Origin of the sequence: Campylobacter concisus, assembly GCF_003048615.2 — a bacterium.
Classification (GTDB): Bacteria; Campylobacterota; Campylobacteria; order Campylobacterales; family Campylobacteraceae; genus Campylobacter_A; species Campylobacter_A concisus_C.
The window spans coordinates 920,059-976,080 of sequence record NZ_CP049263.1; the positions used below are offsets into that span (position 1 = coordinate 920,059).

A 56,022-nucleotide genomic window follows, 5' to 3' on the forward strand; every position below is an offset into this window, starting at 1 on the left:
TCTTGAAATGGGCATGGATCTGCGCTTTGAAAAGGGCGAGGGACCAGTTTTTACAAAGCCTTTGCGTGATGAGGCCGCACTTGATGCGCTTAGTATCGAAAGATCGGCTAAAAGCTTAGCATACGTCTATGATACGATCAAGCTTACAAGAGAAAATTTGGCTAAAGATAAGGCGCTAATTGGCTTTTGTGGCGCGCCATGGACGATAGCTACATATATGATAGAGGGTGGTGGCAGCAAAAACTATGCGATCTGCAAAAAAATGCTCTATCAAAATCCAGAATTTTTACATCAAATTTTAGAAAAAGTGACGCAAGCGCTCATCCTTTACGTCAAAGAGCAAATAAAAGCAGGCGTAAATGCGGTGCAAATTTTTGATAGCTGGGCGGCTGCACTTGAAGAGCAGGCTTATTTTGAGTTTGGGTTTAGCTATATAAATAAGATAGTTGATAGCGTCAAGGCTGAGTTTCCAGAGATCCCGATCATCGTTTTCCCAAAAGGTATAAGCGGCTATCTGGATAAAATTTCAGGTAAATTTGACGTTTTTGGCGTTGATTGGAGCACACCGATCGAGCTAGCAAAAGAAAAACTTAGCCCAAGATACGTCCTTCAAGGCAACATGGAGCCAACAAGGCTATATAGCAAGAAGGCGATCGATGAGGGCGTAGATAAAATTTTAAGCACGATGAAAGGCGCGCCACATATTTTTAACCTTGGCCATGGGATCTTGCCTGATGTGCCAGTTGAAAACGCAAAATATTTTATAAAAGAGGTTCAAAGAAAAAGTGCAAGATAGCACTATCATCTTTGGACCGATAAATTCTCGCCGTTTTGGCATGAGCCTTGGTATCGATCTAAGCCCAAAGCAAAAATCATGCAATTTTGACTGCGTTTATTGCGAGCTAAAGGGCGCAAAGCCGGTTGAAGAGATAGAAAATCCACCAAGTGTTAATGAAATCATAGGCGCTTTAAAAGAAGCTTTAAAAGCTCATCAAAACATCGATGTCATCACGCTTACAGCAAATGGTGAGCCAACTCTTTATCCGCACTTAAAAGAGCTGGTGGCAAAAGTAAATGAGATAAAAGACAAGGCAAAAACTCTCATCCTAAGCAACGGCTCATGCGCGAGAGATCAAAAAATTTGTGAAGCCTTGCAAGGGCTTGATATAGTGAAATTTAGCCTTGATAGCGCAGTGCAAAGCACATTTAAAAAGATAGACCGCAACAAAAGTGGCATAGAAGTAAATGAACTTATAAAAGCAATGGCTAAATTTCGCAAGGAATTTAAGGGTGATCTTGTGCTTGAAATTTTGGTCGTGGCTGGATTTAACGACAAAGAAGAGGAATTTATAGCACTTAATGAGGCTATAAATGAGATAGCCCCACACCGAGTGGATGTGGGCACGATAGATCGCCCGCCAGCTTACAACGTAAAAGGCGTTGATGCTAGTAGGCTTGAAGAGCTAGCAAGCAAGATAAATGGCGTACCAGTCACCATAGCTAGGGCTCACAAGATAGAGCAAAAGTATGAATTTAGCAAGAGTGAAATTTTAGCCATGCTAGAGCGCCGTCCGCAAACTACGGCAAATGTCGAAGAAAATTTCTCAGAGCACTCAAAGCAAATTTTAAGCAGCCTTTTGCAAGACGGCGTGGTTTTTCAAACTAACGTTGCTGGCGTTAAATTTTATAAATTAAGATGATAGATGAAGCGAATTTTAACTATACAAGACATCTCGTGCGTGGGCAAATGCTCGCTCACAGTCGCACTTCCCATAATCAGCGCCCAAGGCATCGAGGCGTGCATCTTGCCAACGGCACTGCTCTCAACTCACACTGGCTTTAAAAATTTCACTTTTCGTGATCTAACTGATGAATTTGACGCTATAACGCAGGTTTGGCACAAAGAGGGCATCAGCTTTGATGGAATTTACACTGGATTTTTAGGTAGTTTTAGGCAGCTTGAGCTTATAGGGAAGGTCTTTGCTGAGTTTGATAGTGGCTCTTTGCTAAGGCTTGTGGATCCTTGTATGGGCGATAATGGCAAGCTCTATCACGGCTTTGATGAGAAATTTGTTGCAAAGATGAGAGAGCTTTGCACAAAGGCACATGTCATCACGCCAAACATAACTGAGGCAAGTTTTATGTGTGAAAAGTCATTTTTAAGCGAGGGATATGGCGAAGATTACATTTTAGAGCTACTTGAGGGCTTGGCTAGTTTTGGCGTGCAAAAGATCGTTTTAAAGGGCATTAGATACAAGCAAAATGAGTGTGGTATCATAGCTTATGATACAAAGACGAAAGAAAAAGTGGAGTATTTTCACGAGTATTTGCCTTTTCATGCAAGCGGCACTGGAGATATCTTCGCTTCAGTGCTTTTTGGCTCGCTTATAAATGGCGAAAGCATGCAAAATGCTATCAAAAAGGCAGCAAATTTTGTGTTTGAGAGCATCAAGATCACGCTAAAAGATAATAACCGCACAAGCTATGGTGTGCAGTTTGAAAAATTGCTTGGTATGCTAACAATTAAGTAGCGTATCTACTTGTTTAGAACTTTTAACAAAACAGGTATATGGCAAAGATCTATATCTTTGCTTGCTGTTAAAAGTGCTATATCTCCATACTCTTTTTCTAATTTTTTTAGCATTTTAAAACATGATTTTGCTTTTTCATTGTCAAGCTCATGCTCAAATTTATCACAAAACTCATCAAATCTGCCCTCTCTATCTTCATGAAACCACTCTCTTAAAGCAGGACTAGGAGTAATGTCCTTTAGCCAAAGAAAATTTGAGAATATTTCTTTTCTTATACCTCTTGGATATAACCTATCAACAAAGGCCGCCTTCATATCTAAACTGTCATCTTTGATAAAATCATAAATTCTATAAGCTTTAAACATGTTTTAGATTTTAGTACTGTGAAGTTTAGAAAGTAAAAATTTTATAAAATTAATTATTATTTTTTATTTTTATCTAAAAACACTGGCTCTTTGGCAGTCTTCGTTTTATTTTTGTTAAGTTTTGTTCATTGCTGTAAAGAATAACCATTTAAATAAGATTACAAAATTTATTTTTGGATTTTATTGTAATTTTGTAATCTCACAAAGATTTAAAAGAAAGGTTAGATAGTGGTCTGATTTTAAAATAAAAATCAAATAGTTTTTTGCCTTATAATTTGTGTTGATATTTTAGTAAAAACACTTGTAGTAAGAAGCAAATAAATTTAAATTTAAAGCTCATTTCGATAAAATCCCAACATAAAGATCACTAAAAAAGGTTACTATTATGAGAGGCTATAAAATTTTCTCAGGCACCGCAAACATCGAGCTTTCTAAGAAAATTTCGCAATATTTGTCGCTTCCACTCAGCGAAGCTAGCATTAAAAGATTTAGCGATGGTGAGATCAGCGTGCAAATCGGCGAAAGCGTGCGTGGGAAAGATGTTTTTGTCATCCAGCCAACATGTGCCCCAGCAAATATAAATTTAATGGAGCTTCTTATCTTAACTGACGCTTTAAAACGCAGCAGCGCAAGCTCTATAACAGCGATCGTGCCGTATTTTGGCTACGCTAGACAAGACAGAAAAGCAGCCCCTAGAGTGCCGATCACTGCAAAACTAGTGGCAAATATGATGCAAACAGCAGGCATCGACAGGGTCGTTACGATGGACCTTCACGCAGGACAAATTCAAGGATTTTTCGATATCCCAGTGGATAACCTTTATGGAAGCATCATCTTTAACGACTACGTAAAAGCTAAAAATTTACCAAATCCAGTCGTCGCAAGCCCAGATGTAGGCGGCGTGGCTCGTGCTAGAGCCTTGGCAAAAAATCTAAATTTATTAGATATGGTCATCGTTGATAAGCGCCGCGAGAAAGCAAACGAGAGCGAAGTGATGAACGTTATCGGCGATGTTAAAGGCAAAGATGTGATCTTGGTCGATGATATGATCGACACCGCTGGCACCATCGTAAAAGCAGCTGAGATTTTCAAAGAGCGTGGCGCAACTAGCGTAATGGCGTTTTGCACGCATCCAGTGCTTAGCGGACCAGCCTATGATAGGCTAAAACTTGGCTTTTTAGACGAGCTAGTGGTGACTGATACGATCCCATTAAAAGAAGAACTCCCTTGTATAAAAGTGCTAAGCACAGCTTCACTCTTTGGTGAAGTGATACGCCGTGTTTATCACAACGAAAGCGTAAATAGCTTGTTTTAACTAAAAAATTTTGGCTTTAGCTTTACAGTAAAAGGCTTAAGCCAAAATCTCCTTTTTGTAATTGCTTGACCCAAAATTTAACCTTAATAGATCAAAATTTATAGTAAATAAATAGCCTCTATTTATCGCTGGGAGCTTTAAAATTCTAGCTTTTTCTTTAAATATTTTTGGCATTACGGCTTTACAAAATGGCGTTACTAAGATAAATGCACCAGCGTAGCCAACGGCGATTTTGCCACTTAGTACCACGCTTGTTTGCTTTGCTAAATTTGCGCTTAGTTCATCTTTTTGAGCCTTACTTAAAAGCACATTTAGCTCTTTTGCCGCCATATCGACGCCCCTAACGACGTTACTATCATTTTTTATAATGAAAATTTCATCATCCATTTTTGTGATATTTGGCAGCAAAATTTGCCTATCAGCCTCCAAAAACTCAAAGCTTCTTTTCACACCGCTAAAGTACTCGTCCAAAAACGGCTCGCTAAAATTTAGTCTTACAAAGCTTCTTTTAAGCTTGCCCTCTAAGTTTGTCTCATCGACGAAGTAGCGCAAACCTCGCTCGTCAAGGTAGTTTTGAAGCTCTTTTTTGCGTAAATTTAAAAGCGGTCTAACCAGCCAAAAGTGCTCTCTCCTCTCAAGCTCGCTCATACCAAAGAGCTCTTTTAGCCCAGCGCCCTTGCCAAGCTGCATCAAAAACCACTCAAATTTATCGTCAAATTGATGCGCTAGGATCAAATTTTTATAGCCATATTTTTGGCAAATTTCACCAAAAAACTCATACCTCGCCTCACGCGCGTTTTTTTCAAAATTTGACCTACCTAATTTTACGCTTTTTATGTAGATTTTTTTGCCAAATTTGCTAGCAAGATCTTTGGCGCTTTCAACTTCAAATTTACTCTGCTCTCTGGCGTTGTGATCGACTATGGCTAGATCAAATTTGACCCCAGCCTCGTGTAGAATGTAAAAAAGTGCGGTGCTATCGATGCCGTGCGAGAAGGCAAGCAGGTTTGCGCCCAAGCTTAGCCTATCAAGCACATTTTGGCTTATCATTTTGCTTTTTTAATGATGGTGGCGACTAGTTTTTGATCAACCACGTCGCTGACCTCACAAAGGTAGAGCGAGCCGATCTCAAGCTCCTTTACGTCGCTTTCATTTATTAAAATTTCGCCGTCTATATCTTTGTCCCAAATATCTTTTTTGGCTGCGTAAAACATCTCGCCCTCGCTACTAATGCCCTCAAGCGATGCGTAAATTTGCTTGCCAAGCTCTTTTTGAAGGCTCTCATTTATCGCTTTTTTGGTGATCTTTTCTATCTTGCTTAGCCTTTTTGAGATGATCTTAGCTGGGATTTGCTCCATTTCAAAAGAGGCTGTGTCTTCTTCTTTTGAGTAGGCAAAGGCGGAAATTCTATCAAATTTAAACTCTTCTAAAAACTCGCAAAGCTCCTCAAAATCCTCCTCGCTCTCGCCTGGGTGTCCCACGATGACGCCAGTTCGTAAGAATGAATTTTTGGCATTTCTCATCAAATTTAAAAGCTCTTTTATCTTTTTAGCACCACTTCCACGCTTCATTATCTTTAGCATATTTTCGCTGATGTGCTGGATGGGCATGTCAAAGTAGTTGTGAAAGATAGGTGAAGCGATGATGCGCGAAATGAGCTCCCTACTGGTCGTGCTTGGGTAGAGGTAAAGTATCCTAGCACTCCTTACGCCTTCTATCTTTTCTATCTCATCTATTAAATTTATTAGCCCGTCGCTAACGCCATGATCGCGCATGTATGAGCTTGAGTCTTGGGATAAAAAGCTAAAGTCGTAGTAGTCTTTTTTAACCAAATTTTTGACCTCATTTACGATGTTTTCAAGCGAGCGTGATTTTAGTTTGCCCTTAAATGTCGGTATCGCGCAAAAGCTACATTTTTGGTTACAGCCCTCTGAAATTTTGATGTAGGCGTGGTAGTTTGAGCCAGTTATCACACGCTCTTCGTTTGCTTGCAAGTAGGTTTCTGGGCTAAATAAATTTTGCTTTTTCAAGATGATCTCGTCGATCTTGTCATAATCAGCCACGCCGGTAAAGAGATCGACCTCTGGCAGTTCTTTCATAAGCTCATCTTTGTAGCGCTGCATAAGACAGCCAGTCACTACCAGCAAAGAGCCATTTTTGCGAGCTTCGTGCATCTCAAGTATGGTTTGGATGCTCTCTTCTTTGGCGGATTTGATAAAGCCGCAGGTATTTACGATGATGACGTCTGCGTCGCTGATATCGTCTGTGATATCGTAGTTTTGCAAGCGTCCTAGCATGATCTCTGAATCAACTAAATTTTTATTACAACCAAGCGAGATTAGATGAAGTTTTGGCATTTTTATATCCAGATGTTGTCTATTAGTCTAGTTTTGCCAACAAAGGCGGCTACTAAGATTATTGTATTGCCTTTTTCTACCTTTGAAATTTCATTTAAATTTCTATCCGTAACCGCCACGTAATCAACTTTTAAAGGCTCTAGCACCTCAAGCATATTTGCCTTGATCTCGCTTGCCTCTTCTTCGCCGTTTTGGATCAAATTTAGCGCTTTATTTAGCGATCTTGAAAGCCTTAGCGCGTTGCACTTATCTTCGTCGCAGATATAGATGTTTCTGCTTGAAAGCGCAAGTCCGTCCGGCTCTCTAACGATATCGCAAGCCACTAGCTCGATGTTTAAGAAAAATGTCTTTATCATATTTTGCACGATGATGAGCTGCTGGGTGTCTTTTTTGCCCATATAGACGCTATTTGCACGAGTTAGGCGAAATAACTTATTTAGCACTCTTAAGACGCCATCAAAGTGACCAGGCCTAGTTTTGCCCTCTAAGATGGTCGAAAGCTTCTTTGGAGCGGCGATGAGCGGCTCATCTTCAAAGTAAAGCTCTTTTTCGTCTGGTATAAAGATAGCACTAACGCCGTTTTGCTCGCAAATTTGGATGTCGCTTTGCTCTTTTCTTGGGTATTTGTCTAGATCTTCACCTGGTAAAAATTGAGTTGGATTTACAAAAGTTGAGACGATGCTTACCTCATTTTCGCTCACACATTTTTTAATGAGACTAACGTGTCCGTTGTGAAGTGCGCCCATTGTCGGCACAAAACCGATCTTGCCACTTGCATTTTGGACAAAATTTTCAAGCTCGTTTATAGTTCTTATGATCTGCATATTTGACTCTTTTTATCTAAATTTTAACTTGGTATTGTAACAAAAAAGGATTAAAAGGGCGTAAATTTAAAAATGTAAGCAACTTTTGGCTAAAATCGGCAAAAATTTATGGAGAAAAACTTGGATAGTTACGAATACAACGAGCTTTTAAAGAAGCTACAAACAAAAGTTGAAAACATAGGCTCTATCGTAAAGCCTGACGAGATAAAGGCTAGGCTAAAAGAGATCGAAGCGACCGAACAAGACCCTAGTTTTTGGCAAGATATCGCTAAAGCTGGAGCGCTAAATAAAGAAAAGACAAAAATTTCAAACATGCTTGCTAAATTTAGCGACGCTCATCAAGCAGTTAGCGACGCAAAGGAGCTTTTTGAGCTAGCAAATTCTGAAAATGACGAGGAGACTATAAATTCTTTATTTGAAGATGCTAAAAATTTAGATGAAAAGATAGTAAATTTAGAAATTTCTATGCTTTTAAGCGGCGAGGATGACGGCAAAAACGCGATCGTATCGATACACCCTGGAGCTGGCGGCACTGAGAGTAATGACTGGGCGAGCATGCTTTATAGGATGTATCTTAGATTTTGCGAGCGTGAGGGATTTAAGGTTGAGACTTTAGACTTTCAAGAGGGCGAAGAGGCGGGGCTAAAGGATGTGAGCTTTATCGTAAAAGGCGAAAACGCTTATGGTTACTTCAAGGCAGAAAATGGCATCCACAGGCTCGTTCGCACAAGCCCATTTGATAGCGCAGGACGCCGTCACACAAGCTTTTCTAGCGTCATGGTAAGCCCTGAAGTAGATGATGATATCGAGATCGAGATCGAAGAGAAAGATCTAAAGATAGACACTTATAGAGCCAGTGGCGCAGGCGGTCAGCACGTAAATAAAACTGAATCAGCCATCCGCATCACGCACGTGCCAACTGGCATCGTCGTGCAGTGCCAAAATGACCGCAGTCAGCATAAAAACAGAGCCACAGCGATGAAAATGCTAAAGTCGCGCCTTTACGAGCTTGAGCTGATGAAACAGCAAGAGGCGAGTAATAGCGTCGAAAAGAGCGAGATCGGCTGGGGGCATCAGATAAGATCATATGTGCTTTTCCCATATCAGCAGGTAAAGGACAACCGCAGTGGCGAGGCATTTTCGCAAACTGATGCGATACTTGATGGTGATATCAAAAAAATGATAGAGGGCGTTTTGATCGCTCAAAAGGCTGAGGGGTAGTAAATTTTAAAGAGATGAGAGCTAAAATTTCATCTCTTTTAGCTTCGTGCAGGCTTCTTCTTTGCCATGGTAGCAAGCCTCATCAAGATAAATTCTAGCTTTTTTATAGTCGTTTTTACCTAGGTAGATAAGTCCTAGATCGTAGCTGGCCTCGCCTGAGCCAAGACTTGTGGCTTTTTCGTAAAAATATATCGCTTTTTCTAAATTTTTATTGACCCCAAGGCCGTATTCGTAGATATATCCAGCGCTTCTAAGACCATCTATGTTGCCGTATCTGCCAGCTGTCTCAAACCAAAAAAGTGCCCTTAAGATATCTTTACTAAAGCCTTTGCCGTCACGAAAACAAACGCCAGTTTGCTGCATGGCTAGGACATTGCCATCTTTTGCGTAGTCGTAAAATCTCTTACAAGCCTTTGGGTAGTTGCCCTCGTTATATAGATAGATGGCGTCTGCTATCTGCTCGACTTCAGGATCAAGTGGTGGCTCGCTAAGACCTAAATTTTGCGAAATTTGCTCTGCTGAACAGCCCCAAAATAGCAAAATGCTAAATAGAAAAATGATAAATTTTTTCATATTTGTCCTTGAAAATTTAGGCGATTTTATCGAATTTTATCTTATAATGATCGCAAATTTAAGCAAAAAGGAACGATATGGATCATAACGCACTTTTGACACAGCTTGGCTACAACATAGATGAAACGACCACTGAGCATATGCGTAGAATTTTAAATAACACTGACGGCCTTTTGCCAAAGAGTGTGATCGAGCTAAACGATCATCTAAAGCCACACCTTTGCTTTGTAGCGATGAGCGGGAGTGAGGATAGGCTAAAGATAAAAAACGTTGCAACCGTCAAAGAGATAAAAGAGCGTGTTGATGAGATCATCAAAAGCTGGGCAAATAAATACAAAATGGATATCAAAAAGATAAACGAAACTACATACTACATAATGGGAAAAATTAAATGAAATATGACATTGTTATTATTGGATTTGGTAAGGCTGGCAAGACGCTAGCTGTAAAGGCTGCTGCGCTTGGCAAAAAGGTCGCGCTAATCGAGAGATCGCCGAAGATGTATGGAGGCACTTGCATAAACGTGGGTTGCATACCGACAAAACGTCTAATCACAGCTGCAAAAGAGGCAATATATGCAGATAATAGCGTTGAAAACGAGTATTACACGCTTAGCATCGAAAACAAAAATAAGCTAATCTCAGCTTTAAATTCTAAAAACTATGCGATGCTAAATGATAAAGAAAATATCGACGTGATCGATGGCGTTGGCTCGTTTAAAGATAAAAATAGCGTCCTAGTTACAACCTCAAACGGCGAGCAAAAAGTCGTTGAAGGCGAGTTTATCATAATAAACACTGGCTCAAAAGAGGCGTATGCGCCATTTGAGATAACAAACTCAAACGTCTTTTCAAGCAAAACCTTGCTCGATCTAAAAACTATGCCAAAGCATCTTGTCATCGTTGGCAGCGGATTTATCGGTATCGAGTTTGCATCGATGTTTGCAAATTTTGGCTCAAAAGTGACCATCGTTGGACGCTCACCACTTCTAAAAAACGAAGATGAAGACATAGCTAAAAGCGTAAAAGATGCGCTAAACGTGCAAGGCATCGAAATTTTAGAGGGCTGCGAGATAGAGAGCCTAAAAGATAATGCGCTAAATTTCAAACAAGATAATGAAGATAGGCTCATCAAGGCAGATGCGTTCTTAGTAGCGCTTGGCAGAGTAGCAAATTTAGATGACCTAAATTTAAAAGCAGCTGGTGTTGAGCTAAATGAAAAAGGCTTTATAAAGACAAATGAGCGCCTTCAAACAAATGTGCCAAACATCTACGCAGTGGGCGACGTGCGCGGCGGAGAGCTTTTTACCTACACTAGTTTGGATGATTTTAGGATAGTTTTCTCGCAAATTTTTGGCGACAAAAAACGCACCACACAAAACAGAAGTATCCATGCAAACGTGCTATTTACCGACACTCCGCTAGCAAGAGTTGGCGTAAATGCAAAAGAAGCTAGCAAGCTTGGGCTAAATTTCAAGGAGCTAAAACTTAGCATGGCAGCAGTGCCAGGAGCGAAGGTGCTAAACCACGATGTGGGCATGCTAAAAGCGATCGTTGAAGCTAGTAGTGGCGAAATTTTGGGGGCAAGCTTTCACTGCATCTACGCAAATGAGATCATAAATGAGATCGCGATCGCGATGAATTTAAAAGCAGATGCAAATTTCTTTAAAAACCAAATTTTCACTCATCCAAGCATCAGCGAAGCCCTAAATGACTTGTTTGGACAATACTAAAAGGATAAAAATGAAAAAATATCTACTACTTTTAACTGCTCTATTTTTTGCAGGTTGCTTAAACGTCATCGGCATCGGAGAGACGCCAAAGCAAGATGACTCATGGCAGCAGCCAAAGGACGAAAAGGTGGTGCAAAACAAAGAGCAAATTTCAAAAAATGCGATCGATCTTTTAACACCAAAGTGCGAGAGCGGCGATGCTGAAGCTTGCAACGATTTGGGTGTAAATTTTGAGCTTATGAAAGAGTATGACAATGCCTACGCAAACTACAAAAAAGCTTGCGATGCGAAGGTGCAGCTTGCTTGCTCAAACCTTGGCACGCTCTATGAAAACGGTCTTGGCGTAAAAAAAGATCCAAAAAAAGCGGTCGAAATTTACAAAGATAGCTGCAATAGTGGCGGTGTGCAAGCTTGCTATCATCTAGGCAACGCCTACCGCAAGGGTGAGATCGTAAAACAAGACTACTATCTAGCGATGGAAGCCTACACAAACGCTTGCAACGCTGGAGATCTCCCAAGCTGCGCAAATATCGGCGCGATGTATGAGCTAGGTCTTGGCATGAACAAGGACGAAAAGAGAGCTTATGGGATTTACAAAGTCGCTTGCTTTCGTGGCCTAAACAAGGCGTGCCCACAGATGAAAAGGCTTGGCGCAAAGCTTGGCATGTAAGTAGGAAAATAAGTGAAAAAAGTTTTAAATTTTGGACTTATCGTAGCTGCTAGCTTTATGTTAAGTGGCTGTTGGTCGTGGCAAAAGATGGTTAGCTTTGGCTTTTGGCAAAGTGATGAGGAGGCTAGGGCGGAGCGTCTTGAGCTCGAAAAAGAGAAGATGGTACAAAACTGCGAGAGCGGAAATAGCGTCGACTGCAACAACCTAGCTGTAAATTTTAGCAATGAAAAGGACTTTGTAAAGGCAAAAGGCTACTACGAAAAGGCTTGCAATGCTGGGCTTGCAACTGCTTGCTCAAATTTGGGTCAAATTTATGAGCAAGGGCTAGTTGATGAGCAAAAAGACATAGAAAAGGCTCTAAAGCTTTATAAACTAGCTTGCGATAGTGGCGATGGCGTTGGCTGCTACAACGAGGCAATGGGACTAAAATCTTACATCGAAAGCGAAAATTTAAAAACTCATAAGATAGATAGAACCAAGGCTGAGGCTAGAGTTTTAAAGCTTTTGGCAAAGAGCTGCGAGCTTGAGTATGCGCAGTCGTGCTTCTTGCTTGCAAAGCTAAGCGGCGATGAAACAAAGGCAGATGCACTTTACAAAAGAGCCTGCCAATTTGGCAAATGCGTGGATAAAAGATAATGCTAGTCGAAAAGTTGCTCTAAAAATTTGCGATAAATCAACAAAGGCTCTTTTTTTGAGCCTTTAAAAAATTGATCTTTTAATCGAGAAATTCTAAAAAGGCCTCTAAACGTGTACGAATCTGACCAACATCTTGTTTGGAGTAGTCAGTCTCAAGGCTCATATAGCTTGCGCCAGCTTCTTTGCTGGCTTCTTTTATCTTGTTTGTTTCTATTGCATAAGTGTGACAGCCGCTTAGAACGATGTCTATTACGCCATCTGCTTTATATTCTGTAATAAAATTTTTAATAACATCAGATCTCGCGTCGTTTTTGTACATCACAGAACAGGGTATCTTTAAGTAGCGTTTGGCGATATTTTCTATAAGATCACCTTGTGTGCTTATATTATTTTTAAGATTTTTAGTTCCTGTGCAGTTTTCAAAGGCTACAACATCTGCACCAAGTTCCTCTATTTGTTTTATTACCTTTTCATATACTCCACCACTTGGACATCCGGTAATGATAATGCGCTTTTTATGCTTTGCCTTAGACATATCTTTTTGTTTTAAAGCTTCTATGTATGAACAAAGCATTTTTATCTTTTCTTTTTTGTCATATATAAAATCACTTGCAAATAGCACTTGGTGCATCTCGCTACCACTAATAGGACTCGGATCGAGTTTGGCTAGATCCATAAGTTTATTTAGCACATCTCTTTCTTCATTAAAAATTTCTATTGTCTCTTTTAGCTTTTCGTCTGTTATTTTTGCATCAAGATGTTTTTCAAGATAATCTTTAAAATCCCTCATCTCATCTATCCAAAGCTCTAAACTACGTTTATTTGTCATGTTCGGAAGTTCTAAGACATGCACTTCTTTATGCTTTGCAAGAAGCTCATACATCTTCTTTTTGCCATCACAAGTAGTCTCTCCTATGATAATATCGCTAGCATTCATATATGGACATTTTTTGGTCACGGCATATCCGTAGCTTGCTTTTATAAGTGGACAAAGATTTCGTGGAAGTTCGGCGTGAGCAGCATTTATAGGACTTTCATCGTAGGCACAAAGACTGATTGGTACGGCACCAGCAGCATAAATCAGCTCTTTTGGAGAGTATGTACAAAATGTGCCAACTATGCTTTTGCCTTTAGCTTTTAAGTCTAGTAGTGCTAGAGAATTTCTCTTTTTTAGTTCAATGAAATCATATTTCATATTTTTTCCTTTTTGCTATTATTGCAGCACCAATAGCACCACAATATATAGCATTTTTATCAGTGTAAATTTCTGAGTATAGATGCGAGGATAGAAGTTCTTTAAAAAGAGAAACATTGCTAAGGCCACCACTTAGGAAGTAGAATTTATTTTCTAGTCTTTTTATAAGCGAAGCCACCTTGTGTGCCGATGACTCTACTATTGCATATGCTATTTCGCCTTGTTTAGCACCATTTGCGCTAAGCGATACTATCTCGCTTTCCGCAAATACCGTACAAGTTGAACTAATTTTTATATTTGGGTTTTTGCATGCTATTTTGTAAATTTCATTTAGGTCAAGTCCAAGTCTATTTGCACTAATCTCTAAAAATTTTCCTGTGCCAGCCGAGCATTTGTCGTTCATTATAAAATCAGTTGGTTTTCCATTTTCTATTTTAATGGCTTTTGTATCTTGTCCGCCGACATCTATAACTGTGCAGTCTGGTTTAAATAAATAATGAGCTCCAAGTCCGTGGCAAAGTATCTCGCTTGCACTAACATTTGCGTATTTTACACTTACCCTTCCATATCCAGTAGCAGCGATTAAGGCATCTTGATAGCCTTTTTGTTCTAAAATTTCTTTTATATCGCGTGCAATTTTTATGGCACTAAAACCACTTGGCAATAAAAATAGATCACAAAAAATATCTTGATTATCTAGTATTGCTACTTTTGTAGATGTTGAACCTATATCGATGCCGATAAAATACATAAATTTATGTCCATAAAAATGTGATTTCTGTAACTCAGAACTTGGGAGAAATATTATCCATTTGTAGCTTTTTATTAAATAAAATTTGAAGCTTCTTACTTCAATCCAAAAACTTTTATGTTAAAGGTTGTGTGGATCTTGTCGTTTTCGCCTTTCATGACGATAGGAAATTCGGCTTTTATGATGTTATCATAGCTGCTAAGCGCATCTAAAAAGTCATAAAATTTTTGTGGGGTTTTTAGTGAGCTAGTGACGTTTAGACGGTATCTAAAGAACTTCTCAGTTGCGTTATTCTCGCCTTCTTCTATCTTGCTAAGGCTCACTTCGCTAAAAAATTGTGATGCAAAATTTATAAATTTATCTTTATCAAAAGCTGTATCATAAGCCAAGATGATAGCGCCGTCCTTTTGTCTTGTCGCCTCAAGTGCTTTAAATTTAGCTTCAAATTCATTTTTTACCTTCGTGTATGATGAGGTTTGCGAGTAGTTTTGTCTTGAGAGGCTTTTAAATTCTTTTATATTTGGCACGATAAAGCCAAATATCATAATGAAGCAAACTATGATAAAAGCAAATATAAAAAGTAAAAGCTTTACTGGGTCGATTTTTTCTAAGCTCGTATCTTTTTTACTCATTATATCCCTCAGAATTATCAATCTTATTTGTGCTTATAAAGCCGTACCAGCCGTTTTTGCTCTGATAAAAGCTAGTGTTTGACGTGGTGAAAATCGACCTTAGCGGCGAGGCCAAGAGCTGGTTAAAGACATCCTTTGTTGGCGTTATACCGCGGATGATGAGCGAGTTTTTGTCCATAAAGACCTCTTCAAGCGTGATGCTATCAGGCACAAGGTCAAAGAGATTGTGCAAGCTTTGCTTTAGGATAGAATTTGACGTAAAGATGTCGTTTGCAGAGTCTATCTGCACGGCAAGTTTGGCTGAAATTTCATCCGTAGCGACTATCTTTTGGCTAAGCTCTTTTTGCTCGTTTGCTAGAAATTCTATATTTTTTTTAGTTGAGTAGTTTTTATAAACGATAAAGAAATTTGCCACCAAAAGCACCACAAAAACAAAGCCAATGAGGCTTAGCCAGAGCTTACTAAAGATAGATAGAAGCGGTCTTGGTTCTGGAGTGATGAAGCTAAATTTCATAGTGTTATCTCTTCTTGCATGATCTCATTCATGATGTGATTTGTGTTGATCGGATAGCTTGATGTCTCCACAAATAGCTCAGACTGCAGGTATTGTAAAAATGTCGCACTCGTCTTTGTGTTTTCAAAAACGATGATCTGCTCGATAAAATCGCCGCCGTAGATTGGATTTTCATAAAATTCTTTCATGGCCTTTGCAATGTAGTCAAACATCTTCATATCGCGCCCAAAGATCGCTACTGACTTCTCGACATTGGTCGAAGCTGGCATGTTTAGCTCGTAGTTTAGATCTTCAAATTCTTTTGGTTTATCATCGCTTAAAAAATCATCCAAACTCTTAAAATCATCAAGCACAGTTGCGCCATCTTCTTCTTTGACGATGAGGTTGTCGATATCTGTTATATCCTCTTCTTTTAGGCTTTCGATCTCTTCGTTGCCCTCTTCAGCGTCACTCATATTTAAAAACGTCGAGAGCTTCATCTGCTTATCTTTAAATATCGCAAGCGCAAAAGAGTGCGAGTGGATGTAGAGATATAGCGTGGTTTTTGGCGAAATTCCACGCTTTAAAAGCTCGTGAAAGAGCAGGGCAATAGGCGAGTAGATAAGATCGACGCTACCTTGTCCAAAGAGGTTTTTATATCTTCTTATAGCATTTAAATTTGCATATATGCTCCAGCTATCTTGCATCACAAGGCTGGTTAAATTTTGCGTGTTGATGTTAAATTTATTGTACTCGTCAAAGTTAGCAGTAGGCAGCGCACCTTGCGAGTCGTCGTTAAAAAAGAGCGAAACATAGACGCCAAAATAGGCCTTTTCTTGCTCTTCTATATATTTTAAAACTTTTTCATCGACATTTTCGATGCTTATGTCTGTAAATTTAGCATTTATGGTTTTTATAAGCTTGCCATTTCTAAAGACCTGACCGTAAAAAACGCACTCATTGTCCTCGATCACGGCGCTTAAAAAAAGGTTTGAAAAAAGCTTTTTGATGCTAAAAGACATAACTCTCCTAAATTTAGTGCATTATTTTTGATATGTTAGCTAAAAAGGGATTAAATAAGTTTAAAACAGCTCGTTTTTTAGTTTTGCAAACGCCTCTTTTATCTTCAGAGCTTCGCTTTTTAGCTCCTCATCAAGCAGTGCAGAATTTCTTAGGCTTTCAAAATCCTCTATCATCACATCACACATCATTTTGATGCGCTCATTATCAGCCTTACTGACACCATTTTGGCTCATTTTTTTGATGCGTTCAAGATACTCTTTGCCGTTTTTTATGTATGAGCTAAATTTTATAGCTGCCTTGCTTTGATTAAGCGTGGTGGTGGCCATTTTGTTGTAGGCATCAAGATCAAGAGCTTTTTGGCTTAAATTTATAGCCTTTTCATACTCTTTGCTCTCGTAGTAAAATTTCGCTTCAAGAGCGAGCTTATAGGAGTTGTCGCTGTAAAAAAAGAGCCCAAACAAAGCTACTATAAAAATGGCTATAAAGATAGAAATTTTATTTTTCATAAATTTCGTCCAAAATTTCTCTTATCTCATCGCTTATTTGCGGATTTTTGTGCGCATATTTTTTCCACCAAATTTTTAAATTTGACCTAAAGTCCTGTTTGTTTTGTAGCACGCTCTTGCCACCGTCGTTTTGCGAGGCTTGCCAAAGCTCGTTTTGTATCTTTTCTTTTGCCTCTTTTTGCTCTAAATTTGCCACGCTAAAAGGAGCTGAGAGACTAAAATTTATAGTTGAAAATGGCTTTGGAAGTATCATCTTGTCCCAGCTTTTAAACTCCCAAAACGAGTTTGCTTCGAAATTTAGAGCATAAATTTCGCAAGACGACTTTTGCGCGATCACCGCAGCTCCGTCTGCGACGCTGTGTCTTGGACCGCGTGGGCCATCTGGTGTGATGATGACGTCGTGGCCTTGCTTTATCTCTCTTAGGGCTTCTATGAGCGCCCTTGCGCCGCCTTTTGAGCTACTGCCTCTAATGGTGCCGATGCCAAAAAATTTGATTATTCTGGTGATTAGCTCGCCATCTTTGTGGTCGCTTATTATCACCTTGCCTTGTTTTCTGTTTTGACTGCTCCACCAGCGTCTGTAAGCAAAGCTCATAAAGCTAAGTCTGCCGTGCCAAAAGACGACAACGCAGCCATTTTGTGGCAAGAAATTTGGAGTGTAGCTCTTTTTGCAGGTTAGAAAAATGAGCCACATCAAAATGTAGATGAAAAAGACGCCAGCATTTAGGGCGACCTTTTCAAGGGTGTTTTTAAATTTGCAGCTCGCCATACAAAACCATTCGTTTTGGATTTGTGATCTTTACTTTTTGCGTAGTGCCAAGAAGCTCTTCGCTGCCATCAACTTGAACTAAAAAGTTGTTAAAACTTCGCCCAGCAACGCCGCCATTTGCCCTTAGCTCTTCAAAATATACATCAAAAATTTTATCTTTTTGCGCCGCCACGATCTCGTCTAAAATTTCGCTGTGGCGATTTTGCAGACGCGTGAGCCTTTCTGAGGCGGTTTTATCATCTATTTGATTTGTAAAAGTAGCTGCTTTTGTGAGCGGACGAGGCGAATACTTAAAGCTAAAAATTTGCTCAAACCTAACTTGCTCAAGCACGTCCATCGTATCTTCAAATTCATTGTCGCTCTCGCCTGGAAATGCGACGATGATATCAGTTGAGATGCTCACATCTGGGCACATTTTTCTAAGTCTTAGCGCGCGGTCTAAAAACCACTCTTTTGTGTATCCGCGCTTCATCTCACGCAAAACTTTGGTGTTTCCGCTTTGAAGTGGCATGTGCATAGATTTGCAAATTTTTGGGTTATTTGTGAAAATTTCAAGAAATTTATCATCCATGTGAAGCGGGTGCGGGCTTGTAAATCTTATCCTCTCAACGCCATCTATCTCGCTTATCTTTACTAGCAGGTCGCTAAAATCGATATTTTCTTGCACACCTGAAAATCTTTTGCCGTAGTTATTGACATTTTGCCCTAGTAAAAATATCTCTTTTGCACCGCTTTTTGCGGCCTTTTCTACCTCTTTTAGGATGAGGCTTGAGGGGATGGAGATTTCATCGCCTCTGGTGTGCGGGACGATGCAGTAGGTGCATTTTTTATCGCAGCCGATTGAGATGTTGATGTGGCTTTTGTATGGCGAGCCTCTAAATTCGCCAAATGCATATTCGCTCTCGTCGTGATTGATGTCGGTTGAAATAAATTTAGGCGTATTTACAGCCTTTGTGATCTTGCTAACATTTCTTGCGCCAAGGACAAAATCAACATAAGGTGCGCGCTTGAAAATTTCACTACCCAAATGGCTTGCAGTGCAGCCGCAAACGCCTATTTTAGCGCCTCTTTTTTTGGCTTTTTCAAAGGCTCCAACCTCGCTAAAGAGCTTATGAACTGGCTTTTCACGAACTGAGCAGGTATTTATAAGGATTAAATCAGCTTCTTCGATGTTTTGTGTTAAGGAGTAGTCTTCTTTTTGTGAGAGCTCGGCTATGATATGCTCGCTGTCACGAACATTCATAGCACAACCTAGAGTTTGGATGAAGAGTTTTTTACTCATTAAAGTATATGCACTTCATACATATAATCGCTATCATCAAGGCCGTATTTAACGGTTCTGTGATAAACGCTTAGCCCTTTTTCTTCAAAGTGCTCGACTAAGGCGATTAGTTGTTTGTGCGTGTTTTCTTTATCAAAATAGAAAATTTTCTGACCCTCTTTTTCGACAGCTGCCTCTATCTTTTCTAGTGAAATCGTTTTTGGTTTTGCGTCTAATTCGGCTCTTGCAAGTTTTAGCTCCATTTTTAATCCTTTCAAAATCTTAAATTTTAATCGGTCAATATACCCAAATCATCATAAAAAAAGGATTAAATAAAAGTTAATAACAAGCTTAATGTTATTAAAAGTATGGCTTATGTATAATTTCAAAACTTCACGAAAAATCCCCGAAATTTATCGTCACAATGGAGAAAAAATGGAAAGAATTTCAGATATCATCGAGTCAATTGCAAATGAGAAAAATTTAGAGATAGAAGATGTAAAAGAGCGCGTCATAAGAGCCTTGATAAACACTGCAAAAAGAGTTTATGGCGAAAATTATGAGTATGACGTGAGCATCGATGCTAATAAAAATTTAAAGCTTTATCAAAAAATTTCAATCGTAGCAAACGACGATGAGAGGCTTGCTGAAGACAATGAGCACTTTTTAAGCTTAAAAGAGGCTAAAAAGATAGATAGTGGCGTAGAGATCGGCGATGAGCTAACTTACGAACTAAGCCTTGATAACCTTGGCAGAACCGCAGCTCAAACGCTTCACAAAGAGCTTGAGTATCACATCCAGCGCCTAGTCGAAGAGAAAATTTTACAAAAATATAATGAGATGAGCGGTCACATGGTCTTTGGTCCAGTTGTCAGGGTCGATAACGATGAAAACACATTTATCGAGATAGACGAGCTTCGTGCCATCTTGCCACGTAAAAACCGCATAAAAGGCGAGAAATTTAAAGTTGGCGAAGTGGTAAAAGCGGTCATTAGAAAAGTTTTTACAGATAAAAATTTAGGCATAAAGGTTGAGCTTTCAAGGACTTCGCCTAAATTTCTTGAAGCACTGCTGACTTCAGAAGTACCAGAGATAAAAGATGGTGGCATCATCATCCAAGGAAGTGCAAGGATCCCTGGCGAAAGGGCTAAAGTAGCGCTCATCTCGACCACTCCAAACATCGATCCAGTCGGCGCAACTGTCGGCACAAAGGGCGTTAGGATAAATGCCGTAAGCAAAGAGCTTCACGGTGAGAGCATCGATGCGATCGAATACACCACCGAGCCAGCGATCTTGGTAGCTCGCGCTATGGCACCTGCGATCATCACATCTGTAAAGATCGAAGAAAACAAGGCGATCGTGACACTTGCGAGCGAGCAAAAGAGTAAGGCGATCGGCAAAAACGGCATAAATATCCGCCTTGCAAGCATGCTAACTGGCTATGAGATCGAGCTAAACGAGCTTGGTTCAAAAACTAGCAGCAGCGGCGAAAATGGCGAAATGGTCAAGGATCTAAAAGCACTCTTTGGTGATAACTAATGAAATTTCAAATAAGAAAAGCAACGAGAGCTGATATAGACGTGATCTGTGAGCTTGTAAGAGAGCTTGCTAGCTATGAAAAGATGAGTGATCAAGTCACTTTTACAAATGAAATTTTTACAGACTCCATCTTTAATAAAAATCACGCAAAAGCCCTTATATGCGAGAGTGAGGGCAGGGCGATAGGATATGCTATCTATTTTTACACATTTTCTACATTTTTAGGGCTTGGCGGGATCTATCTTGAGGACATTTATGTCAAAAAAGAGTTTAGAAATCAAGGCATCGGCAAGGCTTTTTTTAAATTTCTAGCTCAAATTTGCAAGGATGAAAATTTAAAAAGGCTTGAGTGGTGCTGTCTAAACTGGAATGAGCCAAGTATCAAATTTTATGAAAGCATGGGCGCTAAAAATCAATCTCTTGAGTGGAGAACCTACCGCTTAGACGGCGAAAATTTAGAAAATTTATTAAATTTATAGCTTATTTTTAAAGTATGGTAGTTGGCTAAAAGCTCAAATTTGCTTTGAAATTTGAGCTTGCTGGTGATTAAAATTTATATGTATATCCCATATAAAGACCGACGTTTGTCTCTTTAATATCAACTAAATTAAATTTATTGATCTTACCGTAGTCGGTTCTATCAGCTTTTAGACCAAACTCAACCGCATTATTTTCGTTGATAGAGTATTCGGCACCAACTCTTGCACCTAGTATCCAGCCAGTTGCGTTGCCTTTTTCAGAGCCATCATGTGTGTCAAACACATCCATTTTAAGTTTTGAAAAACCAGTGTAGCCACCAAGAACTAGTTTAAGATCTTTTGCTACGCTTGGAGTGTAGTCAGCTCCAACTATAAATTTATGTGTTTTCCATTTTATTATTGTGCCATCTTCGTCACCAAGTGACTTTTTGGCTTGAAAGTCATATATGTAAGCACCATAAACTCTAGCTACGTCAAAGTCATAACCAGCTTTTATGCCAAGACCGGGTTGTGCTTTTTTAGCTTTTGATTTGCCATTGTCACTTTTTGCTGTTAAATTTGAATTAAAAGAATAATCTCCTTCAAATCCCACAAACGCTCCTTGCGCTAAAGCAGCGGCACTAGCTAGGCTTAAGCCTAAAGCAACCTTTAAAACTACATTTTTCATTTTTACTCCTTATTTAAAAAATGTTACACAGCTATTTTAAATTTTCTTATATTAAATAAAGTTTAAATATTCAATGAAATTAATAAAAAACATAAAATAATTCAATTGTTTTCTTATCAGAATAAAATTTATAAAATCACTCAAAAAGAAGGAGTGTAAAGTGGGTAAGATGACAAAACGTGATATGGCTTATCATTTAGATGTTGATGTCGCAACGCTTTACAACTGGCGAAAACACAAGCCCAACCTTTATCGTATCGTGATGCTTGGATTTAAATTTGACGAGCTTATCGAGCAGAGCAAGAAGACTTGCAACGAGCTTTGCGAATATGAAAATTTAATCAATCAAGACATAGAAAAATTTAGTAAATAATCGTAATCTCTCTTATAATTGCAAGTGCTTGAAATTTAAAATTTCTAAGATATTTTTGGCTAGATATTTTAAGTGAAAAAATTTGAGCTCAAAGCAAGCGCTTCAAGCTCAGTTAAATTTACTCGTTTAGGATAGAGAGAAGCTCTTTATTGTCTTTTGTTTTTAGCATTTTTGCGTATAAGAATTTAAGCGCTTCGACATCGTCCATTGTCGCGATCGCAGAGCGGATAGCCCAAATTTTTTGAAGCTCGTCAGGTTTTTGAAGTAGCTCTTCTTTTCTGGTGCCAGATTTTAGCACGTTGATAGCTGGGTAAATTCTGCGGTCTGAGATGTTGCGGTCAAGCACGATTTCGCTGTTTCCAGTTCCTTTAAACTCTTCAAATATCACTTCATCCATACGTGAGCCAGTGTCGATAAGTGCTGTTGCTATGATGGTTAGTGAGCCGCCGTGCTCTATGTTTCTAGCTGCACCAAAGAAGCGTTTTGGTTTGTGAAGTGCGTTTGCGTCCACGCCGCCTGTTAGCACCTTGCCGCTTGGCGGGGTCACTGTGTTGTAGGCGCGTGCTAGACGGGTTATGCTATCAAGCAAGATGATGACGTCTTTGCCCATTTCAACTAGACGTTTTGCCTTTTCGATGACTAGCTCTGCTACGCGTACGTGGTTAAGCGCTGGCAGGTCAAATGTCGAGCTAAATACCTCGCCTTTTACGCAGCGCTGCATATCTGTAACTTCTTCTGGTCTTTCATCTACAAGAAGCACCATGAGCTGGGCTTCTGGGTGGTTTTTAGCGATGCCGTGAGCTAGCTCTTTCATAAGCTCAGTTTTACCACTTCTTGGAGGTGCGACGATGAGGCCACGCTGACCCTTGCCAATAGGCGTGAAAAGGTCGAGCACACGGCCTGTTAGCTTCATCGGGTCATACTCTAAATTTAGCTTTTCAGTTGGGAAAAGTGGGGTTAGGTTGTCAAAGAGTGGCCTCTCTTTTGCGTCTGCTAGAGGCATATAATTTACCGCTTCGATCTTTAAAAGGGCGTAGTATTTTTCTTGATCTTTTGGCTCTCTTACTTGGCCAGTGATGATGTCGCCCACACGAAGTGCAAATTTACGGATCTGCGAGTTTGAAACATAAGCATCGTTTGAGCTGTCGCTTAAATTTGCATCAACGGCCCTTAAAAAGCCGTAGCCCTCGTTTGTGATCTCTAAAATTCCAGTAAATAGTATAAAGCCGCCTTGTTTTGTCTGGGTTTTTAGTATCTCAAATATCAAATCCTGCCTGCGAAATTCGCGTGGATTTTCGACGCCAACGCCATTTGCGATCTGCACTAGTTCGTCTAAGCTAAGCGTTCTTAGCTCTTCGATCTTGTGTCCGTCGACTGGTACGTGGGTTCTTGATGCTTGATGTTTTTTTGTAGTTTTTGCGCTTTGAGCAGCACTTTGCTCGGTTTGGTTGTTGTTTTCCATTTTTCCTCTTTAAATGCGGGGATAAGATTGCAGAATTCTGGGCTTCAAAAGTTTTTTGAAAGTTTTGGCATTTTATAAAAATAAAACTTTGTTGTCAAGAAATACCACAACCAAAGTCGCTAAAATAGGCAAATTTGCAGGCAAAATGACCTGCAAATTTAAATTTAGTGTTCGCTCTTTAGCCCAGCGCCGCACATCGAGATGATGCTTCTGCCCTCTATCTTGTGTGATTTTGCGTAGCTTGCGTATGCCGCGTAGATGGCTGCTGTGGTGTGCTCGACGTAAAAGCCGCGGCTTGCTAGGAAATTTCTAGCTGGCTCAATATCCTCTTCTTTTATCGTGATCACCTCGCGCTCGCCTGCGTACCTGCTAGCTAATATCTCAGCGCCACGAGCAGGTTTTGCTATCGCTATGCCTTCAGCCAAAGTTGGCTCTGGCTTGATCGCAAGTGGCTCACTTGTTGCCCTTAAAAATGGCGCGCACTTCTCACTTTGAACGATGAAAATTTTAGGTAGTTTTTTGATCACTCCAGCCTCATATAGCTCATTTAGCGCTATCTCACAGCCAATTAGCAAGGTGCCGTTGCCAACTGGCAAAAAGAGATTTTCAGGTACAAAGCCAAGCTGCTCGTAAATTTCATATATATATGTTTTAGTGCCTTGGTAAAAAAGCGGGTTAAACACGTGGTTTGCGTAAAATATGCCCTCATCTTTTGCCCTTTTTCTGCAAGCATCTGCCGTTTCATCGCGTGTGCCGTCAAAGACAACCGCCTTTGCGCCGTAGTACTCAAGCATCTTTATCTTTTTCTCGCTCGTGCCTTTTGGGACGTAAATTTCACACTCTATGCCAGCTCTAGCAGCGTATGCAGCGACCGAGTTTCCAGCGTTTCCGCTGCTATCTTGCAAGATCTTTTTGATGCCATGAGTTTTGCAAAACCAAATAAGCATAACAGCACCTCTATCCTTAAAAGAGAGCGTTGGCATCGCGTAGTCCATTTTGAGGTAGAGCGAGTCATCAAATTTCACGCTCTTTGTTAGCCCTTCGCCAAGGCTTATGTCGCGCCAGAGCTCGTTTTTGATAGGGAAAAACTCGCGGTATCTAAAGAGGCTAAACTCGCACTGATCGATCAAATTTAGATCAAATTTGGCCGCTTTAAACTCCAGATCATATAGCCCACCGCACTCGCACGCAAATATAGGCGTCTCAAAATCTGTGCTCTTGCCGCACTTTGAGCAGATAAATTTAGGCATTTTTGCTCCTTTTAAATTTTTCTATCAAGTATCGCTGTAGCTTCGATCTCTAGCAGGCAGCCAAAGTGAAGTTTGTTTGTCGGCACTACGACGCGAGCTGGCTTGTGATCGCCAAAAAATAGCGCATACTCGTCGTCTATCTCGTCCCAAAAGTCGATATCTGGCGTATAGATGCGGCACATCAAGATGTCGTTTCTTGTCGCATTTGCCAGTTTTAGCACGTTATCAAGGTTTTTTAAAGCCTGCCTTGTTTGCGCCTTTAGCCCCTCTGGAATTTGCCTGGTCTCTGGGTTCATACTAAGCTGTCCTGAGATGTAGAGGATGCCGTTGTGCTCGGTTGCTAAAGAGTAGTGAGCCTTTTTCTTTTTTGAAATTTCGGTCTCATAAATTTTCATATTTTCTCCTTAAAAATTTAAAAAATTATAGATAAAAAATTATTATTACCACTTAAATTTCATAAATTTTCATAAAAAATTATATTTTTCTTATCGAAAATTTAAAAATATTTTGGCTAAACTTAAACAAAAACAAAAGGCGCCTTATGCATCCTATATTAAAGGCATTTATCCCAACGGCAAATCTCATACAAAAAAGCTCGCCATTTGCTTGCGAAGTCGTCCTGCACGATCTCTCTCACCCGCAGCGCTCAGTCGTATATGTAACTGGCGACGTTACTGGCAGAAAGGTCGGACAAAGCTTTGACCACCTTGTAAGTGAGGTCTTAAATAGCAAGAATTTCAAAGACGACTATGTGGCGAACTACTTTTTTACCAAGGATGAAAAGCTAGTGAAGTCTTCAACTGCCTTTATCAGAGACGAGCACGGCGAGATCATCGGAGCGATATGCGTAAATGTCGATGCTAGCGTGGCAAAGAGCCTTTTTGAAATGGCTGGGAATTTCTTAAAAACGAGCGAAAATGAGCCAAAAAGCGAGCAAAACGACGATGTGATGCAGATCGTCTTAAATTTGATCGACAAGATCATCGCCAAAAACGAGGGCAAAAAGCTCAAAAAGGAGCAAAAGCTAGAACTCGTGGGCTTTATGAACGAAAAGGGCATTTTTAACATAAAGGGCGCTATCGAGGTCGTGGCAGCCAAGCTAAACGTCTCAAAGATCACGATATATGGCTATTTAGACCAGCTTAAAAAGAAGCGCCCGTGAAGTGTAGGTGCGCTCACTGCAAGCAAAGCTTTGATGAAAGCGCGATGATAGAGGCTAAAGGCGGGCTTAAGTTTTGTTGCGTTGGCTGCAAAGGCGTCTATGAAATTTTAAATGAAAGTGGCCTTGGCGAGTTTTATGAGCGACTTGGCAAAAACACGCTAAATCCTGCAAGTAGCGGCGTAAATGTCAAAAATTTAGCGGCAAATTTTAGCGAGCTAGTGACAAAAGAGGGCGAGTTTTCTAAAATTTCGCTTCTAATTGACGGCATCACCTGCTCAGCGTGCATCTGGCTGCTTGAAAAGGCGCTTTTTAGCCTACCTGGTATCTTGGAGGTAAATATCAACTCGCTTAGCCAAAAGGCAGTCATCATTTACGACGAACAAGAGCTTTTGGTGGAGCAAATAATAGAGAAAATTTACGCCGTTGGCTACACTCCAAAGGCCTACGCAGCGAGCCAAAAAGAGGACGAGCTAGTCAAAAAAAGGCGAAATTTCTACGCAAAAGCGCTTGTTGGCGTCTTTGCCACGATGAATATCATGTGGCTGGCGATCGCGCAGTATGGCGGCTACTTTAGCGGCATCAGAAGCGACGTGAAGGACCTGCTAAGCTTCGCGCAGTTTGTGCTGGCAACGCCTGTGCTTTTTTACACTGGCAGCGAGTTTTTCAAGGGGGCGAAGATCGCCATTAAAAACGCCTCGCCAAATATGGACTTGCTCGTTATCACGGGGGCTAGTATAACCTATATCTACTCGATATTTGCGATGCTTACAAGAAGTGGCGAGAGCTATTTTGACTCGGTTGCGATGATCATAACCTTTGTTTTTATCGGTAAATTTTTAGAAATTTTAGGCAAGAAAAAGGCGCTTGAGACCTCAAATTTCTTAAGCGATATGCTGCTTGCAAAGGTGTGCGTTTTAGAGGATGGCAAGGACATTTTAAAAGAGCCAAAAGATGTAAATTTAGGCGAAAAGATCGTGCTTAGATCAGGCGAGAGGGCGCTACTTGATGGGGTGGTGCTTAGTGGTGAGGCAAGCATCGATAGCTCAAGCTTAACAGGTGAGACTTTGCCACTTTTGCTAAGCTCTGGGGGCGAGGTAAAAAGTGGTGTTGTCTGTCTAAACGGGCAGATCGTCTATGAGGCAAGGCAAATTTTTAAAAACTCATATCTTAATAAGCTTATAAATTTGCTCCAAAACGCAGAGCTAAAAAAGCCAAATATCGAGCTAGCAGTCAATAAAATCGCCTCGAAATTCTCTCTTGGCGTGCTAACTCTGGCATTTTTTACATTTTGGTTTTGGTACTTTAAATTTAGCTTTTCAGAAGCGGTAGTGACAGCTGTTAGCGTCATCGTGATCGCTTGCCCTTGTGCGCTTGCCCTTGCCACGCCAGTTAGCAGCGTTTGCGCCCTTGGGGTTGCCTTTAAAAACAAGGTGCTTTTTAAGGAGGCTAAATTTTTTGAAAGCCTTGCAAAGTGCGACGTGGCAGTATTTGACAAGACTGGAACGCTTACAAAGGCTAAATTTGAAGTTGGCGAGTTTTTTATAAAAGAGGACGTGAGTATTGATAAAATTTACTCGCTTTGCCTCATCTCAAACCACCAAATAAGCGTGGCAGTGGCTGAGTTTTTAAAGCAAAAAGGCGCAAAAAAAGTTGAGCTTGAAAATGCAAATTTAAGCGTGGCAAAGGGAGTTAGCGCTGATATTTTGAGTGAGCGTTTTGTCGCTGGAAGCAGGCGCTTTTTGGCTGAAAATGGAGTGAAATTTGAAGAGAGCGAAGAAAATGTGAGCTTTTTTGTGGGCAAGCATGGCGAGCTGGTGGCTAAATTTTACCTAAAAGATAGCGTAAAGCCCGAGGCAAAGGCTTTGATGGACGAACTAAAGAGTGCTGGCATGAAGGTGTGCATCCTAAGTGGCGACGTGCAAAATGTGGTAAAAAACGTGGCAGATGAGCTTGGCGTGAGCGAGTTTGGAGCAGGGATGCTGCCTGATGAAAAGGCTAAATTTATAGCTGGTCTTAAGCAGCAGGGCAAAAAGGTGCTGATGGTTGGAGACGGCATAAACGACGCAGCCGCGCTTAGCCTTGCTCACGTGGCTATTTGCATGGGAAGTGGTGCTGCAGTGAGCTTAGAGAAAAGCGACGTGGTGCTACTTGATGATAGCTTGCAAAGCCTTGCAAAAGCGGTGAAAATTTCAAAATTTACTTATAAAACGATAAAGCAAAATTTACTTTTTTGCCTGCTTTATAACGTCCTTAGCCTGCCATTTGCCGTGTGTGGCTACGTCATGCCGCTATTTGCCGCGCTTTTCATGTCGGCAAGCTCGCTAAGCGTCATACTAAACTCGCTTTTTATAGTTAGAAAATTTAAGGACAAATAGTGGATACAACGACTCTTGCGATGCTTGTTTTTATCTCGGTTTTGATGGGGGCGGCCCTGCTTTTTGGCGTGCTTTGGGGGATAAAAAATAGGCAGTTTGAAGACTACCGCAAATTTTTAGACGGAGCAAATTTAGACGACGAAGACGCGCTAAATGAAGCTTATGCGCTTGAACTTCGCAAAAAAGAGGCTCTAAAAAAGAGGCTAGAAGCTAGCAAAAAGGAGCAGGCTAACTCTCAATAGTTGGCTCGCCAAAAAGCCTATTGGCCTCTTTTAGTATCCTTTGCTCTTTTTGTTTTTGTATCTCTTCTGGTGTTTTTGGCTCAGTATTTAGCATCGAAGCAAAGTCATTTTTTAGACTTTTGGGTTCACTTTTTATCTCGGTCTTTGAGTCGTTTGTGCTTTCAGGTTTATTGGCATTTAGCTTTGAAATTTCTGTGTCAAGCTCGTCAAGTTCGCTTCTTGCACTATCTTTTGGAAGTGGCTCCTTATGTGTTTGCACTTGTGTTTTTGATTCGTCATTTTTTGCATTTACTATTTTTGCATTTTGTCCAAAAAGCGTACGCAATATCTCATTTAGTATTTTCCAGTTTTTCTTAAAATATTCGAGATTTTCATCTTTTGCTTTTACTATTAGTCCAAGCTCGTTGTTGTTAAAAAAGCTAAAATCTACAAATTCTTTAAAAAACTCACCAAGATCATAGTTTCGGTCATAAATTTTTGTCAGAAATAGCTCGTATGGGCCTTGTTTTTTAGCAGGAATGATTTGCGGAGTTTGAGTGCTATTTTGTATAGTTTGGGTGGAAATTTCATCATTTTTTGAAATAACTGTTTCAATAGCATCATCGATGCTTTGTAAATTTAGCGCCTCTATCATCATAAAAAGCATTAGCATTAGTACAAAGCCATTATCACTGCTTAAATTTAGCATCCCTTTGGCCTTAGCCAGGATCCTGAAAAATCTCTCATAAACTAGAAGAGAAATTCTGGAGTCATTTTCTACAAATTTTTGTTTTAAATTTGCCAAAATTTCATCTATGATCATCTCTGGATCGTAGCTCTCAAGCTCAGTTGTTAGTACTCTAATGGCGTTTTTGTCGTGATTTAGTATGTGAGTTATTATATCTTCGATCTTATCTGGATCAAGAAGACCTAGCATAGATGCTACACCATTTGCCGTGACATTGTTTGCTCCGTAAATGATAGCTTGATCAAGCAGCGTTAGTGTGTCTCTTAGTGAGCCTCCACCACTTCTTGCTAATATCTCAAGTGCTTCTTTTTCGTAGCTAACGCCCTCTTTGCTGAGGATAAATTCTAAATGTTTTACGATGCTGTATTTGCTTATTTGCTTAAATCTAAAATGTTGCGTCCTTGAAAGTACGGTGGTTGGCAGTTTTAATGGATCGGTTGTTGCAAGGATAAATTTGACGTAGCTTGGCGGCTCTTCTAGTGTTTTTAAGAGTGCATTAAACGCCTCTTTTGTGAGCATATGCACCTCGTCAATGATAAAAATTTTATATCTAGCCATTGCTGGGGCATATTTTGTTTGCTCGATAAGCTCTCTTATGTCGTCGATCTTTCTGTGACTAGCTGCGTCCATCTCGATGATATCCATGTGGCGTGACTCATTTGCCATCACGCACTGCGGACACACCTCACACGGCCTTGAAGTAGGACCTTTTTCGCACACTAGTGCTTTTGAAAATATCCTAGCACTCGATGTTTTACCGCTTCCTCTAAGCCCTGAAAATAGATACGCATGACTGATGCGACCTTCGTCAAGTGCGTGTATTAGGCTTTTGCTAACTGCTTCTTGACCTATTAGTTCGTCAAAATTTTTAGGGCGATATTTTAAGGCTAGCGCTTGCAAGAGAACATCCTTTTTTGTTATTTAGTTATGGATTTTATAAAAAAAGGTATAAATTTATGATTATTTATCCTTTTCATATAGTTAAAATTTTCGATCTTTTAGATTACTTTTAGTTAAATTTTAGATAATTGGTAATTTAAAAAGGATGAAAATGTCTGCATTTTGGAGTGGATTTTTTACAAGTTTATCTTTAATATTGGCTATCGGCGCGCAAAATGCATTTGTTTTGAAGCAGGGTATAAAGAAGGAACATGTTTTCGCAGTTTGCTTAATATGCGCATTTAGTGATGCCTTGCTTATATTTGCTGGAGTTTTTGGTTTTGCAAAAGTGCTACAAAAATTTGAGCTTTTTAAACAGGTTGCCATATATGGTGGCTTTATCTTTTTATTTGTCTATAGTCTAAAGAGTTTGTATAGTGCATTTAAAAATCCCAAAAGCCTTCTTCCTAGTGTGCAATACGAGTCAAAATTTAGCAAAATAGTGCTTTTGACGCTTGCTTTTACTTGGCTAAATCCTCACGTCTATCTTGATACGATGCTTTTAATGGGATCTATTTCAACAAAATTTGGAGATGAAAATATAATTTTTGGCATCGGCGCTAGTCTTGCATCGCTATTTTTCTTCTTTTCTTTAGGATATGGAGCAAGAGTTCTCGCTCCAGTTTTTGCAAAAGAAATTTCATGGAAAATTTTAGAAATTTTTGTTGGGATTATTATGCTTATAATCGCTTTTAGTTTACTTTTTACTAAAGTATAGATAAGATACATAAAATTTTACGCTAAATATTTTGTATTTTTATATGTATTAAAAATTTACATATTATTAATGTAAGATGCATTGATATGTACGACGGAGATTTTATATTTTAAATTTGATTAAAAGAAGTTTCCAAGCCCAAAATGAGCTTGGAGACTCTCTTTTTAGCAAGAGAAGCAGGTTTTAAACTCATAAGCGGTTGGGCGTGCTTCGTAAGGCCAAACCTGAGTTTCAAATTTCATGTGTTGATAAGTGTCGATGAAAAGATCGCTCATTATCGGTTTTAGGTATTCGTTATCGCGGATAAGCGCTTCAAGGCTGCCACGAAGTGTGTGTGGGAGCTGCTCGATGCCGCGCTCTCTGATCTCATCTAGGTGAAGTTTAAATAAATTTTCATCCATCGGACCAACTGGCTCGTATTTGTGTTTAACGCCGTCAAGGCCTGCCATTAGCATAGCTGAGAAGGCTAGATAAGGGTTTGCTGTGCTATCTGGAAATCTCATCTCAGCTCTAACTGACTTCTCGCCAGCTCCGTAAGGTATGCGGATGCTCGCTGAGCGGTTTTGGCTCGAGTAGGTGAGGATAGATGGCGCTTCAAAGCCTGGGATTAGGCGTTTGTAGCTGTTTGTGCTTGGGTTTGTGAAAGCTGCAACGCTTCTTGCGTGTTTTAAAACGCCGCCGATGTAGTGTCTTGCAAAATCACTTAAATTTGCGTAGTTGCCTTCTTTGTAGAATAAATTTTTACCATCTTTCCAGACTGATTGATGCACGTGCATGCCGCTGCCGTTGTCGCCGTAGAGTGGTTTTGGCATAAATGTAACTGTCTTGCCGTTTAGGTGAGCGACCATGCGAACGACGTATTTGTAAATTTGAACGTTGTCAGCAGCCTCGACCAGGTTGCCAAATTTCACGCCGATCTCGCCTTGACCTTGTGCGACTTCGTGGTGTCCTAAAAATACTTCAAGGCCAACTTGTTCTAAAACTTGCATCATTTCAGCCCTTAGATCGACCATGCTGTCGATTGGCTGGGTCATCAAGTAGCCGCCTTTTCTTCGTGGGCGGTGACCTGTGTTGTAGCTATCTTTGAAGTCTGCAGCGTCGTTCCACTCGCCTTCTTCGCTATCTACTTGATACATCGCGCAGTTTGGACTGTCGATGATTTTGACGTTGTCAAATACAAAAAATTCATTCTCAGGGCCAAAATATGCCTCATCGCCAAGTCCGCTATCTTTTACATATTGCATCGCTCTTTTTGCGATCGAGCGAGGGCATTTTTCATAAATTTGACCTTTGTAAATGTCGTAGATATCGCAAAAAACAACGACTGTGATGTCAGAGGTAAATGGGTCCAAAAACGCAGATGTCGCTTCTGGCTTCATTATCATATCGCTCTTGTCGATTGGCTGCCAGCCGTTCATAGAGCTAGCGTCCATTGGGATGCCGTTTGTGAAATTCTCTTTTGTAACAGCTTTTATGTTGTAGCTTATGCTGTGCCAAGCGCCGTTTAGATCGGTAAATCTAAAATCTACAAATTTAACTTCATTTTCTTTGCAAAAATCAAAAAAATGATCGATGTTTTGGACAAATTTTCCCATTTTTTATCTCCTTCTGGTTTTTAATTTTCGTATTGTATCACAAAATTTTATATTTAAGATTATTTTTATATTTTATTTGACCCCAAACTAAAATTTTACTAATTCTCTATCTCTGTTTTTAAATATCGCACACTTTGAATATCCCAAATTTCTAGCTATCTGCTCGCAAATTTCGCCATTTTTACCGATATCTTCTTTGGCATGAGCGTCTGAGCCAAAGGTGATAGTGATGTCATTTTCGGCGATTAGCTCAAGTAAATTTACGCTTGGATATTGCTCGCCGATAGGCTTTCTAAAGCCAGCTGCGTTTATCTCGACTACCAAATTTGCCTCTTTTATCGCTTTTATGGCGTTTTTGGCTAGGATCCTGACATCTTTTTTGGGTAAAAATTTAAATAGCTTTAAAAGATCGATGTGTCCCATGATGTCAAATTTACCAAGCTTAGCTGATCTTTCTATGTGGTCAAAATACTCCTGCCAAATTTGATCCAAGTCTCTGCCCTCGTAGCCGCCGATAAATTCTGGGTTGTCAAAGGCCCAGCCGTTAAAAAAATGCACAGAGCCTATTAGATAATCAACCTTTCTAGCAAAAACTCGCTCGTCCATAAAGCCATCTAAAAAGTCCATCTCATAACCAAGTAAAATTTCTATCTCACCGCTAAATTCATTTCTTAAACGTAAAATTTCGTCTTCATAGCTTTGCATCTCCTCAAATTTCATCCTATAAGCTTCATCGTAGTTCATCGGTGCGTGATCGCTAAAGCCAAAGTATCTTGTGCCAGCTTTTATGGCGCATCTCACAAATTCTAGCGGTTCGCCAACTGCGTGGTTGCAAAGAGGTGTGTGGTTGTGAAGATCGACGGTCATTTTTAGCCTTTTAAAGTCGTTTATTTTTCAAAAATGCTACCTAAAATTTGATAAATTTAAAGATAAACGCATGCTTTTTAAACTTTCTTTTTATTTAAATCCTATATAATCAAGGCAAATTTTATTAGGAGCTTTTATGACCCAAGAGGAACTTGACGCGCTTATGGCGGGCGGATTAGAGGATGATTTAGGTGATACTAAAGATGCCAGCCAAGAGGTCGCGGACGTCAAAGAGGAAACAGACGAGGTAGCAGAAGTTGCAGAGGCAATGAGTGCTAAAGCAGATGAGCCACAAACAAATAGCTCAAAACAGAGCGAAAACTACAGAGTGAGTGCAGACGGCGTTTGGCCACCACCACCACCGACTGAAGACCATAAAATGGTACACCAGCTTGACGATGTGACAAGAGATAGCGAAGAGAAAGCTACTCAGATGTTTGACAAGCTTGAGACGATAAATAACTTTTTTATGGATGCTGAGAGCGACTCAAATAGCCTAAAAGATGCGATAAACTCAAACGTTGAGCTATTTACGACGCTAAGTGAGAAATTTCCAAATATTGCCGCATTTAGCGAAGCTTTGGAAAAAAACAACTCGCTTCTTGGCACGATCGATAACATCATCTCAAATTTACAAATGGGACAAGATGAGATCATGATGGCTATGGATATGATGCAGTATCAAGACATCCACAGACAAAAGATAGAGCGTGTTATCAACGTTATGAGGGCACTTAGCAAATATATGAATACCTTGTTTGAAGGTCGTATCGATGATGATAAACGCGTTGGCTCTGCTGTTCATATCGCTGGTGATACAACAACAGAAAACCTAGTCAGCAACGACGATATCGAAGCCTTGATAGAAAGTCTGGGTAAAAAATAGTGCTAAAAAGGCCTGAGCTTTTATCTCCAGCTGGAAATTTAACAAAACTTAAAATCGCCCTTGAATACGGAGCCGACGCTGTTTATGGCTCGGTTGCTAGCTTTTCACTAAGGACTAGATCAGCAAGGGAGTTTAACCTTGAAACGTTTAAAGAAGCGATAGACTACACACACGAAAGGGGAAAGAAATTTTATGCGACCATAAATGCCTTTCCTTTTAACTCTCAGATAGAGCCGCTAAAAAGGCACTTACAAACCATCTCAGCGATGAAGCCAGACGCCTTTATCATCGCAACTCCAGGCGTCATGAGCCTAGCAAAAGAGATCGCTCCAGATATCGAGATACACCTCTCTACTCAGGCAAACGTTATGAACGTTCTGGATGCTAAAATTTATCATGACATGGGTGCAAAACGCATCGTCGTGGCACGTGAAATGAATTTAAAAGATGTTATAAAGATAAAAGAGGAAATTCCGACCCTTGATATCGAAATTTTCGTCCATGGCTCGATGTGCTTTGCCTACTCTGGCAGGTGCTTAGTAAGCTCAGTGCAAAGCGGACGTATGTCAAACCGCGGCAGTTGCGCAAATGACTGCAGATTTAAGTATGAACTCTACGCAAAAAACGAAGAGAGCGGCGTACTTTTCCGCCTAGAAGAGGATGAAAACGGCACTCACATCATGAATTCAAAGGATCTTTGCCTTATCTCACACATCAAAGAGATCGTTGATAGCGGTGTCATTGATAGCTTTAAGATAGAGGGTCGCACAAAGAGCGAATACTACGCAGCCTGCACAGCAAGAGCCTATAAAATGGCGATAGATGATACCATGAACGACAAATTTGACGCGCAAATTTATGAAAATGAGATAAATACGCTGAAAAATCGTGGCTTTACAGATGGCTACTTGGTGCATAGACCCTATGAGCGAACCGATACGCAAAATCACACAAGTAGCCTAGAAGAGGGTACTCATCAGGTAAATGCCATAAGTGAAGACGGTGAATTTTTTAAGTGTAAATATAAAATTTTCCCAGATAAGAGCTACGAGATCGTAGCACCTATTGGCTCACACATAGATGATAGTGAAAATGAAATTTCAAAGGTCTATTCACAAGATGGCAAGAAATTTATCAAATTTAAGCAGCTCGTTACCAAAAAAGGCAAGGTCATGAGCGAAATTCACAGCGGCAATGAAAATGAGATAAACCTCGGCGTTAAGCTGCCAAAATTTAGTTTTTTAAGGGAGAAAATATGAAATTTGTTTCTATTATAATGGGAAGTAAAAGCGACTATGAGATCGTTAGCGAGACGGCAAAGACTCTGGAGAAATTTGGCGTAAAATATGAACTGATAATCAGCTCAGCCCACAGAAGCCCAAAAAGAACTAGTGAGTACGTCGCAAATGCCGAGAAAAAGGGCGCAAAAGTCTTCATCGCAGCTGCTGGCATGGCAGCTCACCTAGCTGGAGCGATCGCCGCAAATACAACAAAACCAGTGATCGGCATACCAATGGCTGGCTCAGCTCTAAGCGGCGTTGATGCACTTTACTCAACCGTGCAAATGCCAAGTGGCATGCCAGTGGCAACTCTAGCTATCGGCAAGGCTGGCGCGATAAATGCAGCCTATCTTGCTGTGCAAATTTTAGCCCTTGAAGATGAGGGGCTAGCAAACGCGCTAAAGGCCGACAGAGAGGCAAAGATAAAGGCTTTAGAGGAAGACTCTTCAAAGGTTGAAGTGATACTATAAAAGGAGAAGCGGTGCAGACCTATCTTGGAGTTGATGAATTTTGCAAACTTGTGCACTTGGAGCGCGAAGTTATCGAGGATATGATAAATCGTGGCGTTTTAAAAACCAAAGAGGAAAACGGAGAAATTTTGATAGAAGCGAGCGAGGGAACGATGAGCGTGGTGCCTAGTGTTTCGCAAAATTTATCCTTGCAGCCACAAAGCCAAGATGGTTTTAGCTTTGTGGAAAAGACGATTGGCACGATACTAAATTTACACGAAAAGGTGCTTGACGCAAAAGATGAGACGCTTGAGACCTTAAGAAATGAGAATAAATTTTTAAAAGAGGCGCTCATTTCGATGCAAGAGCTCTATGATGAAGATAGAAAAACGGTCGAGACGCTTACAAAACAGCTTAAAATTTCACAAGATGAAGTTGAATTTTTAAAACGAAAATACAAGCTCATGTGGAACCAAGCGGTTGAAAATTTTAACGGACAAAAGTAGTTTATGAAGATTATAAATTTAGATGATAGCTTTGAAATTTATGGAGTAAAAACTCGCACTAAAAATGAAGATGAAATGGACGGCAAGGGCAAAATTCCAGCTTTATGGTCTAAATTTATGGGCGAGCTCTATGATGGCAAGAGCGAAATTTATAGCGTTTACTGCAATTACGAAAGCGATTTTAATGGACATTACGATAACTTTATCGGCACAAGATCACGCCAAAAGGGTGATGAAAATTTAGATATACAAAGCGGAAAATACGCTCTTTTTAGCTTTGCAAATGAGCCGCAAAATGTTGCAAAATTTTGGGGTGAAATTTGGAGATATTTTGAAAGTAGTGAGCTAAAAAGAACCTATAAAACAGACTTTGAAAAATACCTAAAAGACAAAATAGAAATTTATATATCAATAAAATAAAAGGCAAAAAATGACATTTTCACAAATAATACTAACGCTTCAAAACTATTGGCAAGAGCAAGGCTGCGTCATACTTCAGCCATACGACATGCCAGCAGGTGCGGGCACATATCACCAAGCGACATTTTTAAGAAGCCTTGGACCAAAGCCCTGGGCGACCGCATACGTAGCTCCAAGCCGCCGTCCGACTGATGGTAGATACGGCGAAAACCCAAACCGCCTTGGCGCTTACTATCAGTTTCAAGTGCTCATAAAACCAAGCCCAGAAAATATCCAAGAGCTTTATCTAAAAAGTCTTGAAAGACTTGGTCTAAATTTGAAAAATCACGACATCCGCTTTGTCGAAGACAACTGGGAGAGCCCTACACTTGGTGCTTGGGGACTTGGCTGGGAGGTCTGGCTAGATGGCATGGAAGTGACGCAGTTTACATATTTTCAACAAGTTGGCGGCATCGCATGCGAGCTCATATCTGGCGAGATAACATACGGTCTTGAGCGCTTAGCTATGTATTTGCAAGATGTAAATAGCGTCTATGACATCGTTTGGGACGACTCTAATGGCAACATCGTAACCTACGCCGACGTGCATAAACAAGGCGAGTATGAGTGGAGTAAATACAACTTTGAAGTGGCAAATGTTGATATGCTTTTTAACCAGTTTGAAAACGCATTTTACGAGTGCAAGCGTTGCTTGGAGGCTAAAATTTCACTACCAGCGTATGATTATTGTATGCTTGCGGCTCATACATTTAACGTCCTTGACGCGCGCGGAGCGATCAGTGTTACACAAAGACAAGACTACATTTTAAAAATTCGCGAGCTTGCAAAAGAGTGCGCGCTAACATATAAAGAGAGCTTGGAGCAAAAGTAAAATTTGATGAAAATAGCTGAAATTTATAAAAATTTAGATGAAATTTGCCCATTTGCGAGCCAAGAGTCTTGGGACAATAGTGGCCTTCAAGTTGGCTCATTTGACAGCGAATTTGAGCGAATTTATCTAAGTCTTGATATTGATAGCGAGCTTTTGCAAAATGTCTTGCCAAACTCGCTCATCATCACCCACCATCCGCTCATTTTTAAAGGGCTAAAGAGCCTAGACTACAGCCTCTATCCAAGCTCGCTCATAAGAGAGATGATGATAAAAAATATCTCGCTCATCTCGCTTCACACAAATGCCGACCTTGCATTTTTAAATGAAAAATTTGTGACGCAGGTTTTGGGGCTTGAAATTTCAAGAAAAGAGGGCTTTTTGATCTACGCTGATGTGAAGATGAAATTTAGCGAGCTTTGCAAATTTGTAAAAGAAAAACTTGGACTTGAAAATTTAAGAGCAGTTTATGCAAAAGATGAAATTTTTAAAATTTGCATCTGCACTGGAAGCGGCGCAGATCTCATGCAAGATGTCAAAGCAGACGCTTTTTTAACGGGCGATCTAAAGTACCACCAAGCCCTTTACGCAAAGGAAAATGGACTAAATTTGATCGACATAAACCACTATGAAAGCGAGCGTTATTTTAGTGATTTTTTAGCAAAATATTTGCAAAATCTAAAAATTGAAGTTATAATAAGCAATTCTAAAAACCCATTTACATATTGCTAACAAAAAAGGAAACATTATGAATAAATATTTGCAACAATTAGTTGAATTATCTGATCTTGACAAACAAATAGATGGTTTCACGCCGCGTATACAAGAAGTAGAAAAAGCCTATAAAAGCATAGAAGAAGAGTGTGAAACTATAGCGGTTAATGTAGAAAGACTTGACGAAGAGGTAAATGATCTAAAATCACAAAAATCAGGCACAAACGCTCACATCGCAGAATTTAGCGCAAAGATCAAAGATGTAGCTAAAAAAAGCTCAAGTGCAAAAAGCGAAAAAGAGATAAAAGCGCTAGGTCTTGAAGAAGATATCGCAAAAGAGCAACTTGAAGCAGCAAATGAAGAGATCGCTAGACTTGAAAAACTAATAGACAATAAAAATGCTCAAAAAGATGAGTTAAACGCTAAAAAAACAGAGCTTGAGGGGAATTTAGAAAAGATAAAAAGCGAGGTTTCATCTGAGCTTGAAAAGATCGAAAAAGAGCGCAAAGAGGTTTATGCTAAAAAAGATAAACTTGTCGCTGCGATGAACCAAAAGATCTTAGCATTTTACGAAAAGATCAGAAAATGGGCTCACAACACAGCCGTTGTGCCAGTTAAAAAACAAGCTTGTTATGGCTGCTTTATGCAGATAAATGATAAGACTTTCTCTGCAGTCGTAAAAGGCGAAGACATCGTTACTTGTCCGCATTGTGGCAGAATTTTATATAAACAAGAGCAATAACACGTTTCGTGATAATAATATATTATTTTTTAGCCTCAATACTCTACTTTTTTGGGGCTATTTTTTTACTTTTATTAAGTTTTAAAAAAAAATATCATAGATCAATCCCAGCACGTTTTTTTCTATTTAATAATCCTAAATTTAAAGATGCAGATGTGCATTTTCACGCTTGTTCGTTTGGCGAAGTGCAAGCACTTAAGCCTTTGATGCAAAAATTTAACAGTAAAGCTATAAGTGTTGTGACAAATACGGGCTTTGAAGCGGCAAGCAAAATTTGTGCTAACACAAGATTTTTGCCATTTGAAATTTTCTTGCCATTTTGGCTAAAAAAGAGCAAAATTTTAGTCATTTTTGAGGCTGAGCTTTGGCTCATGCTAGTTTTCATGGCGAAGCTAAAAGGCAGTCGCGTGATATTGATAAACGCTAGAATTTCAGATAGAAGCTACAAAAGCTACTTAAAATTTAGCTTTTTTTACAGATATCTTTTTAAATTTATAGATAAAATTTACGCCCAAAGCGAGCTTGATAAAGAGCGGCTAAAGTCACTTGGAGCAGGTGAAATAGAGGTTGTTGGCAACATAAAAGCTGCGTTTTTACCAAGTGTGAGTAAAATTTATGAAAAGCCAAAAGCTAGAGTGATCGTGCTGGCAAGCACGCATGCGGGCGAAGAAGAGATGATTTTAGGTAATTTAAATTTAAAAGAAAACGATCTTTTAATCATCGCACCACGTCACCCTGAGAGATTTGCAGAGGTTGAAAAACTTGCAAGCGAGTACGCTAAAAAGCATGATTTTAGCTTTGCTAAATTTAGCCAAAGGCATAAATTTGAAGCTAAAGTAAATTTGCTTGACACTTTAGGCGAGCTTGTAAATGTCTATGCTATTAGCGATGTAGTCGTGCTTGGTGGCAGTTTTGTGCCAAATATCGGCGGGCATAATCCAATCGAGTGCGCGCAATTTAATCCTGTGATAATTAGCGGCGAGTTTATATTTAACCAAAAGGCGTTATTTGGTCTAGTTGAAAACATCTACATCGCAAAGGCCAGAGAGATAGGCGGCATAATAGATGGTAGCGCCAAAAAGAGCAAGATCGCCGTGCAAGCAAGCGCTGATGCGATCATAGAAGATATAAGGAGCACTTTATGAGTGAAGAAAAAGCGTATAAAATTTTAGCCAAACAAAAAAATATCTCAAACAACGAGGCAAAGGAGCTAATCGACAGCGGACTAGTCTATGCCAAGGGGCAAAAGGTGATGATCGCTCGTGCGCTAATGAGTGAAAATACTAAATTTAGCGTCGAAGAGATGCCAAAGCCAAGCGTTATCTTTGAAGATGAAAATTTAATAGCCATTAATAAACCAGCCGCCATAACTAGCGAAAAAATCAGCCAAATGTATAAATTTCCACTCCTTCACAGGCTCGATAAAGATACGAGCGGGGTGCTGCTTCTTGTGAAAAATGACGAATTTGCTAGCCTTGCTATAAATGAGTTTAAAAAGATGAAGGTTGAGAAAATTTACGTGGCCGCAGTTAGGGGCATCATGAGCGAGGAGGTCGTCGTAAATGAGCCGATCCTAACGATAAAAAATAAAAATGGCGCATTTTCAAAGATCTCAAAAGATGGCAAAGAGGCGATCAGTGAAATTTCACCGCTCATGGTTGCTGGTAAAAAAACGCTTGTAAAAGTTGCCATAAAAACAGGTAGGACGCACCAGATAAGAGTGCATTTAGCTAGTTTAAATTTACCTATCGTTGGCGATGAGAAATACGGCAAAAATAGGGCAAATAGAATGTTCTTGCATGCCTATTCTATCGCTCTTTTAGACTATAAATTTAAAGCGCCGATCCCAAAAGAATTTAACTCTCTTGGATTTGAACTATCTAATAAATTTGAAATTTAAAGAGCAATAAAGAAATTATTTAGTAATATACGCCCTTTAATAACAACTTACGAAAGGTGATTAGTGTTCGAACAAATTAGCGAGTCTTTTAGATTAGCTGTTAGCAAGATACGTTTTGTAGATGACGAAAAAGCTCTAAAAAACGCACTTGACGTGCTCAAAAAAGCTCTTTTAAAAGCTGATGTTCACCACAAAGTCACTAAAGATCTACTCGCGTCTATCGAAAGCGAACTAAAGCAAACTGGCGTTGGTCAAAAGAATTTCTTAGATGCGATCAAGTCAAATTTAACTACTATCTTAACAGCTCCTGGCAACCAAGGCTTTGTCTATGCACCAGTTGCACCGACCATTGTTTTGATGGCTGGCTTGCAAGGTAGCGGTAAAACAACGACAACTATCAAGCTTGCAAACTATCTAAAGCTAAGAAAGAAAAAAGTTTTAGTTGCGGCTTGCGACTTGCAAAGATTAGCAGCGGTTGAGCAGCTAAAACAGCTCTGCGTTGCAAATGATATCGATCTTTTTTATATAGAAAATGAAAACAACCCTATAAAAGTAGCAAAAGAAGCACTAGAAAAAGCAAAAAGCGGCCTTTATGACGTGCTTTTAGTGGATACTGCTGGTCGTCTTGCGATCGATGAAAAGTTGATGCAAGAGATAAAAGATGTAAAAAATGCGATAAATCCACATGAAATTTTCTATGTAGCTGACGCTATGAGCGGACAAGATGCCGTAAAGACAGCTACAAGTTTTAATGAAATTTTGGGAATTTCTGGAGTTATCCTTTCTAAATTTGACTCTGACTCAAAGGGCGGCGTAGCTATTAGTATCGCAAAACAGCTAAATATCCCACTTAGATTTGTTGGTACTGGCGAGAAAGTAGCTGATATCGAGAGCTTTATACCAGACCGTATCGTAAGCCGTATAATGGGCGAGGGCGACCTAGCTACTTTGGTAGAGAAAACATCGACTATTATCGATGAAAAAGAGGCAAAACGTCTAAATCAAAAGATAAAAAAAGGTCAATTTAACTTTAATGACTTTTTGGATCAAATGGAAAGCGTTAAAAAACTTGGTAGTATGAAATCTTTGATGGGGATGATACCTGGACTTTCAAATATTGCAAATCAGATAAAAGATATAGACCTTGATAATTCAAAAGAAATTTTGCATATTAAGGCTATGATAAACTCTATGACGCAAAAAGAGCGTGAAAATCCAGACCTTTTAAACAATAGTAGAAAAAGGCGTTTGGCAGCTGGCTCTGGACTATCTCAAGTAGAGGTAAATCGCTTTTTAAAGCAGTTTGAAAATGCTTCAAAGCTTGCTAAGAAATTTTCAGGAAAGGGCGGAGCAAAGGGACTTGCAAATATGCTTTCACAAGCAAATTTAAAAAGACCTGTTTGATAAAAGGGTTTAAATTTGGATATTTGTTATCTAAATTTAAGCTTTATTTAAAAACAAGAGGAGAATATAATATGGCAACAGTAGTAAGACTAACAAGAATGGGACGTAAAAAAAGACCTTTTTATCGTATAGTTGTTACAGATAGCAGAAAAAGACGCGACAGCGGTTGGATAGAGAGCATTGGTTATTACAACCCTATGGTTGAGCCAAATGTTATAAATTTCAACAAAGAGAGATTGGATTACTGGAAAAGTGTCGGTGCTAAACTTAGCGACAGAGTTGCACAAATTACAAAATAATGGTTGAAAATTTTTTATACGAATACGCCAAGCTGATAGCTGATTTTCCTGAAAAGGTGACTATTGAGCGTCAAGAGCTTGGTGAAAATTTTGTCGAGATCATTATAAGTGCTGATAAGGTTGATACTGGAAAGCTTATCGGTAAAGACGGCAAAATGATAAATGCTATAAAGACCGTTATTATTGGCTGTAAAGCAAAAGACAATACAAGTTATAGAGTAACGGTAAAAGCTATTGAATAGTGATATTGTTGAAGTCGCTACCATCGGGAGATGTGTTGGTTTAAAGGGCTATTTAAAGCTTCACAACAAGAGCGACTTCCCAGAGCAATTTAAAAAGGGCGCGACCTTTTTTGATAAAAACAATAATCAGCTCATCATAAAAGATTACAACAGACAAAAAGAGCTGGTTTTGTTTGAAAAATTTGATGACTTAGACCTTGCTAAAACACTTGTAAACAAAACTATTTATACTACAAAAGAGCTCACCAGAAAAAACTGCAAACTAAAAAAAGATGAATTTTTTCAGTTTGATATTGTTGGCTTAAAAGTTGTAGAAAATGGTGAAATTTTGGGTGTCGTAGAAGATATCCAAGATAATTTTGCAAATTCACTTTTATACATAAAAACTGATGAAGAGCTTATCGCAGGTGGTAAACCAAAGAATTTCTACATTCCATATTTGGAGCGCTTTATCGAAAGCGTAAATTTGGATAGTGGAGAGATTTTAGTAAAAGGCGCTAGAGATATCTTAGAAAATTCATGAAATTTACGTTTATTACACTTTTTGAAAATTTAGTCAAACCTTACTTTTGCGATTCTATTTTAAAACGTGCGATTAGTAATAAATTTATAGAAATTGATTTCATAAATCCAAGAAATTTTACCAACGATAAGTACAATAAAGTTGATGATTATATGATCGGAGGCGGAGCAGGGCTTTTGATGTTTCCGCAGCCTTTGGATGAGTCGATTAAATTTTTAAAAGAAAAAGACAAAAATGCCCATGTTATTTTTTTGACGCCAGCTGGTAAAAAATTTAGTCAAAATGACGCAAAAAGACTCTCTAAAAAAGATCATATTTGTTTTGTCTGCAGTAGATATGAAGGTCTTGATGAGAGAGTTGTTGAACTTTGGGCGGACGAAGTTTTTTGTATAGGTGATTTTATTTTAACTGGCGGAGAGCTGCCTGCACTTTGTATGAGTGACGCGATATCAAGAAATGTGCCCGGAGTTTTGGGAAACGACATGAGCCTTGAAGTAGAGAGTTTTGAAGGCAATCTGCTTGAAGCCCCATCTTTTACAAAACCTGATAATTTTAAATCCCTCTTTGTGGTTTCAGAGTTTTTAAAGGGTAATCATGCTAAAATCCACAACTTAAAAAACAAGATGGCTCACTGCAAAACAAGGTACTTTCGCCCTGATTTATATCAAAAGCTAAAGCCACATAAATAAGGAAAAACATGAGAAATAAATACATTGAAGCATTTGAAAATGCTCAAATTGCTGGTAAGAATATCCCTGACTTCCGTGCAGGAGATACATTGCGTGTGGCTACTCGTATTCACGAGGGTGACAAAACGAGAATTCAAAATTTTGAAGGCATTTGTATAGCTAGACGTGGTAGCGGCACTGGTGAAACATTTATTATCAGAAAAATCGGTGCTAACAGTGTTGGTGTTGAGAGGATTTTTCCAATCTTTAGTGATTCTATCGAAGAGATAAAGGTTCTTAGAAAAGGTCGTGTTAGAAGAGCTAAGCTATTCTATCTACGCGAATTACGCGGTAAAGCAGCTAAGATCCGCGAACTTAGAAAATAATCTTCTATTTGTCCTGAGAATTTCAGGGCAAAATTTCTTTCTTTTATACTTAAATTTTACTATTCTGCATAATATAGTTTTTAAGTTTTTCAAAAAATAAATTCTAAAGTATTATGATATTTCTTAATGCGATATGTTTTAAGTGTTGTTTGTTAAAATTTTAAAGAGTTATTATATTAAATATATTTTCAAGAATAAAATTATTTAAATATTTTTAAAAAGTGTTGAATGATTTGTTAAATATAAAAATCACAATATTGCTGCTATCTTAAAAGATGAGCTTGAAAGTGGCGATGAGATCACCATCGATAGCAACGGCGAGAAGATCGTCATTAAGAAAAAATAACTTCAAATTTGCTTGGCAGGTTGGATCAACTTGCCAAGCTTCGCATAAATTTAACTAATATCCTTATTTGATCTGTAATAAAATATAAAAAATAGCACACAAAGCATCGCTATAAAGGCAAAAACTATCAATGTGCCGTCTTTAAATGAGCTTAAAAACATGCCATTTGTATTCATACCAAAAAAGCCAGTGATGAAATTTAGTGGCAAAAATAGAGCCGAAATGAGCGTCAAGAGGTAGATATTTTTATTTATCTTGTCATTTTTAGCGCTTTGTATAAATGTATAGATGTCTTCGACCCTGCAGGCATATTCGTTAGCTATGGTCTTAAAGACACTTGCTTCGTGGATGCTGTTTTTAAGCTCTTTTTTTAGCCCTTGCTGCTCACTTTGGCAGATCGCAAGAGCTTCGTAAAAGTGCGAAATGCTATTTTGAAATTTTCTGATCTCATACTTTAAAAAGTGGTGTCTTTTTATAAATTTCTCAAAATTTTTTTGGCTAGCATAAATTTTCTCATACTCATTTAGCTCGTCTTGGTGCTCTAAAATTTTATTTGCATATTCGTTACAAATCCCCTTAATAGCTACTTCAAACGTGCTTTTATCACATTCATGCTCAAGATCTTCTTTGTAAATTTTGCCATCTTTAAATAAAAATTTAAAAACTTGCTTTTGCGACGATGAGATGAGCGTGATGTAGTCAAATGCATCTCCATAAAAATATCCACAAAGTGCGCTTTTATAGCTCATCTGCGCTCCTTTTTGCGTAGAAATTTCGCTTAAATTTAGCAAATTCGCCGACCTCTATCGCCTCTCTCATCTCTTTCATCAAATTTAGATAGTAGTGGAGGTTGTGAAGGCTTGCTAGTCTAAAAAATGTTAGCTCTCTAGTCTTAAAAAGGTGGTTTAAATAGCCTCTTGAGTAGCGCTTGCAGGTGTAGCACTGACAAGCTGGGTCTATCGGCGCGTGGTCGTTTATAAATTTGGCTGATTTTATATTTATCTTACCAAAGCTAGTAAATAGCGTGCCATTTCTTGCGTTTCTAGTTGGCATGACGCAGTCAAACATATCAACGCCTCGCTCCACGTTTTCTACAAGATCTTCAGGCGTGCCAACGCCCATTAGATAGCGAGGTCTAAGCTCATCCATAAATGGCATAACCGCCTCAACCGTGTCATACATCGCCTCATTGCTTTCGCCAACACTTAGCCCTCCTATGGCAAGGCCGTCAAATGGCATCTCGTTTAGCGCCTGCGCGCAAAATTTACGTGCCTCATAGTCGGTGCCGCCTTGAACGATGCCAAAGATATTTTGCTGCAGGCCAACGCCCTTGCTTTGCATAAATTTGTGGTAATCAATCGCCTCTTTTGCCCATTTTATCGTTCGCTTTATGCTTAGATCTATCCTTTTTTGCTCAGCAGGCAAGGCGACTAGATCATCAAGTATCATCATTATGTCGCTGCCCAGGTCATACTGTGTGTCAAGGACGGATCTTGGCGTGAAGTAGTGCGTGCTGCCGTCGATGTGGCTTTTAAATTTTATCCCGCCATCGTCGTTTTTGGTGTTTGACCTAAGCGAAAATGCCTGAAATCCGCCGCTATCAGTTAAAAACGAGCGATCAAATTTAGAAAATCCATGAAGTCCGCCAAACTCACGCACGACCTTGCTACCAGGGCGCAGATACATGTGGTAGGTGTTTGCTAAAATTATCTTTGCGTCTAAAATTTCACTCATATCAAAGGCATCTAAGCTTTTAACTGCGCCAACCGTGCCAACTGGCATGAAAACTGGCGTTTGTATCACGCTGTGAGCGGTTGTTAGGACGCCGCGCCTTGCGTTGCCATCTTTTTTTATAACTTCAAATTTCATCTAAGTCCTTAAAATTTTTGATTTTTTATTTTAACAAAATTTATAATATAATCCAGAAAATTTAAGGCAAAGGAACTTTTTGCAAAAAAGAAATGATATCGTTTTTACCGAAGCAAACGGCACTGCGACCATAAAATTTGCAGGCGAGTTTAGCTACAAAGACGCAAAAAATTTACAAAGCATTTTTAAAAAAATCCAAAAGCTTAACGGCAATGTTAAATTTGACTTTAGCGAGCTAAAGAGTATTGATTATGCTGTTTTGATCCTTTTAAAAAATACGCTAAATGGCAAGAAATTTGAGATCATCACAAATGATGAGAAGATAAAGGCGATGAGCGATCTTTTAAATGATGAGAAGATCGACTTTAACTACATGCCACCGCACAATAGCCTAAATTTCTTCTCACGCTTAGGTGAGAAAATTTGCGAGGGATTTGTAAATTTGCTTGAGTTTGGCTCGTTTTTGGGCGAGTTTTTGATAAAGAGCGTGAGGATTTTATTTAATCCTGCAAATTTAAGATTTAGAGAATTTAGCAACTACATAAAAGATGGTGGCGTAAATGCCGTTTTCATCGTATCGCTCACCGCTTTTTTGATAGGCGTCGTGCTTGCTTATCTTGGCAGTGCGATGCTTGCAAGCTTTGGGGCAAGTATATTTATAGTAGAGATCATGGGCATGCTAACGCTTAGAGAGGTCGCTCCGCTCATCGCTGCTATCGTCGTGGCGGGCAGGTCGGCATCTAGCTTTACCGCGCAAATTGGCGCTATGAAGCTAACTGAGGAGATAGACGCGATGAAGACGATGGGCTTTGAGCCATTTAACTTCTTGGTCTTGCCGCGCATCATCGCCATGGTGCTTTGCGTGCCTGTCATCATCTTTATAGCTGATAGCATAAGCATTTTAGGGCAGATGATCATTTGCCAAACGATACTTGATATCAGCTTTAGCGACTATCTTAATAGGTTTCGTGAGATGGTCGAGCTTAGGCACTTTGCTGTTGGCATGATAAAGGCTCCGTTTTTTGGTGCGGTGATAGCGATTATTGGGTGTATGAGGGGATTTGGCGTTAGTCAAAACGCCCAAAGCCTTGGAGCGATGACAACCGTTAGCGTTGTAAATGCGATATTTTGGGTCATTGCGCTTGATGCATTTTTCGCGATAATTTTTATGTGGCTAAAGATATGAACGAGATAATAGTTGGAAAAAACATAACGACAAGTTATGGCGACAAGATAATGCACGATAATGTGAGCTGGAGCGTCAAAGAGGCTGAAATTTATGGCTTTTTAGGCGGCAGTGGCGCTGGTAAAACGACGCTTATGAAGACGATGATATATCTAAAAAAGCCAAGCAAGGGCGATATATTTTTTGATGGCGTCAATATGTGGAAAAGTAGCCAACAAGAGCAGCAAGAGATCAAGCTAAAAAGTGGGACGATGTTTCAGTTTGGAGCGCTTTATAGCTCGATGACGATACTTGATAATGTGGGTGTTTTGCTCCATGAGTACTCTAAATTTAACAAGCGCCAGATCGATGAGATAGCGATGTTTTGGATACAAAAAGTTGGGCTTAAAAAAGAGGTTTCAATGCTCTATCCAAGCGAGCTAAGTGGTGGTATGAAAAAAAGAGCCGCGCTTGCAAGAGCCTTGGTGCTAAGTCCAAGGGTGCTATTTTTAGATGAGCCAAACAGCGGCCTTGATCCTGTTAGCTCACGCCAGATGGATGCGCTCATAAAAGAGCTTCGTGATAGCATCGGCGTAACTGTCGTCATGGTGACGCATGATGCGGATAGTATTTTTGATATTTTGGATAGATTTTTGATAATAGATAACAAAAAGATAGCCTTTGAGGGAGATATAAAAGAGCTTGAACATCTTGAAAACAACCCGCTTGAAGAGCTATTTAAAATGAGGAAAAAGTAGATGGAAAATAGAAATTCTTATACCATTGTCGGCATGTTTTTCATAGCCTGCCTTACAGCATTTGCCATATTTATCTGGTGGATGACTAGCAAAAATAACACAAAGGTTGATTTTAAGGAGTATTACATCCACACGACCGAGCTGCCAAGCGGACTAAAGGTTGATTCTACGGTTAAATTTATCGGCGTGCCAGCTGGAAGCGTTAGCGATATAAATTTTGTCGATGACAAAAACGCTCTTATAAACATCACGATGAAGATAAGAGAGGATCTGCCTATCAAGGCTGATAGCGTGGCTAGCATCGAAGTTCAGGCTATTAGCGGTGTGGCTAGTATAAATATAAGCCGAGGCACGAAGGATTTTAAACCAGGCGATAAGCCTATCTTAAAGCTTGAAGAGAGCCTTCTTTCAAAGCTTGGAAACAACGCTGAGAACATCACTTTAAAGATAAATCAAACCCTTGATAAAGTTGATGGCTTTTTCTCAGCTGAAAATATCTCTCACATCGAATCAATCCTAAGAAATATCGATAAATTTACTCAGGTTTTAACCGATGAAAATGGCTTAAGCGAGGTTGATAGCATCGTTAAAAATGTAAAAAATTTCACCGACAGCCTAAACAAAACAGACACAAAAGAGCTTGCTAAAAATTTAAACACATTAATCGCAAGTGCAAATTCAGTTTTCAAATCAGCAAATTCGGCTGTCACTGGATATAGCTCGCTTCAAGATATCATCACTCAAAAGGTAAAAAACGGCGAGTATGACCTTAGAAACACGGTCTCTCCGCTTCTTAGAGAGGCTAGCGAGTTTTTAAATGGATTTGACAAGACGCTACGTGAGTTTAGAGGCGCGCTTCAAAGACTTGAGGACAATCCTTACGAGTTTTTCTTCACAAATCCAGTGCCAAATGACAAAGGAGATAAAAAATGAGAAATTTAATCTTTCTAGCGGCTGCATTTTTATTTTTTGGCTGCTCGCTAAAGACCAATGTGCCAATGGCAACTATGTATGAAATTCACTACTCAAACAAAGAGTGCTCAGCTGAAAACAAGCAAAAAGAGCTAAAAAATGTCTTTATCGAAAACGTAAGTGCCCTTGATATGGTCGATACTAGAAAAATTCTAATAGTTGCTGAAAACAATAAGATAAGATATTTGACAGACGCCAAATTTGTATCTGAGCCAAGCGAGATGATCTATAAGTCGCTTGTAAAAGGACTTTACTCAAACTGCGCTGCAAAGCCGATATTTTCGCCAAATGCAAAGGATCTTAGGCTAAAAGTTAGCATCATCTCACTTCAAATAAGAGGCGACAAGGCCGAAGTTTCGCTAGCGTATGAGCTATTTAACGCAAACACCTCGCTAAAATCAGGCATGATCACAAAAGAAATTTTCTGCCCAGACCCAAGCTCAAGCACTATTTTTGAGACGATAAACAAGGCTGCAAATTCAGCTATCGATACTTTAATCTCTGAAATAATCTACTAAAATTTTCTTAAATTTTTTGGCTGTGAAAGCTTAAATTTACAGCCAAAAATAGCTTATTTTAAAGACCTTTTGTTATAATGCGGCTTTAAAATACGGAGAATTAATGAAGAAAATTTTAATAATCGCTGGTGGAGCTTTTGCAAGAAATTTTTTAGATAGACTTCTTGGAGCAAAGTCAAATTTACACCACTACATCGTTGTTTCAAACGAAGATCACAGCCAAAAGGCAAATTACGAAAATTTCACATTTTATCAGTTTGACCCAACGAGCCTTTCAAAGCTAAAGAGCATAAGTGATGGCTATTTTAGCCAGTTTTGTATCGTGAGTGAGAACAAAAATGAAGCGGTTGCTGTTTATGAAAATTTAAGACAGATCAGCACAAAAACTGAGACCATTTTTATGAACTCGTGGGAGCTTGACGAAAAGTGCAAGGAGACTTTTGCAAGCGATAAGCATCTAAGCGTAGTTGATATAAGAGATATCGCAGCTTCAAGGCTCATGGACTATCTGCCAGATATGCCTGTATATGCTGATAATATCGGCTTTAGCGAGGGCGAGATCATGGAGGTTAAGGTGCCTATTGGCAGCTCATATATGTATCGCCATGTAAGCTCGATCGCTCAAAAAAGATGGCGGATAGCGCTTATTTACAGGGGCGCTGAGATCATCTTGCCAAAGCCAAATACAATGATCCAGCCAAGCGATATCTTGCTAATCGTTGGCGATCCAAACGTACTTCAAAACGTTTATCGCTCGATAAAACGCGAAAGTGGGCAGTTTCCAAGTCCATTTGGCAGCAACATCTACACGCTAATCGATATGAGATCAATGAGCAAAGAGCGAGTTGGCAAGCTTATAAAAGATAGCTTATATGTGCATTCAAAGCTAAATAACAAACGCCTTATCTTTAGGGTGATAAATCCAACTTTGGGTGAAAATTTAGAGACGTTAAAGGCGATAAAAGAGAAAAACATCCTTGTTTTGATGGATTATTTTAATAGCGACAATAAATCGATAAAAGATGACGTTTTAAAACACGATATCGGACTAATCATAAGCGACGATAGATACTTTTTCAAATTTCAAAAGCTATTTTATGAGCTTAAAATTCCAGTGCTAAAAACGGGTAAAATTTTGCTCTCAAAGATAAAAGAGGGCGTGATACTGGGCGATCAAAGCCAAGAGGTCGAAAATCAATCAGCTGTCATTACAGACTGCTGCGCGCAGCTTGATTTGGAGATGAGATTTTACTATTTTGATAACAAGCATAGCGACGATGAAGCGCTAAAAGAGCACTTTGAGAGCATTAGCACGCTCTTTTCAAAGCGCATAAAGATAGAAAATCACAGCCTTAAAAACCCGCTTGTAAAGTTAAAAGGCACAAATGATCTGCTTCATTTTGTGATGTTTACTAAAAACGTGGCAAATGGTGGCGCTTTTGCCTTTTTATCGACAAATTTAAATAGACTTTATAAAAAACTAAGCAAAAACGCACAGCTTTTTGTGCCAGTAAGTGAGTAGAAAATGCAGATAAATTTAAACCTTAAGGAAAAGGCGTCAAGCTATAAAATTTATATAAACGAGCTTGAGAGATTAGAGCTAAAGGGCAAGGTCGGCATCGTCACAAATGCCAAAGTAGCAGGGCTTCACCTTGAAAAGCTGCTTAGCGTTTTAAAGTGCGATGAGAAATTTATCATAAGCGTGCCAGACGGCGAGGAATATAAAAACCTTGAGACAATAGAGCAAATTTTAGAGCAGCTTTTTGTTAGTAAATTTGACCGCGCATCTACGCTCATAGCCCTTGGTGGTGGCGTCATCAGCGATATGACCGGCTTTGCGGCAAGCATATATGAAAGAGGGATAAGCTTTATAAATATCCCAACCACGCTTTTAGCGCAAGTCGATGCAAGTGTGGGCGGAAAAACAGGGGTAAATAACAAATTTGGCAAAAATTTAATCGGCTCATTTTATCAGCCAAAGGCAGTTTTTTGTGAGATAAATTTCTTAAAAACATTGCCAAAGAGAGAATTTGCAGCTGGCGTGGCAGAGGCTTTAAAGATGGCGATAACCTTTGATAAAGAGATGTTTAGCTGGCTAAAGAGCGTAAATTTAGACGATGGAAATTTAGCAAAGCTAGTTGAAAAGTCTATAAATTTAAAGGCTAGAGTAGTCGAGCAAGATGAAAAAGAAAAGGGTCTAAGAGCCATCCTAAACTACGGTCATACCTTTGCTCACGTCATCGAAAACGAGACAAATTATAAAGAATTTTTACACGGCGAAGCGGTGGCGATAGGTATGAATATGGCAAATCGCCTAAGCGTTAGACTGGGTCTCATGAGTGAGGCGCAGGCAGAGGAGATCAAGCAGGTATTAGTGAAATTTGATCTGCCTGTAAGCTACAAAATAGAAAACGAATATGCATTTTACGAGGCGTTTTTTATGGATAAAAAGACAAAAGGTGATAAGATAAATTTCATAATCGCAGATAAAATCGGCAGTGCGTTCATCAAAAATGACGTCAAAAAAGAGGACGTTTTAGAAACTTTGAGAGAATTTAAATGAAAAAGATCCTAGTTTTTCTACTTTTTTGCTTTGCACTTTACGCTGAAGAGAACGCCACGCTTGAGCAAAATGTCTCACAAAATTTACAAAATAGCGAGCTTATAAAAGAAATTTCAAACCTAGATAACTCCCTAAAAAACAATATCTGGATCACAAGATACGCTAACTACAACACCTATCAAAAGCTTCTTGATGAGCTAGAGCAAAATGAAAATGAGCTTAAAAAGCTCGATAAAGGCTCAAAAAGAGGTGGCGATCTCATAAAGAGAAGTCAAACCCTAAAAGAGCAGATAAATTTGCTAAAAGAGTATGAGAAAACGCCATTTTCAAATATGCTAGCAGCCCCAGAAATGGAAAATCCGCCTAGGATAAATAGCCCAGTGGCGCTGGTGTCTGGCTTTTCATACATAAAAAAGATAAGAAGCGACAAGATCGAGTACCAAAGGCACATCAAAGAGCTTGACACCTTGCTTGAGAAGCTTGAAGCAAAAGAGAATTTGCTAAATAGACTAAATTTGATAGATGATAGCGAGCAAAATAGGGCAAGTCTAAACCTTGCAAAGCAAGAGATAGGCGACTTCAAAGCGGCAAAACAGATCGCTGATACCACTTATAGCGTCTATGAAAAAAGGGCAGATGAAGCGGTAAATATGACGACATCTGACATCAAGGCTCAGTTTTTAAGCATGGGCTACACAGCCATCGTCATCCTTTTGACAATCGGACTAACGTTTATCGCTAAATTTATCGTTAAAAGAACGATCACGGATAACGAGAGATTTTACACGGTCAATAAATTTCTAAACGTGCTAAACATCACCGTTATCATCATAATTTTGCTCTTTTCATACATCGAAAACGTCACATATCTAGTAACCGTGCTAGGTTTTGCCTCAGCTGGTATCGCCATCGCGATGAAAGATATGTTTATGAGTATGCTTGGCTGGATGGTTATCATGTTTGGTGGCACGATCCACGTGGGAGATCGCGTCAGGGTCTATCACGACGGTAGCGAATTTGTGGGCGATGTGATAGACATTTCGCTGCTTCGCTTAACCGTTTTTGAAGACGTTAGCTACTCGACCTATAAGACAAACCGCCGTGCAGGTAGGATCATCTTTGTGCCAAATAACTACATCTTTACAGACCTCATCGCAAACTACTCACACTACGGCATGAAGACCGTTTGGGACGGCATAGATGTCGTGATAAGCTTTGATAGTAATCACAAAAAGGCCGCCTATCTAGCAAAAAATATAGTAAAAAAATATTCAAAAGGCTACACTGACATCGCAAAACGTCAGATGAACAAGCTAAGAAGCCAGTACAGCATCAAAAATCCAAACGTAGAGCCAAGAATTTATACATTTTTTGAGCCTTACGGCATAAATATCTCATGCTGGTTTATGTCAAACTCATACGCCACGCTCGCTCTTAGAAGCACGATAAGTGCTGAGATCATCGAGGCATTTTTGGCTCACGATGATATAAAGATAGCTTACCCAACACAAACTATGTTTATAGGTAAAAAAGAAACGCCAAGCGATCACGTAGCTCACGCCGAGCAAGAGGGCGAAAATATCTAATGCAAAAGATATTTTTTAAAACATTTGGATGCCGCACAAACATCTATGACACCGAGCTTTTAAAGAGCTACATAAAAGACTACGAGATCACAAACGACGAAGAGGGCGCTGATATCGTCGTGATAAACTCATGCACCGTTACAAACTCGGCTGATAGCGGCGTTAGAAACTATATAAACGGCGTAAAAAGACGTGGCGCAAAGGTTATACTAACAGGATGTGGTGCAGTTAGCAAGGGCAAAGAGCTGTTTTCAAGCGGCGTCTTTGGCGTGCTAGGAGCTAGTAAAAAGAGCGATCTAAACGAGCTTTTAAAACAAGAGAAGCCATTTTTTGAGCTTGGAAATTTAAACTCAGTCGATAAAAACATCGTCACAAACTACGAAAATCACACAAAGGCTTTTATAAAAATTCAAGAAGGTTGCAACTTTAACTGCAGCTACTGCATCATCCCATCAGTGCGTGGCAGAGCTAGGAGTATGGACGAGGCGATGATACTAAAAGAAGCTAGAATTTTAGCTCAAAATGGCTATAATGAGCTCGTTTTAACTGGCACAAACATAGGCAGTTACGGCAAAGATACAAATAGCTCTCTTGGCAAATTGCTAGCAAATTTAGGCAAAATTTCAGGCATCAGACGCATAAGACTTGGCAGTATCGAACCAAGCCAGATAGATGAGAGCTTTAGAGAAATTTTAAAAGAGGAGTGGCTGGAGCGCCATCTACACATCGCACTTCAGCACACGAGCGAGGCGATGCTAAAGATCATGCGCAGGCGAAACAACGCATTTAGCGACTTAGAGCTTTTTAATGAGCTAAGCTCCCTTGGCTTTGCTTTGGGGACTGACTATATCGTGGGTCATCCAGGTGAGAGTGAAGAAATTTGGGCAGAGGCGGTGGAAAATTTCAAGAAATTTCCTATCACGCACCTGCATGCTTTTGTCTATTCGCCTAGGCGTGATACGCACTCAGCGACGCTAAAGAGCGACGTAAGTGGCGACGTGGCAAAGGCAAGGCTGAAAGTTTTACAAGGCATTGCTTTTAAAAACAATGAAAATTTTAGAAAAAAACATAACGGGGCTTTAAAAATTTTAGTTGAGCAAAAAAACGGCGACTTTTACGAGGGCTTTGATCAGTTTTATAACAAAGCTAAAATTTCTAGTCAAAATGACATAACAAAAGAGTGGTTGGAGGTAAGCGAATATGAAATTAAGCCAGATGCCAATTATGCAAAAATTTAAATTTAACAAAAAAAATATCCTGATAATAGCCGCTATGGCTCTGATAATAGCGCTACTTTTTGCTGTGAGCAAAGAGCCACGAAACATCACCTACTCGCAATATATGCAACTAATGGATGGAAATTTCATCGATAAAGCGGTCATCGACGAAGATGAGGTCATCCTCTATGCGCAAAATAACCGCTTTGCCATCATAAAAGAGGGCATAGACATAAAAGAGCTCATCAAAAAGGTCCCAGTCGAGCGAAGCGTGCAGTATATCACGCCAGGCATGGTCTGGGGAAGCATCATCTTTGTTTGTCTTGTGCTTTGGTATGCATATATTTTTAGGGCTATCAAGAAAAAAGAGGAGAGCCTTTTAAGCAAAAAAGATGGCGCTTTTGAGATAGAAAGCGTGCTAAATCAAAATGCGATGCCAGTCATCTCAAATGTGAGATTTAGCGATGTAGCGGGCATTAGCGAGGTCAAAAG

Annotated in this window: 64 protein-coding genes (2 of these 64 cut by a window edge); 41 read left to right on the forward strand and 23 right to left on the reverse strand. The window is 39.5% G+C overall.

Annotation, left to right across the window (positions count from 1 at the left end; translation table 11 throughout):
* The 3 genes in view from hemE to CVS89_RS04710 are tightly spaced (at most 3 nt apart) and all read left to right on the forward strand, a layout consistent with a single transcriptional unit that may run on beyond the window.
* Positions 1 to 796, forward strand: partial view of a uroporphyrinogen decarboxylase gene (hemE, locus tag CVS89_RS04700; RefSeq protein WP_107847832.1) — the 3' portion only. It extends 227 nt beyond the left edge of the window; the window shows 796 of its 1,023 coding nt (coding positions 228-1,023); its start codon lies off the left edge, out of view; it ends in the stop codon at positions 794 to 796.
* Complete coding sequence (locus CVS89_RS04705; protein WP_107847833.1) at positions 786 to 1,700, forward strand: radical SAM protein; 915 nt, start codon at positions 786 to 788, stop codon at positions 1,698 to 1,700. The genes hemE and CVS89_RS04705 overlap by 11 nt, the downstream gene beginning before the upstream one ends.
* A gap of 3 nt (positions 1,701 to 1,703) precedes the next feature.
* Positions 1,704 to 2,531, forward strand: coding sequence for a pyridoxamine kinase (locus CVS89_RS04710; protein WP_107847834.1), 828 nt, complete (start codon positions 1,704 to 1,706; stop codon positions 2,529 to 2,531).
* Positions 2,532 to 2,536: 5 nt separating this feature from the next.
* On the opposite strand, the gene CVS89_RS04715 is transcribed toward CVS89_RS04710, so the two are convergent.
* A complete protein-coding gene (locus CVS89_RS04715; RefSeq protein WP_103589733.1) occupies positions 2,537 to 2,896 on the reverse strand; it encodes a DUF488 domain-containing protein in 360 nt (119 codons plus the stop codon).
* A gap of 385 nt (positions 2,897 to 3,281) precedes the next feature.
* On the opposite strand from CVS89_RS04715, the gene CVS89_RS04720 reads away from it, so the two are divergent.
* A complete protein-coding gene (locus tag CVS89_RS04720; RefSeq protein ID WP_004317514.1) occupies positions 3,282 to 4,211 on the forward strand; it encodes a ribose-phosphate pyrophosphokinase in 930 nt (309 codons plus the stop codon).
* A gap of 36 nt (positions 4,212 to 4,247) precedes the next feature.
* Here CVS89_RS04720 and tilS read toward each other — a convergent pair whose 3' ends face one another.
* The 3 genes from tilS to panC are packed head-to-tail and all read right to left on the reverse strand — an operon-like array spanning position 4,248 to position 7,392.
* A complete protein-coding gene (gene tilS / locus CVS89_RS04725) occupies positions 4,248 to 5,261 on the reverse strand; it encodes a tRNA lysidine(34) synthetase TilS (RefSeq protein ID WP_107847835.1) in 1,014 nt (337 codons plus the stop codon).
* Entirely contained in the window at positions 5,258 to 6,568 is a 1,311-nt protein-coding gene (gene rimO / locus CVS89_RS04730; protein ID WP_107847836.1) for a 30S ribosomal protein S12 methylthiotransferase RimO, read from the reverse strand. Before rimO ends, tilS begins: the two co-directional genes overlap by 4 nt.
* 2 nt (positions 6,569 to 6,570) lie before the next feature.
* Positions 6,571 to 7,392, reverse strand: coding sequence for a pantoate--beta-alanine ligase (gene panC / locus CVS89_RS04735; protein WP_107847837.1), 822 nt, complete (start codon positions 7,390 to 7,392; stop codon positions 6,571 to 6,573).
* A gap of 120 nt (positions 7,393 to 7,512) precedes the next feature.
* Between panC and prfB the strand changes: the two genes are divergently transcribed.
* Entirely contained in the window at positions 7,513 to 8,613 is a 1,101-nt protein-coding gene (prfB, locus tag CVS89_RS04740) for a peptide chain release factor 2 (RefSeq protein ID WP_107847838.1), read from the forward strand.
* A 21-nt stretch (positions 8,614 to 8,634) separates the two neighbouring features.
* Here prfB and CVS89_RS04745 read toward each other — a convergent pair whose 3' ends face one another.
* Positions 8,635 to 9,186, reverse strand: a complete 552-nt coding sequence (locus CVS89_RS04745; protein WP_107847839.1) for a tetratricopeptide repeat protein — start codon at positions 9,184 to 9,186, stop codon at positions 8,635 to 8,637.
* A 77-nt stretch (positions 9,187 to 9,263) separates the two neighbouring features.
* Here CVS89_RS04745 and CVS89_RS04750 point away from each other — a divergent pair, with 77 nt between their 5' ends.
* From CVS89_RS04750 to CVS89_RS04765, 4 genes are read left to right on the forward strand one after another with little or no spacing between them, the layout of a single operon-like run.
* Complete coding sequence (locus CVS89_RS04750) at positions 9,264 to 9,581, forward strand: hypothetical protein (RefSeq protein ID WP_002941809.1); 318 nt, start codon at positions 9,264 to 9,266, stop codon at positions 9,579 to 9,581.
* Positions 9,578 to 10,918: a dihydrolipoyl dehydrogenase family protein gene (locus CVS89_RS04755; RefSeq protein ID WP_107847840.1), complete on the forward strand. Its 1,341-nt coding sequence runs from the start codon at positions 9,578 to 9,580 to the stop codon at positions 10,916 to 10,918. Before CVS89_RS04750 ends, CVS89_RS04755 begins: the two co-directional genes overlap by 4 nt.
* A 10-nt stretch (positions 10,919 to 10,928) precedes the next feature.
* A complete protein-coding gene (locus tag CVS89_RS04760) occupies positions 10,929 to 11,588 on the forward strand; it encodes a tetratricopeptide repeat protein (protein WP_103617490.1) in 660 nt (219 codons plus the stop codon).
* Between the two features lie 12 nt (positions 11,589 to 11,600).
* Positions 11,601 to 12,224, forward strand: coding sequence for a tetratricopeptide repeat protein (locus CVS89_RS04765; RefSeq protein ID WP_107847841.1), 624 nt, complete (start codon positions 11,601 to 11,603; stop codon positions 12,222 to 12,224).
* A 79-nt stretch (positions 12,225 to 12,303) separates the two neighbouring features.
* Here CVS89_RS04765 and CVS89_RS04770 read toward each other — a convergent pair whose 3' ends face one another.
* The 9 genes from CVS89_RS04770 to CVS89_RS04810 all read right to left on the reverse strand — a co-directional run bounded on the left by CVS89_RS04770 (position 12,304) and on the right by CVS89_RS04810 (position 19,117).
* Complete coding sequence (locus tag CVS89_RS04770; protein WP_107847842.1) at positions 12,304 to 13,419, reverse strand: double-cubane-cluster-containing anaerobic reductase; 1,116 nt, start codon at positions 13,417 to 13,419, stop codon at positions 12,304 to 12,306.
* Positions 13,409 to 14,170 carry an acyl-CoA dehydratase activase gene (locus CVS89_RS04775; RefSeq protein WP_107847843.1) on the reverse strand — a complete coding sequence of 254 codons (762 nt, stop codon included), beginning with the start codon at positions 14,168 to 14,170 and terminating at the stop codon, positions 13,409 to 13,411. Before CVS89_RS04775 ends, CVS89_RS04770 begins: the two co-directional genes overlap by 11 nt.
* Positions 14,171 to 14,265: 95 nt before the next feature.
* Complete coding sequence (locus CVS89_RS04780) at positions 14,266 to 14,802, reverse strand: hypothetical protein (RefSeq protein ID WP_107847844.1); 537 nt, start codon at positions 14,800 to 14,802, stop codon at positions 14,266 to 14,268.
* Positions 14,795 to 15,316: a hypothetical protein gene (locus CVS89_RS04785; RefSeq protein ID WP_107847845.1), complete on the reverse strand. Its 522-nt coding sequence runs from the start codon at positions 15,314 to 15,316 to the stop codon at positions 14,795 to 14,797. Before CVS89_RS04785 ends, CVS89_RS04780 begins: the two co-directional genes overlap by 8 nt.
* A complete protein-coding gene (locus CVS89_RS04790) occupies positions 15,313 to 16,317 on the reverse strand; it encodes a hypothetical protein (RefSeq protein ID WP_107847846.1) in 1,005 nt (334 codons plus the stop codon). The genes CVS89_RS04785 and CVS89_RS04790 overlap by 4 nt, the downstream gene beginning before the upstream one ends.
* Before the next feature lie 60 nt (positions 16,318 to 16,377).
* A complete protein-coding gene (locus CVS89_RS04795; protein WP_107847847.1) occupies positions 16,378 to 16,824 on the reverse strand; it encodes a hypothetical protein in 447 nt (148 codons plus the stop codon).
* Entirely contained in the window at positions 16,814 to 17,593 is a 780-nt protein-coding gene (locus CVS89_RS04800; RefSeq protein WP_107847848.1) for a lysophospholipid acyltransferase family protein, read from the reverse strand. The genes CVS89_RS04795 and CVS89_RS04800 overlap by 11 nt, the downstream gene beginning before the upstream one ends.
* On the reverse strand, positions 17,574 to 18,875 hold the full coding sequence (miaB, locus tag CVS89_RS04805) for a tRNA (N6-isopentenyl adenosine(37)-C2)-methylthiotransferase MiaB (RefSeq protein ID WP_107847849.1): 1,302 nt from the start codon (positions 18,873 to 18,875) through the stop codon (positions 17,574 to 17,576). The genes CVS89_RS04800 and miaB overlap by 20 nt, the downstream gene beginning before the upstream one ends.
* Complete coding sequence (locus CVS89_RS04810) at positions 18,875 to 19,117, reverse strand: HP0268 family nuclease (protein WP_002941786.1); 243 nt, start codon at positions 19,115 to 19,117, stop codon at positions 18,875 to 18,877. The genes miaB and CVS89_RS04810 overlap by 1 nt, the downstream gene beginning before the upstream one ends.
* A 172-nt stretch (positions 19,118 to 19,289) precedes the next feature.
* On the opposite strand from CVS89_RS04810, the gene nusA reads away from it, so the two are divergent.
* A complete protein-coding gene (gene nusA / locus CVS89_RS04815; protein WP_107847850.1) occupies positions 19,290 to 20,393 on the forward strand; it encodes a transcription termination factor NusA in 1,104 nt (367 codons plus the stop codon).
* Complete coding sequence (locus CVS89_RS04820; RefSeq protein ID WP_107847851.1) at positions 20,393 to 20,872, forward strand: GNAT family N-acetyltransferase; 480 nt, start codon at positions 20,393 to 20,395, stop codon at positions 20,870 to 20,872. Before nusA ends, CVS89_RS04820 begins: the two co-directional genes overlap by 1 nt.
* Before the next feature lie 67 nt (positions 20,873 to 20,939).
* On the opposite strand, the gene CVS89_RS04825 is transcribed toward CVS89_RS04820, so the two are convergent.
* The gene (locus tag CVS89_RS04825; RefSeq protein ID WP_107847852.1) at positions 20,940 to 21,539 is read right to left on the reverse strand and encodes an outer membrane protein; all 600 of its coding nucleotides are present in this window, start codon (positions 21,537 to 21,539) and stop codon (positions 20,940 to 20,942) included.
* A gap of 160 nt (positions 21,540 to 21,699) precedes the next feature.
* Here CVS89_RS04825 and CVS89_RS04830 point away from each other — a divergent pair, with 160 nt between their 5' ends.
* Complete coding sequence (locus CVS89_RS04830; RefSeq protein WP_103575997.1) at positions 21,700 to 21,912, forward strand: transcriptional regulator; 213 nt, start codon at positions 21,700 to 21,702, stop codon at positions 21,910 to 21,912.
* Between the two features lie 118 nt (positions 21,913 to 22,030).
* Here CVS89_RS04830 and rho read toward each other — a convergent pair whose 3' ends face one another.
* The 3 genes from rho to CVS89_RS04845 form a co-directional block, all read right to left on the reverse strand.
* Complete coding sequence (rho, locus tag CVS89_RS04835) at positions 22,031 to 23,374, reverse strand: transcription termination factor Rho (protein ID WP_009294026.1); 1,344 nt, start codon at positions 23,372 to 23,374, stop codon at positions 22,031 to 22,033.
* 164 nt (positions 23,375 to 23,538) lie between these two features.
* A complete protein-coding gene (locus tag CVS89_RS04840; protein ID WP_107847853.1) occupies positions 23,539 to 24,624 on the reverse strand; it encodes a pyridoxal-phosphate dependent enzyme in 1,086 nt (361 codons plus the stop codon).
* Between the two features lie 11 nt (positions 24,625 to 24,635).
* Complete coding sequence (locus tag CVS89_RS04845; protein WP_107847854.1) at positions 24,636 to 25,019, reverse strand: RidA family protein; 384 nt, start codon at positions 25,017 to 25,019, stop codon at positions 24,636 to 24,638.
* Positions 25,020 to 25,165: 146 nt separating this feature from the next.
* Between CVS89_RS04845 and CVS89_RS04850 the strand changes: the two genes are divergently transcribed.
* From CVS89_RS04850 to ccoS, 3 genes are read left to right on the forward strand one after another with little or no spacing between them, the layout of a single operon-like run.
* Positions 25,166 to 25,786 (forward strand): helix-turn-helix transcriptional regulator, encoded by a 621-nt coding sequence (locus CVS89_RS04850; protein ID WP_107847855.1) that lies wholly within the window; start codon positions 25,166 to 25,168, stop codon positions 25,784 to 25,786.
* Positions 25,783 to 28,161, forward strand: a complete 2,379-nt coding sequence (locus CVS89_RS04855) for a heavy metal translocating P-type ATPase (protein ID WP_107847856.1) — start codon at positions 25,783 to 25,785, stop codon at positions 28,159 to 28,161. Before CVS89_RS04850 ends, CVS89_RS04855 begins: the two co-directional genes overlap by 4 nt.
* Complete coding sequence (gene ccoS, locus CVS89_RS04860) at positions 28,161 to 28,403, forward strand: cbb3-type cytochrome oxidase assembly protein CcoS (protein ID WP_103582012.1); 243 nt, start codon at positions 28,161 to 28,163, stop codon at positions 28,401 to 28,403. Before CVS89_RS04855 ends, ccoS begins: the two co-directional genes overlap by 1 nt.
* On the opposite strand, the gene CVS89_RS04865 is transcribed toward ccoS, so the two are convergent.
* Entirely contained in the window at positions 28,390 to 30,030 is a 1,641-nt protein-coding gene (locus tag CVS89_RS04865) for a DNA polymerase III subunit gamma/tau (protein ID WP_107847857.1), read from the reverse strand. The two genes, ccoS and CVS89_RS04865, sit on opposite strands and share 14 nt — an antisense overlap.
* Positions 30,031 to 30,181: 151 nt before the next feature.
* On the opposite strand from CVS89_RS04865, the gene CVS89_RS04870 reads away from it, so the two are divergent.
* On the forward strand, positions 30,182 to 30,787 hold the full coding sequence (locus tag CVS89_RS04870) for a LysE/ArgO family amino acid transporter (protein WP_103613009.1): 606 nt from the start codon (positions 30,182 to 30,184) through the stop codon (positions 30,785 to 30,787).
* Positions 30,788 to 30,951: 164 nt separating this feature from the next.
* Here CVS89_RS04870 and glnA read toward each other — a convergent pair whose 3' ends face one another.
* Both glnA and CVS89_RS04880 read right to left on the reverse strand, forming a co-directional pair.
* Complete coding sequence (gene glnA / locus CVS89_RS04875) at positions 30,952 to 32,382, reverse strand: type I glutamate--ammonia ligase (RefSeq protein ID WP_103575036.1); 1,431 nt, start codon at positions 32,380 to 32,382, stop codon at positions 30,952 to 30,954.
* An 87-nt stretch (positions 32,383 to 32,469) separates the two neighbouring features.
* Positions 32,470 to 33,249 (reverse strand): histidinol-phosphatase, encoded by a 780-nt coding sequence (locus tag CVS89_RS04880; RefSeq protein ID WP_107847858.1) that lies wholly within the window; start codon positions 33,247 to 33,249, stop codon positions 32,470 to 32,472.
* Between the two features lie 136 nt (positions 33,250 to 33,385).
* Between CVS89_RS04880 and CVS89_RS04885 the strand changes: the two genes are divergently transcribed.
* The 16 genes from CVS89_RS04885 (at position 33,386) to rplS (ending at position 44,536) form a co-directional block, all read left to right on the forward strand.
* On the forward strand, positions 33,386 to 34,135 hold the full coding sequence (locus CVS89_RS04885) for a chemotaxis protein (protein WP_107847859.1): 750 nt from the start codon (positions 33,386 to 33,388) through the stop codon (positions 34,133 to 34,135).
* On the forward strand, positions 34,135 to 35,394 hold the full coding sequence (locus CVS89_RS04890; RefSeq protein WP_107847860.1) for a peptidase U32 family protein: 1,260 nt from the start codon (positions 34,135 to 34,137) through the stop codon (positions 35,392 to 35,394). The genes CVS89_RS04885 and CVS89_RS04890 overlap by 1 nt, the downstream gene beginning before the upstream one ends.
* The gene (purE, locus tag CVS89_RS04895; RefSeq protein ID WP_021085555.1) at positions 35,391 to 35,885 is read left to right on the forward strand and encodes a 5-(carboxyamino)imidazole ribonucleotide mutase; all 495 of its coding nucleotides are present in this window, start codon (positions 35,391 to 35,393) and stop codon (positions 35,883 to 35,885) included. Before CVS89_RS04890 ends, purE begins: the two co-directional genes overlap by 4 nt.
* Before the next feature lie 11 nt (positions 35,886 to 35,896).
* Positions 35,897 to 36,370: a DUF3972 domain-containing protein gene (locus CVS89_RS04900; protein ID WP_002942132.1), complete on the forward strand. Its 474-nt coding sequence runs from the start codon at positions 35,897 to 35,899 to the stop codon at positions 36,368 to 36,370.
* 3 nt (positions 36,371 to 36,373) lie between these two features.
* Entirely contained in the window at positions 36,374 to 36,790 is a 417-nt protein-coding gene (locus tag CVS89_RS04905) for a GyrI-like domain-containing protein (RefSeq protein WP_009294001.1), read from the forward strand.
* Positions 36,791 to 36,800: 10 nt separating this feature from the next.
* Positions 36,801 to 37,661, forward strand: coding sequence for a glycine--tRNA ligase subunit alpha (gene glyQ / locus CVS89_RS04910; protein WP_107847861.1), 861 nt, complete (start codon positions 36,801 to 36,803; stop codon positions 37,659 to 37,661).
* 6 nt (positions 37,662 to 37,667) lie between these two features.
* Positions 37,668 to 38,390, forward strand: a complete 723-nt coding sequence (locus tag CVS89_RS04915; RefSeq protein ID WP_107847862.1) for a Nif3-like dinuclear metal center hexameric protein — start codon at positions 37,668 to 37,670, stop codon at positions 38,388 to 38,390.
* Positions 38,391 to 38,406: 16 nt separating this feature from the next.
* On the forward strand, positions 38,407 to 39,114 hold the full coding sequence (locus CVS89_RS04920) for a zinc ribbon domain-containing protein (protein ID WP_002941798.1): 708 nt from the start codon (positions 38,407 to 38,409) through the stop codon (positions 39,112 to 39,114).
* Positions 39,115 to 39,122: 8 nt separating this feature from the next.
* Positions 39,123 to 40,259: a lipid IV(A) 3-deoxy-D-manno-octulosonic acid transferase gene (gene waaA, locus CVS89_RS04925; RefSeq protein WP_107847863.1), complete on the forward strand. Its 1,137-nt coding sequence runs from the start codon at positions 39,123 to 39,125 to the stop codon at positions 40,257 to 40,259.
* On the forward strand, positions 40,256 to 41,014 hold the full coding sequence (locus tag CVS89_RS04930) for an RluA family pseudouridine synthase (protein ID WP_107847864.1): 759 nt from the start codon (positions 40,256 to 40,258) through the stop codon (positions 41,012 to 41,014). The genes waaA and CVS89_RS04930 overlap by 4 nt, the downstream gene beginning before the upstream one ends.
* Before the next feature lie 63 nt (positions 41,015 to 41,077).
* Complete coding sequence (ffh, locus tag CVS89_RS04935) at positions 41,078 to 42,418, forward strand: signal recognition particle protein (protein WP_107847865.1); 1,341 nt, start codon at positions 41,078 to 41,080, stop codon at positions 42,416 to 42,418.
* A 71-nt stretch (positions 42,419 to 42,489) separates the two neighbouring features.
* Complete coding sequence (gene rpsP, locus CVS89_RS04940) at positions 42,490 to 42,717, forward strand: 30S ribosomal protein S16 (RefSeq protein ID WP_009293992.1); 228 nt, start codon at positions 42,490 to 42,492, stop codon at positions 42,715 to 42,717.
* Positions 42,717 to 42,959, forward strand: a complete 243-nt coding sequence (locus CVS89_RS04945; protein WP_009293991.1) for a KH domain-containing protein — start codon at positions 42,717 to 42,719, stop codon at positions 42,957 to 42,959. The genes rpsP and CVS89_RS04945 overlap by 1 nt, the downstream gene beginning before the upstream one ends.
* Positions 42,952 to 43,482, forward strand: coding sequence for a ribosome maturation factor RimM (gene rimM, locus CVS89_RS04950; RefSeq protein WP_107847866.1), 531 nt, complete (start codon positions 42,952 to 42,954; stop codon positions 43,480 to 43,482). The genes CVS89_RS04945 and rimM overlap by 8 nt, the downstream gene beginning before the upstream one ends.
* On the forward strand, positions 43,479 to 44,171 hold the full coding sequence (gene trmD, locus CVS89_RS04955) for a tRNA (guanosine(37)-N1)-methyltransferase TrmD (RefSeq protein WP_107847867.1): 693 nt from the start codon (positions 43,479 to 43,481) through the stop codon (positions 44,169 to 44,171). The genes rimM and trmD overlap by 4 nt, the downstream gene beginning before the upstream one ends.
* An 8-nt stretch (positions 44,172 to 44,179) precedes the next feature.
* The gene (gene rplS / locus CVS89_RS04960; RefSeq protein ID WP_002941851.1) at positions 44,180 to 44,536 is read left to right on the forward strand and encodes a 50S ribosomal protein L19; all 357 of its coding nucleotides are present in this window, start codon (positions 44,180 to 44,182) and stop codon (positions 44,534 to 44,536) included.
* Positions 44,537 to 44,932: 396 nt separating this feature from the next.
* Here rplS and CVS89_RS04965 read toward each other — a convergent pair whose 3' ends face one another.
* Both CVS89_RS04965 and tgt read right to left on the reverse strand, forming a co-directional pair.
* Positions 44,933 to 45,631 (reverse strand): CorA family divalent cation transporter, encoded by a 699-nt coding sequence (locus CVS89_RS04965; RefSeq protein ID WP_107847868.1) that lies wholly within the window; start codon positions 45,629 to 45,631, stop codon positions 44,933 to 44,935.
* Positions 45,621 to 46,751, reverse strand: a complete 1,131-nt coding sequence (gene tgt / locus CVS89_RS04970; RefSeq protein WP_107847869.1) for a tRNA guanosine(34) transglycosylase Tgt — start codon at positions 46,749 to 46,751, stop codon at positions 45,621 to 45,623. The genes CVS89_RS04965 and tgt overlap by 11 nt, the downstream gene beginning before the upstream one ends.
* A 79-nt stretch (positions 46,752 to 46,830) precedes the next feature.
* On the opposite strand from tgt, the gene CVS89_RS04975 reads away from it, so the two are divergent.
* The 9 genes from CVS89_RS04975 to CVS89_RS05015 form a co-directional block, all read left to right on the forward strand.
* Entirely contained in the window at positions 46,831 to 47,937 is a 1,107-nt protein-coding gene (locus tag CVS89_RS04975) for an MlaE family ABC transporter permease (RefSeq protein WP_009293776.1), read from the forward strand.
* A complete protein-coding gene (locus tag CVS89_RS04980) occupies positions 47,934 to 48,674 on the forward strand; it encodes an ABC transporter ATP-binding protein (protein ID WP_009293777.1) in 741 nt (246 codons plus the stop codon). Before CVS89_RS04975 ends, CVS89_RS04980 begins: the two co-directional genes overlap by 4 nt.
* Positions 48,675 to 49,607: an MlaD family protein gene (locus tag CVS89_RS04985; RefSeq protein ID WP_107829716.1), complete on the forward strand. Its 933-nt coding sequence runs from the start codon at positions 48,675 to 48,677 to the stop codon at positions 49,605 to 49,607.
* On the forward strand, positions 49,604 to 50,164 hold the full coding sequence (locus tag CVS89_RS04990; RefSeq protein WP_021092342.1) for an ABC-type transport auxiliary lipoprotein family protein: 561 nt from the start codon (positions 49,604 to 49,606) through the stop codon (positions 50,162 to 50,164). The genes CVS89_RS04985 and CVS89_RS04990 overlap by 4 nt, the downstream gene beginning before the upstream one ends.
* A gap of 103 nt (positions 50,165 to 50,267) precedes the next feature.
* Positions 50,268 to 51,686 carry a COG3400 family protein gene (locus CVS89_RS04995; RefSeq protein WP_107847870.1) on the forward strand — a complete coding sequence of 473 codons (1,419 nt, stop codon included), beginning with the start codon at positions 50,268 to 50,270 and terminating at the stop codon, positions 51,684 to 51,686.
* Between the two features lie 3 nt (positions 51,687 to 51,689).
* Entirely contained in the window at positions 51,690 to 52,727 is a 1,038-nt protein-coding gene (gene aroB / locus CVS89_RS05000) for a 3-dehydroquinate synthase (RefSeq protein ID WP_107847871.1), read from the forward strand.
* Positions 52,724 to 54,313: a mechanosensitive ion channel domain-containing protein gene (locus CVS89_RS05005; RefSeq protein WP_107847872.1), complete on the forward strand. Its 1,590-nt coding sequence runs from the start codon at positions 52,724 to 52,726 to the stop codon at positions 54,311 to 54,313. Before aroB ends, CVS89_RS05005 begins: the two co-directional genes overlap by 4 nt.
* A complete protein-coding gene (gene mtaB, locus CVS89_RS05010; RefSeq protein WP_107847873.1) occupies positions 54,313 to 55,551 on the forward strand; it encodes a tRNA (N(6)-L-threonylcarbamoyladenosine(37)-C(2))-methylthiotransferase MtaB in 1,239 nt (412 codons plus the stop codon). The genes CVS89_RS05005 and mtaB overlap by 1 nt, the downstream gene beginning before the upstream one ends.
* A protein-coding gene (locus CVS89_RS05015) for an ATP-dependent metallopeptidase FtsH/Yme1/Tma family protein (protein ID WP_107847917.1) crosses the window boundary here: on the forward strand, positions 55,538 to 56,022 show its 5' portion. The gene runs 1,168 nt beyond the window's last position; 485 of the gene's 1,653 nt are visible here — the first part of the coding sequence; it begins with the start codon at positions 55,538 to 55,540; its stop codon lies beyond the right edge, outside the window. Before mtaB ends, CVS89_RS05015 begins: the two co-directional genes overlap by 14 nt.

Coding starts and splice junctions, on each gene's coding strand:
- CVS89_RS04840 (WP_107847853.1), bottom strand. CDS start 24,624: ATGCCTAAATTTATCTGCTCAAAGTGCGGCAAGAGCACAGATTTTGAG.
- CVS89_RS04990 (WP_021092342.1), top strand. CDS start 49,604: ATGAGAAATTTAATCTTTCTAGCGGCTGCATTTTTATTTTTTGGCTGC.
- CVS89_RS04715 (WP_103589733.1), bottom strand. CDS start 2,896: ATGTTTAAAGCTTATAGAATTTATGATTTTATCAAAGATGACAGTTTA.
- CVS89_RS04850 (WP_107847855.1), top strand. CDS start 25,166: ATGCATCCTATATTAAAGGCATTTATCCCAACGGCAAATCTCATACAA.
- miaB (WP_107847849.1), bottom strand. CDS start 18,875: ATGAGTAAAAAACTCTTCATCCAAACTCTAGGTTGTGCTATGAATGTT.
- CVS89_RS04795 (WP_107847847.1), bottom strand. CDS start 16,824: ATGAAAAATAAAATTTCTATCTTTATAGCCATTTTTATAGTAGCTTTG.
- rimO (WP_107847836.1), bottom strand. CDS start 6,568: ATGCCAAAACTTCATCTAATCTCGCTTGGTTGTAATAAAAATTTAGTT.
- rpsP (WP_009293992.1), top strand. CDS start 42,490: ATGGCAACAGTAGTAAGACTAACAAGAATGGGACGTAAAAAAAGACCT.
- CVS89_RS04770 (WP_107847842.1), bottom strand. CDS start 13,419: ATGAAATATGATTTCATTGAACTAAAAAAGAGAAATTCTCTAGCACTA.
- CVS89_RS04920 (WP_002941798.1), top strand. CDS start 38,407: ATGAATAAATATTTGCAACAATTAGTTGAATTATCTGATCTTGACAAA.
- rplS (WP_002941851.1), top strand. CDS start 44,180: ATGAGAAATAAATACATTGAAGCATTTGAAAATGCTCAAATTGCTGGT.
- CVS89_RS04785 (WP_107847845.1), bottom strand. CDS start 15,316: ATGAAATTTAGCTTCATCACTCCAGAACCAAGACCGCTTCTATCTATC.
- CVS89_RS04880 (WP_107847858.1), bottom strand. CDS start 33,249: ATGACCGTCGATCTTCACAACCACACACCTCTTTGCAACCACGCAGTT.
- CVS89_RS04905 (WP_009294001.1), top strand. CDS start 36,374: ATGAAGATTATAAATTTAGATGATAGCTTTGAAATTTATGGAGTAAAA.
- CVS89_RS04945 (WP_009293991.1), top strand. CDS start 42,717: ATGGTTGAAAATTTTTTATACGAATACGCCAAGCTGATAGCTGATTTT.
- CVS89_RS04810 (WP_002941786.1), bottom strand. CDS start 19,117: ATGGAGCTAAAACTTGCAAGAGCCGAATTAGACGCAAAACCAAAAACG.
- glyQ (WP_107847861.1), top strand. CDS start 36,801: ATGACATTTTCACAAATAATACTAACGCTTCAAAACTATTGGCAAGAG.
- trmD (WP_107847867.1), top strand. CDS start 43,479: ATGAAATTTACGTTTATTACACTTTTTGAAAATTTAGTCAAACCTTAC.
- tgt (WP_107847869.1), bottom strand. CDS start 46,751: ATGAAATTTGAAGTTATAAAAAAAGATGGCAACGCAAGGCGCGGCGTC.
- CVS89_RS04800 (WP_107847848.1), bottom strand. CDS start 17,593: ATGGCGAGCTGCAAATTTAAAAACACCCTTGAAAAGGTCGCCCTAAAT.
- CVS89_RS04870 (WP_103613009.1), top strand. CDS start 30,182: ATGTCTGCATTTTGGAGTGGATTTTTTACAAGTTTATCTTTAATATTG.
- CVS89_RS04710 (WP_107847834.1), top strand. CDS start 1,704: ATGAAGCGAATTTTAACTATACAAGACATCTCGTGCGTGGGCAAATGC.
- panC (WP_107847837.1), bottom strand. CDS start 7,392: ATGCAGATCATAAGAACTATAAACGAGCTTGAAAATTTTGTCCAAAAT.
- aroB (WP_107847871.1), top strand. CDS start 51,690: ATGCAGATAAATTTAAACCTTAAGGAAAAGGCGTCAAGCTATAAAATT.
- CVS89_RS04845 (WP_107847854.1), bottom strand. CDS start 25,019: ATGAAAATTTATGAGACCGAAATTTCAAAAAAGAAAAAGGCTCACTAC.
- nusA (WP_107847850.1), top strand. CDS start 19,290: ATGGAAAGAATTTCAGATATCATCGAGTCAATTGCAAATGAGAAAAAT.
- CVS89_RS04760 (WP_103617490.1), top strand. CDS start 10,929: ATGAAAAAATATCTACTACTTTTAACTGCTCTATTTTTTGCAGGTTGC.
- tilS (WP_107847835.1), bottom strand. CDS start 5,261: ATGATAAGCCAAAATGTGCTTGATAGGCTAAGCTTGGGCGCAAACCTG.
- CVS89_RS04915 (WP_107847862.1), top strand. CDS start 37,668: ATGAAAATAGCTGAAATTTATAAAAATTTAGATGAAATTTGCCCATTT.
- CVS89_RS04885 (WP_107847859.1), top strand. CDS start 33,386: ATGACCCAAGAGGAACTTGACGCGCTTATGGCGGGCGGATTAGAGGAT.
- purE (WP_021085555.1), top strand. CDS start 35,391: ATGAAATTTGTTTCTATTATAATGGGAAGTAAAAGCGACTATGAGATC.
- glnA (WP_103575036.1), bottom strand. CDS start 32,382: ATGGGAAAATTTGTCCAAAACATCGATCATTTTTTTGATTTTTGCAAA.
- CVS89_RS04995 (WP_107847870.1), top strand. CDS start 50,268: ATGAAGAAAATTTTAATAATCGCTGGTGGAGCTTTTGCAAGAAATTTT.
- CVS89_RS04825 (WP_107847852.1), bottom strand. CDS start 21,539: ATGAAAAATGTAGTTTTAAAGGTTGCTTTAGGCTTAAGCCTAGCTAGT.
- CVS89_RS04720 (WP_004317514.1), top strand. CDS start 3,282: ATGAGAGGCTATAAAATTTTCTCAGGCACCGCAAACATCGAGCTTTCT.
- CVS89_RS04820 (WP_107847851.1), top strand. CDS start 20,393: ATGAAATTTCAAATAAGAAAAGCAACGAGAGCTGATATAGACGTGATC.
- CVS89_RS04755 (WP_107847840.1), top strand. CDS start 9,578: ATGAAATATGACATTGTTATTATTGGATTTGGTAAGGCTGGCAAGACG.
- CVS89_RS04750 (WP_002941809.1), top strand. CDS start 9,264: ATGGATCATAACGCACTTTTGACACAGCTTGGCTACAACATAGATGAA.
- CVS89_RS05005 (WP_107847872.1), top strand. CDS start 52,724: ATGAAAAAGATCCTAGTTTTTCTACTTTTTTGCTTTGCACTTTACGCT.
- rho (WP_009294026.1), bottom strand. CDS start 23,374: ATGGAAAACAACAACCAAACCGAGCAAAGTGCTGCTCAAAGCGCAAAA.
- CVS89_RS04745 (WP_107847839.1), bottom strand. CDS start 9,186: ATGAAAAAATTTATCATTTTTCTATTTAGCATTTTGCTATTTTGGGGC.
- CVS89_RS04780 (WP_107847844.1), bottom strand. CDS start 14,802: ATGAGTAAAAAAGATACGAGCTTAGAAAAAATCGACCCAGTAAAGCTT.
- CVS89_RS04965 (WP_107847868.1), bottom strand. CDS start 45,631: ATGAGCTATAAAAGCGCACTTTGTGGATATTTTTATGGAGATGCATTT.
- CVS89_RS04980 (WP_009293777.1), top strand. CDS start 47,934: ATGAACGAGATAATAGTTGGAAAAAACATAACGACAAGTTATGGCGAC.
- mtaB (WP_107847873.1), top strand. CDS start 54,313: ATGCAAAAGATATTTTTTAAAACATTTGGATGCCGCACAAACATCTAT.
- CVS89_RS04930 (WP_107847864.1), top strand. CDS start 40,256: ATGAGTGAAGAAAAAGCGTATAAAATTTTAGCCAAACAAAAAAATATC.
- CVS89_RS04985 (WP_107829716.1), top strand. CDS start 48,675: ATGGAAAATAGAAATTCTTATACCATTGTCGGCATGTTTTTCATAGCC.
- CVS89_RS04790 (WP_107847846.1), bottom strand. CDS start 16,317: ATGTCTTTTAGCATCAAAAAGCTTTTTTCAAACCTTTTTTTAAGCGCC.
- CVS89_RS04775 (WP_107847843.1), bottom strand. CDS start 14,170: ATGTATTTTATCGGCATCGATATAGGTTCAACATCTACAAAAGTAGCA.